Raw genomic sequence first — 57671 nt, 5'->3', positions numbered from 1 at the left:
CTTACTTCCCGCGAAATGCAAGCTCAAGTACTGGACTCAATGGACCTAGAACGCGAACGCGGCATTACGATTAAGCTTCAGGCCGTTCGTCTGCTATACAAAGCAGACGACGGGGAAACCTATATGCTTCATCTGATCGATACGCCGGGGCACGTCGACTTCACGTACGAGGTATCGAGGAGCTTAGCCGCTTGCGAAGGCGCGCTGCTAGTCGTCGATGCAGCACAAGGCATCGAAGCGCAGACGCTTGCCAATGTATATCTCGCGCTGGACAATAACTTGGAGATCGTTCCGGTTATTAACAAGATCGATCTGCCGAGCGCGGATCCGGATCGGGTCAAGAAGGAAGTCGAGGACGTGATTGGCCTCGATACGAGCGACGCGGTTCTAGCTTCGGCGAAGAACGGTATCGGGATTAAAGAAATATTGGAGCAGGTCGTGAGTAAAATCCCCGCTCCTCAGGGCGATCGTAACAAACCGCTTAAAGCGCTTATTTTCGATTCCCACTATGATCCCTACAAAGGGGTAATCTGTTATATTCGCATCATCGACGGAACGATTAAAGCTGGGACGCGCATGAAGTTTATGGCAACGGGAGCCAACTTCGATGTCGTCGAAGTGGGGACCTTTATGCCTCGCCCGGCATCGGTACCGGAGCTTGGACCGGGGGATGTCGGATTCGTGACCGCTTCGATCCGGAACGTAAAGGATACTCGCGTTGGAGATACGATCACCGATATGAAGAATCCGACGGAAGAAGCTCTCCCGGGATATCGCCGGGTTAATCCCATGGTTTTCTGCGGATTGTATCCGATAGAAACGACCGATTATAACGATTTGCGGGATGCGCTGGAGAAGTTAGAACTTAACGATGCATCGCTTCGTTACGAGCCAGAATCTTCACAGGCATTAGGCTTCGGTTTCCGTTGCGGATTCCTTGGGATGCTGCACATGGAAATTATTCAAGAGCGTATTGAGCGCGAGTTCAATATTCCTCTTATCACGACGGCTCCAAGCGTTATTTATAAGGTAACTCTGACGAATGGGGAAGTTCTGGAAATTTCTAATCCTGCTGAATATCCGGAAGCAGGCAAGCTGGAATTCGTAGAGGAACCTTACGTCAAAGCATCCATTATCGTACCGAATGAATTTGTAGGGGCGATTATGGAGTTATGCCAGGGCAAACGCGGAGAGTTCATCGATATGCAATACCTTGACACGAACCGCGTGACGTTGAAGTATAACATGCCGCTAGCGGAGATCGTGTATGACTTTTTTGATCAATTGAAATCGGGTACGAAAGGATACGCTTCCTTCGATTACGAATTAATCGGTTTCCGCCAATCCAATTTGGTTAAGATGGATATTCTCCTTAATGCGGAGAAGGTGGACGCACTTTCCTTTATCGTTCATAAAGACAGAGCCTACAACCGCGGCCGCGTTATTTGCGAGAAACTCAAGGAACTGATTCCCCGCCAAATGTTCGAGGTGCCGATCCAAGCCGCGATCGGACAAAAGATCGTATCGCGCGAGTCCATCAAGGCGATGCGCAAGAACGTATTGGCGAAATGTTACGGCGGAGATATTTCACGGAAAAGGAAGCTGCTCGACAAGCAAAAAGAAGGCAAGAAACGCATGAAACAAGTAGGCAACGTGGAAGTGCCTCAGGAAGCTTTCATGGCCGTATTGAAGCTTGACAACGATTAATAGTGGATGATTAGAGGGCAGCGGGCTGGGTTTTCGGCCTGCTCTTCTTTTCTCGGAGGTGAAATAGAGACTTGAGCGATTCATTCATTACTGCCGTCACAGCACCTCCGGTTCATCAGTGGACCCCGAGGGCGCTTTATATTCATATCCCTTTTTGCACGAACAAATGCTTTTACTGCGACTTTAACTCTTACGTGGCTGCGGGTCAGCCTATAGATGCTTATTTGGATGCTTTGGATAATGAGATGAAGCTGACAGTTGAAGAACTGCCGCCGACCGTAATCGATACTGTATTCGTGGGCGGGGGAACGCCAACCGTGCTTACGCCACCTCAGATGACTCGTTTTCTGGCGTCTGTGAAGAAATATTTTCCGCTGGCGGCGGATGTTGAATTTACGATGGAAGCGAATCCCGGTACGACGGATCCCGAGAAGCTTGCGGCTATGCGAGAAGGCGGCGTAAATCGGATCAGCTTCGGGGCCCAAACGTTCGACAACGGGTTGTTAGCCACGATCGGCAGAATACACGAGGCGCAGGATGTCATTCAGAGTATAGCGAACGCTAGAGCGGCGGGATTTACTAACCTATCAATTGATCTAATGTTCGGCTTGCCCAACCAAACGCTGCAGCAACTAAAGGATAGCGTCGACAAAGCATTGGAGCTTGACTTGCCGCATTATTCCTTATATGGCCTCAAGGTGGAGGAGAATACGCTGTTTCATCGATTATATCAACGCGATGAGCTTCCCCTTCCCGAAGAGGACGACGAGCTTGCGATGTATGAGCACCTGATGAAGCGGCTAGGCAAAGCGGGTTATCGTCACTACGAAATCAGCAACTTTGCGAAGCTTGGATTTGAGAGCCGCCATAATACGACCTACTGGTACAATGAGCCTTATTACGGGCTCGGAGCCGGTGCGCACGGTTATGCGCTTGGCATGCGGCACATCAATATTAAAGGCGTACAGCCGTATATCGATGCCGCGAACAAAGCGCTTCCCCGTTTAGAGAAAAACGAGGTCAGCCTCGAAGAAGCGATGGGCGATTTCATGATGGTCGGCTTGCGCTTGCAGGAAGGCGTTACTCAGCTGAGCTTCAGCAGCCAGTTCGATGGAGCGGTATTGGAAGAAACGTTCGGCCCGGCTTTGCATAAGCTGCTTAAACAGGGTTTGTTGGAAAAGCTGGATCAACCTGAAGGATATCGCTTGACCCCCCAAGGCATTTTGTTCGGCAACGACGTCTTCGGAGCGTTCGTGTAATTTCAATTGCTTGATTTCATCTCTGCGTTAAATTTATCCGATCCGCCTTTGGCGATGCTAAGCGTCTGCCATTCGGCGGATTTGTGCGCTTTCGCGACATATACGATCTGTCCGACATGATAGCCATAGTGTGAAATTTGGCGATGGATGGCTTGCACGACGGTATGGGCTTCACCGCGAATCATTAAAAAACATCATACTCCAATCCATCTGTATTTACCCGATCGCCATTTTAATCACGCTGATAAACAAACCTGTTCACACCGGAACATTTCACCCTTGAGAATTCATTCGTTCTGATGTATATTTATTCATATCTATTCATCGTACGAGAGAAGGGATTTCGATGTCGGTTATTTGCCGCAAAGCGCAACCGAACGATGTGGACGCGCTTTATGAACTTATACAGGACTATGCCGCCAAAGGCATTATGCTGCCGCGCTCCCGCGAAGCGTTAACGCGGAATATTAATAATTTCGTTGTCGCGCAAGACGGCGATAAGTTCGTGGGCTGCGGTTCTCTGCTTCAGCTTGGCAGCGACTTGGTGGAAATTCGTTCGCTAGGCATCGCTGACGGATACAAAGGTCAAGGTATCGGCAGCCGGTTGGTAGATGCTCTGCTGGAACATGCAAGTGCTTTAAACATACCTAAAGTCATGGCGCTTACTTATGAAGTACATTTTTTCGAGAAAAATGGGTTCCACGTCGTAGACAAGGAGATTTTTCCGGAGAAAGTATGGACGGATTGCGTCAATTGTCCCAAGCAGCAATGCTGTGACGAAATTGCCGTAGTAAGAATGATCGAACCCGCAAAGCAAGGCGAACAATTGAGTTTCGCCCAAATCTGATTTTACATGCCGAATCGAACCGGAACGTCCTTGACACGACCGGAACGGTTTGGTATTTTTGTATTAGCCATTAGCACTCGCTTAAAAGGAGTGCTAACGAATTGAGTGGAAAGCTAATAAAGGAGGAGTCTCGGATGCTGAGTGAACGCCAACGAATGATTCTCAATGCCATAGTCGATGATTATATCCGTTCCGCCGAGCCCGTCGGATCTCGCAGCATATCCAAGCGCGGAGACGTCACTTTCAGTCCGGCTACCATTCGCAACGAGATGGCGGATTTGGAGGAATTGGGTTTGCTTGAGCAGCCCCATACTTCCGCCGGCCGTATTCCTTCCATTAAAGGCTACCGCTATTATGTCGATCATCTCGTCACTTTGGACGGACTGGGAGATCAGGATGTTCGGAAGCTCCGTACTTTTTTCGCTGAGAAAATGAACCATTGGGAAGGCGTAATCGGGCATGCGGCGACACTGTTGTCACAGCTGACGAATTATACGTCGATCGTTCTCGGACCGGAGATGTTTAGCACGACGCTTAAGCATTTTCAGCTTATCCCGATCAACGATGTTTCCGCGGTAGCCATTATCGTGGCGAATACAGGGCACGTCGAGCACCGGACGATTACGATTCCGGATGGAATATCGATGGACGACATGGCGAAAATCGTAAATTTATTGAACGACAAGCTAACCGGCATTCCGTTTCATCGGGTCAAATCGGTGCTGCATAGCGAGATTGCCAAAGAACTTACCCGTTACATCGACCATTGCGAGGAAATTTTGTCGCTATTGGAGCAGACGATTACCGAAGAGCAGGAGCCGAAGGTGTTTTTGAGCGGGGCATCCAACATGTTAACCCAGCCGGAATTCAAGGATATCGACAAAGCCAAGAGCATACTCGAGATGCTGGAAGAAACGCAGCTGCTCATGCAGCTATTCCAGTCCAATCCGAGTGGAATCCAAGTGAGGATCGGCACGGAGAACGCGATGGAAGCGATCAATCAATGCAGCTTGATTACGGCCACCTATTCTTATGAGGGGCAATCGCTCGGCACGATCGGAATATTAGGTCCGACGCGAATGGAGTACGGCAAAGTTATTAGTTTACTTGATTATTTATCCAAGGATATCGCTTTGTTGATGTCGCGTTGGCATAAGTAAAACGTTGCATAGCCCGCTAGCAAGGGTGGCACGGTAAGGAGGTGAATGCTGCATGAGCAAGAACGAAACGAAGGAGCCGGTAATCGTGGATGAGCAACAAGAGGTCTCTTTTGAGGAACAAGATGTCGCGAACGAGAACAACGAAACTTCCCCTCTGGAAGGCGAGCATTCGGCAGAAGCGAGCGGCCAAGACAGTGTCGTAGCCGAGTTGCAGCGTCAAGCGGATGATAATCATAGCCGTTATTTGCGCGCGCAAGCCGATTTCGATAATTTTCGTCGGCGTACGTTAAAGGAAAAAGAAGAAATAACGCAATATGCTTCCCTGAAGGTAATCGGTCAATTGCTGCCCGTGCTGGACAATTTCCAGAGGGCGCTGCAGACCGGAGCAGAGGGCGCGGAGAGCGGATCTTTTGCCAAAGGCGTGGATATGATTTATCGCCAGCTTAATCAAGTTCTCGAGGCGGAAGGGCTGAAGCAATTGGAAGCAATAGGTCAGCCATTCGATCCGGAACTGCACCAAGCCATTATGCAAGTGGAAAGCGAAGAACATGAAGCAGGTACCATTGTCGAAGTTATTCAGCCTGGTTATAAGCTGAAGGACAAAGTCATCCGTCCGGCAATGGTTAAAGTCAGCGGTTAAACGCACGATCAAGCGAGCAGCGCACTTATATGAAGGAGGAACATACTTATGAGTAAAGTAATCGGCATTGACTTAGGAACGACAAACTCATGCGTAGCGGTAATGGAAGGCGGCGAAGCCGTCGTTATCCCTAACGCGGAAGGAAACCGCACAACCCCGTCGGTAGTCGGCTTCAAGAAGGACGGGGAGCGTATCGTCGGGGAAACGGCGAAACGCCAAGCGATCACGAATCCGGATCGTACTGTAAGCTCGATCAAACGCCATATGGGAACGAGCCACAAGGAAACGATCGAAGGCAAAGCATACTCCGCCCCGGAAATTTCGGCAATCATTTTGCAGAAGCTCAAAGCGGATGCGGAAGCATACTTAGGGCAAACCGTAACGCAAGCGGTAATTACCGTTCCAGCATACTTTAATGACAGCCAGCGTCAAGCGACCAAAGATGCCGGCAATATCGCGGGTTTGGAAGTATTGCGTATCGTTAACGAACCGACGGCGGCGGCTCTCGCATACGGATTCGAGAAACAAGAAGATCAAACGATCCTCGTTTTCGACTTGGGCGGCGGTACGTTCGACGTCAGTATCCTTGAGCTTGGCGAAGGTTTCTTTGAAGTTAAAGCGACTAGCGGCGACAACCACCTCGGCGGCGACGATTTCGACCAAGTGGTCGTGGAATGGTTGGCCGGAGAGTTCAAGAAAGAGCACGGCATCGACTTGTTGAAAGATAAAGCAGCGGTGCAACGCCTTAAAGACGCAGCCGAGAAAGCGAAAAAAGAACTTTCCGGCGTTCTGACGACGACGATTTCCCTTCCGTTCATTACGGTGGTGGATGGCGTTCCTCAGCATTTGGAGCTTAACCTGACCCGTGCGAAATTCGATGAATTGACTGCCGCATTAGTTGAGCGTACAGTCGGACCGACTCGTCAAGCATTGACCGATTCCGGCCTTAAGGCTTCGGATATCGATAAAGTCGTATTGGTCGGTGGTTCCACTCGTATCCCAGCCGTACAAGAAGCGATTAAAAAACTAACGGGTCAAGAGCCGCACAAAGGCGTTAACCCGGATGAAGTCGTTGCTTTAGGCGCGGCGGTTCAAGCAGGCGTATTGACCGGTGAAGTTAAAGACGTTGTCTTGCTCGACGTTACTCCGTTGTCCCTCGGTATCGAAACCGCGGGTGGCGTGTTAACTAAGATGATCGATCGCAATACGACGATTCCGACAAGCAAATCGCAAGTATACTCCACCTATGCGGACATGCAGACGCAAGTTGAAATCCACGTCCTGCAAGGCGAGCGCGCGATGGCTAAAGACAACAAAACGCTTGGACGCTTCATTCTTAGCGACATTCCCGCTGCTCCTCGCGGCGTACCGCAAATCGAAGTTACTTTCGACATCGATGCGAACGGCATCGTTAACGTATCCGCGCTCGATAAAGGTACCGGAAAGAGCCAGAAAATCACGATCACTTCCTCGAGCGGCTTGAGCAAGGAAGAAATCGAACGGATGCAGCAGGAAGCCGAACTGCATGCCGAAGAAGACAAGGCGCGTCGCGAGCTTGTAGAAGCGAAGAACAGCGCCGATCAACTTATCTACAGCGTCGACAAGACGATCAAAGACTTGGGCGACAAAGTTGATGCTGGCGAAATCGAAAAAGCGACTGCGGCGAAAGAAAAATTGACAGGCGCCTTGGCTAGCGATAACCTTGAGGAAATCAAAACGGCTACCGACGAGTTGACCGAGATCGTGCAACAGCTTTCCGTTAAGCTCTATGAGCAAGCCGCGCAACAAGCGCAAGCGGCTCAAGACGGCGGCGAAAGCGCAGATGCGGCTCCTAAGAAAGAAAATGTCGTGGATGCCGATTACGAAGTCGTTGAAGAAGACAAAAAGAACTAAGATTCGTTGAATTAAATCGAAAGTCAAAGTGATTTCCTTCTCTGGCGGAGTCATTTTGACTTTCCTTCATGAGGAGGTGGAGAAGTGGCGAACAAAAGGGATTATTACGACGTGTTGGAATTGCAGAAAAATGCCTCCACGGACGATGTGAAGAAAGCTTATCGCAAGCTGGCGCGTCAATATCATCCGGATGTGAATAAGGCAGCGGATGCGGAAACGAAGTTTAAGGAAGTCAAAGAAGCGTACGACGTGCTGAGCGACGATCAGCAGCGGGCGCGTTACGACCAGTTCGGCCACCAGGATCCGAATGCCGGCTTTGGCGGAGGCGGCGGAGGCGCTGACTTCGGCGGCGGTTTCGGTGACATCTTCGATATGTTTTTCGGCGGTAACGGCGGGGGACGGAGGGATCCGAATGCGCCGCAACGGGGAAACGACCTGCAATATACGATGACGATCGAATTCAAGGAAGCCGTATTCGGGAAAGAGACGGATATCACCATTCCTCGTACGGAATCCTGCGATACGTGTCACGGCAATGGCGCTAAACCGGGAACGAAACCGGAAACGTGTTCGGTTTGCCGAGGCTCCGGTCAACAGGAAGTGGCTCAGAATACGCCGTTCGGGCGGATCGTTAACCGTCGGGCTTGTACCGCTTGCTCGGGACGCGGAACGATTATTAAGGAAAGATGCCCGACTTGCGCCGGTAACGGCCAAGTGAAGAAGCAGCGCAAGATTCACGTCAAGATTCCTGCCGGCGTCGACGAAGGCGCTCAGCTGCGCGTAACCGGCGAAGGGGAAGGCGGATTACGCGGCGGACCTTCGGGTGACTTATATATCGTGCTTCGCGTGAAATCCCATGAGTTTTTCGAACGGGAAGGCGACGATATTTATTGCGAAATCCCGCTTACTTTCACCCAAGCGGCTTTGGGCGACGAGATCGAAATTCCGACCCTTACCGAGAAAGTGAAGCTGAAAGTACCTGCCGGTACCCAGACCGGAACTTATTTCCGGCTTAAGGGCAAGGGCGTGCCGAAGCTTCGCGGCTACGGTCAAGGCGATCAGCAAGTTAAAGTAACGATCGTTACTCCGACTCAGCTTAGCGATGAACAGCGGGAACTGCTTCGCGACTTCGCTTCCAAGAGCGGAGAAGCGACTCATGAGCAAAGCCAATCCATCTTCGAGCGGATGAAACGCGCCATTTTAGGAGATTGATCCTTCATAAATATTAGACCGTCCAGGAATTATTCTGGCGGTTTTTTATTTTGCATAAGCGTGACGCCGTAAGTGCAACATAGGGGAATCATTGCGTTGCGGGCATTAGCCGCATCCAAGAAGGAGGTTTTCCAAGTGGCTGAAGAAAACAGATTGTTGTATGCGGGGGCGTCTTCCATGGAACATTCGAAAATGCCCATCGGATCTGCGGAAGACGTGGAATTCGCCGATGAGCTTGCGGATGAGGATGACAAAGAAGCGCTCCAACGAGCCGAGGCAGCCGAACAACGGGTTGGCGCCAGCGAAGGGGAGTGACGACTTGGAAATGAATCCTATCCAAGCAAGATTTGCGACGCAGGATCAAGCGGAATCGGCAATGCGTAAACTCGCAGCTCTGCGAAGCGATCGCTTCCGGTTAGAGAGGGTCGCAACTTCTCTAGATATAGATACGAGCATCGAAGCTGCTGAAGATATGTCTCCGCTCGCGGCATCGGCAGATGCGGCGGCACATCAATGGGGAGTATCGCCGGAAGGAAGCTCCTCCGCGGTGTTTACTTTATCCGCTAACGTTCCCGATGCAGCAACCGACCAAGCTCGCACCGTTATTTTACAAGCTGGCGGTCAGATCATTTAGAAGCGAAGGCGCAGCGCTCGGATGCTGCGTCTTTTTATATGCGTAAGATTCAACTCGCATTTTTGCTCCCGCAAAACAGTACGTGTATAATGAAACTCATTGAGCAGTCTTAGGGCTGGTTGCGACAAGGGGAGGAAAAGATTTGCGCTGGCATGAATTAACCGTCCTGGCGACGGAATCGTCTCAGGAAATGGTTACCCATTACCTAACGGAGCTTGGAGCAGGCGGCGTTTCGGTGGAAGAGGCCTGGTCGGAGGATAAGCCGAGGGATACTTCCTTTGGTCAAATATACGATACGCCTCTAAACGATATCCGGCCTGGATATGCTATTTTCAAAGCTTATTTCTCGGAAGATACCAAGATGGAGCCGGTTGCCGCCGAGCTGAAAACTCTGTTGCAAGGGCTGCCCGAATACGGGTACGACGCAGGTGAGTTCACGATTGAATTAGGCGACGTTCACGAAGACGATTGGGCGGATGCTTGGAAGCAATATTTCAAGCCGATCGCGATTACGGAACGTCTTACGATTAAGCCAACCTGGGAGGAATACACGCCAAAGGGCGATGAGCTTATTATCGAGCTCGATCCCGGCATGGCGTTCGGAACGGGCACGCATCCCACGACGGCACTCTGCCTAAAGGCGCTTGATAACGCGATTACCGGCGGGGAGCAGATCATCGATGTCGGGACCGGTTCCGGCGTACTCGCCATCGGCGCTATAAAGCTCGGCGCGTCCAAGGTGCTGGCGCTAGATCTAGATCCGGTTGCGGTTACTTGCGCGCAAGAGAACATAACGTTAAATGGTTATGACGACGTCATCGAAGTAAGGCTTAGCGATTTGCTCGGCGTTCTTCACGATGGCGAGAGCAGCGGCGTTACGCCTCCCGTGGACCTCGTGGTCGCTAATATTCTCGCGGAGATCATCTTATTATTCCTAAGCGATGTAATGGATGTACTTAAACCCGGCGGAATATATATTACCTCCGGCATATACAAGAACAAAGAAATGATCGTGGAAGCGGGATTGCTCGCGGCGGGATTTGAAATCATTGACGTGCTAAGGCAAGAAGAGTGGGTGGCGTTCGTAGCCGGCAAACCTAAGGGGGATGGCGAGTGAATTTTTTCTGGTTTCCGATTGAACACCTTCCTGTAATCATTCTCGTCATGCTTGTTGCCTTTAGCGTGCATGAGTTTGCGCATGCTTGGACCGCATGGAAGTTCGGCGACGATACAGCTTACCTTGAAGGTCGAGTTTCACTTAATCCTATGGTTCATTTGGATTGGATCGGGATGCTGTTCTTGATCTTGGCCGGTTTCGGTTGGGCCAAACCTGTGCCTGTCCGTCGAAGCAGATTCAAAAATCCGCGTCTCATGAGCATTGTCGTATCCGCTGCCGGCCCTATTAGCAATTTGATTCTTGCGTTTCTCATCTTGTTTTGCATGGATCTATTGCACGTATTGCATGTGGTTAATTCTATTTCAGACAATATGATCACCTTTATCGGGTATTGGGTAACTATAAATTTGTCCTTATTGTTATTTAATTTAATTCCTATACCGCCATTGGACGGTTATAGAATAGTCGAGGAATTTTTACCGATCAGAACACGGATTAAAATCCAGCAAATGGCCCAGTGGACCACTTTTATTTTTCTTCTTATCATCTTCATACCACCGCTGCGGGATATTACGATAGGCCCGCTAATGGGCTTGCGAGGACCTATCATTGATGGAATGGGATGGCTGCTGGATAAAATATTTTCTTCTGCCGGCGGGAGCATGTTTCATCGGATATAGATTGTCGGAAAAGTACGGTGGCGAAACGCATCGGAACACGTTATGATGAAGGATGGAACTAAGGCAGGAGGCTGTTTGGGATGCAGCGTTATTTTGTGCCTGCGGCGCAGATGGAACAGCATTCCGTCGCGCTCGAAGGCGAAGACGCCCGGCATTTGGCCGCCGTCATGAGATCCAAACCGGGCGATTGTTTTATTGCCTGCGACGGAAATGGCCGCGATGTCTTAGCTAGGATCACGTCGGTCGATAAAGAAAACGTTCAGGCGGAAATTACCGAAGAGCTGACGACACGTGCAGAGATGTCCTGGAATATAACGGTGGCGCAAAGCTTGCCCAAAGGGGACAAGCTGGAAATCGTCATCCAGAAAGGAACGGAAGCGGGCGCGACGGCTTTCCAACCTTTCTTGTCCCAGCGAACCGTCGTCCAATACGACGAACGCAAGGAAGCTAAGCGGCTGGATCGATGGCGCAAAATTGCCAAGGAAGCGGCGGAGCAAAGCCACCGCAGCGTCATTCCGGAAATCAATGCGGTCGTTTCGTGGAAATCTTTGCTTAAACAGTTCCCGGAATACGACCTTGTTTTGTTCTGTTATGAAGAGGAAGGCCGTTCCGGAGTTGGGTTGCGCGATATTCTATCGACGTTCCATTCGGATATAGACGGTAAAACCCCGACAATATTGGTCGTAATCGGACCGGAAGGCGGCTTTACCCCGCAGGAAGCGGAGGCCGCATCGGCATCGCATGCTAAATTAATCGGCTTAGGCAAAAGAATATTACGGACGGAGACGGCTGCGCTATATGCACTTGCTTGTCTCGCTTACGAGTCCGGAGAGTTGGGAGGAAATTGAAGATGCCGAACGTGGCATTTTATACGCTTGGCTGTAAAGTCAACTTTTATGATACCGAAGCGATCTGGCAGCTATTCAAGAACGAAGGTTATGAACAGGTCGATTTCGAGCAGACGGCTGACGTTTATTTGATTAATACGTGTACGGTGACGAATACGGGCGACAAAAAAAGCCGACAAATTATTCGTCGCGCCGTACGTCGTAATCCCGACGCCATTATAGCGGTAACAGGCTGTTACGCGCAAACTTCCCCCGCGGAAATTCTTGCGATTCCCGGCGTCGATCTTGTTATCGGAACTCAGGATCGCGAGAAGCTGATGTCGTTCATCACGGACATACAGAACGAACGCAAGCCGGTTAACGCCGTTCGCAATATTATGAAAACCCGCGAGTTCGAAGAGCTGGACGTGCCGGATTTCTCCGAGCGGACCCGGGCTTTCCTTAAAATCCAAGAGGGCTGCAACAATTTCTGCACGTTCTGCATTATCCCGTGGTCGCGCGGGCTTTCCCGCAGCCGCAAGCCGGAGAGCGTGCTGAATCAAGCACGCCAACTTGTAGAAGCTGGATACAAAGAAATCGTGTTGACTGGCATTCATACGGGCGGGTACGGAGACGACCTTGAAAATTACCGGCTAGCCAACCTGCTTGCCGATTTGGATAAGATCGACGGGTTGGAACGGATCCGCATCAGCTCCATCGAAGCGAGCCAGATCGATGACAAGGTGATCGCCATCCTGAACAGCTCGCCTAAGATGTGCCGTCACCTGCATATTCCGCTGCAAGCGGGCGATGACGACATTCTGAAGAGAATGCGCCGCAAATATACGACAGCCGAATTCGCGGAGAAAATCCGTTTGATCCAGCATGCGATGCCCGGCGTAGCTATTACGACGGATGTTATCGTCGGGTTCCCCGGCGAAACCCAGGAGCAGTTCGAAAACGGATTCCGTTTCATGGAACAGATGAAGTTCGCGGAAATGCACGTATTCCCTTACTCCAAACGTACGGGAACACCCGCGGCGCGAATGGATGAGCAAGTAGACGAAGAAGTGAAGCACGAACGCGTTCACCAGCTTATCGATTTGTCTGAACGGATGCAAGCCGCCTACGGTCGCGAGTGGGTTGGCAAAGTACTCGATGTTATTCCGGAACGGGAAGCTAAAGGCTCTGAAGATAAGGGTCTAATATCCGGTTATACCGATAACTATATTCAAGTCGTGTTAAATGGAGATGCTTCGCTGATCGGCAAGCTTTGCCGCGTTCGGATAACGGATTCCGGAGTGAATGAATGCCGCGGCGAGCTGCTTGAGGTGTTGGATGCAGATACACACCCCGTAGCCATGCAGGCTTAAAGGTTTAGCGCAAAGATTTCATCGCAAGGCAGGACTGCGCAAGCTTCCCGCCTTGGATGAAGTCTTTTTATCGTAGATAGGACAAAGGGGGAACTCATCAGGATGAAGACGGAAATTTCCGCTGGAGGCGTCGTTTATCGAAGGCGTGACGGGCAACTAGAAATACAACTTATAGAAGATCGATTCGGAAGAATGACTTTGGCCAAAGGTAAAATGGAGCCGGGAGAATCGGTGGAGCAAACCGCTTTGCGGGAAATCGAAGAAGAAACAGGCATTAAGGGGAAAATCACCGCTCATCTGAACATCATTACATACTTATATGAGCATGCGCAGCTGGGTACGGTTCAGAAAGAAGTACATTACTATCTCGTCGAAGCCGGCGAAGGTCAGCTTCAGGCTCAAGTAGAGGAAATAACGGGTGTTGCTTGGCATAAACCTACGGAAGCTTGGCATCTACAACGCGATTCCGGTTACGATAATAACAATGAGGTACTTCGCTTGGCCTATGAGAAACTCGGAATCGAGGTGGAGCCTGTTGCCTGAGGACATTCGTTATCCTACGTGGGTGCCAGGTCAATCGCTCGCTCCTTTCATTGACTACACCATGCTCAAAGCCGAAGCCTGTGCCAGAGATATCGCCAACCTATGCGAGAAGGCGTCGGCTCATGCTTTCCATAGCGTCTGCGTAAGCGGAGGCTGGGTGCGCATGTGCCGGGAAAAGCTAAGCGGAACGAACGTCAAGGTTAGCGCAGTAGTCGGGTTTCCTTTAGGCGCGCACGCAACGAGAGCCAAAGCTTTCGAGGCGGCGGCAGCTTTGGAGGACGGGGCGTCTGAGATCGATATGGTGCTTCCCATCGGAAAGCTGATAGACGGGGAAAATGAAGCGGTAGAGCGGGATATTGCCGCTGTCGTTCTAGCCGTTCAGGGCGGTGCACTCGTTAAGGTCATTTTGGAAACCGGGTTATTAACGGACGAGATCAAGATCGCGGGAGGTAAAATTGCCGAAGCGGCTGGAGCGGATTACATCCAGACGTCTACGGGCTTCGGAGGCAACGGGGCTTCAGAAGCCGACATAAGGTTACTCCGGAGCAGCGTGTCCGCTGCAATGGGAATTAAGGCTTCGGGCGGAATCCGAAATGCCGATTCGGCTATCGCTTTGCTAAAAGCCGGCGCGAATCGAATCGGCAGCAGCTCAGGTACTGCGATTGTTAGAGGTTTTGTTTAATAATAAATAAGCAATCGGTAAAGCGAGCAGGGAGCAAATTACGTTAAACAGCGTCTGTGCATGAGCAATTTGCGCGGAAGGATCCCCGGGGGCGATAAGGGCTGCAGTCGTATGCAGAAGGCCTATCATGGGGTAGAAAAGCAACGCCCCGCTTGCATTAAGGGTTAGCTGAGACAAAGCGACAAACCGGCCCCCAGGCCCGCCGCAGAGAGAAGCTACTAATCCGGTGAAACAGGTGCCGATATTCGCGCCTAGAACGATGGCGATGCCGGCTTCCGGCGTTATTGCCCCCGTAGCCGCGAGTCCCATGCACATGGCGATCACCGCAGCGCTGGAATGTATGAGTGCGGTAAGCAATGCTCCACCGACGACTCCCCATATCAGATTGTCGTTCGTATGGCGCATAAGAGCGTCGAAAGTACCGTTTTCCCGTAAGGAAGGGCCCATTCCTTGAAGTAATTTAAAGCCGATTAGAAGGAGTCCGAATCCTCCTAACGCCATAGATACATAGCGAAGCGATAGACCCCGACTAGGATTAGCGGTTGGATTTTTCATTTCATTGAGCATAAATGTAACCGTCCATCCAATCGCGGCCAACGTAAGGATAAGGAGTCCGTACCGATGAAGCTGCAGGCTCATCAGTTCCGTCGTCAGGCACGTCCCGACATTCGTTCCTAGAATGATGCCGAAGCTTCGGGATAGAGAAAGCCATCCGGCATTCACGAAGCCGATCGTCAGAACGGTTACGGCCGTGCTGCTCTGCAATAGAGCGGAAGCGGCTGTACCGACGGCAAACCCCCGGAGCGGGGTCGCGGTCGATCGGGACACCCAATAGGCTAACCTTCGTCCAGCCCAGCGCTGTAGGGAGGTTTCCATCACTTTCATTCCCGATAATAACAGCGCGAACCCTAGCAAGGAAGAAATAATGAAGCCGGAAATCATAATCGCACCTCCCATTAAGACTATGCAAAATCAGGACAAGTTTATGAATGAATAAGGAGTGAGCTTAAAGTGAGCACGCAAGCATCGGTTTGGTTAAATAAAGGTCGCCGACCCCGCCTGGAGGAAGGTCATCCGTGGATTTACGCGAACGAAATCGCCAAAATTGAAGGGGAGGCCTTGCCGGGACAGCTCGTTGAGGTACGGGATCATCGCGGACTAATGCTAGGTACGGGGTATTGGAATCCGGCCTCGCAAATTACGGTTCGGATTGTTGCGTACGGAGCGCTTGAGCGTATGGACGCGGATTTTTTCCGCAAACGGTTTGAGCGCGCGTCGGCCCATCGTTCCCGGTTTCTAGGCGATGATGTTTCTTGTCGTTTGGTTTACGGCGAAGCTGATTTCCTGCCAGGTCTGGTCGTGGATCGGTTTAACGATATACTCGTCGTTCAAGTGCTTACGCTTGGAATGGAAATGTCGAAGGAAGCTTGGCTTCGGGCTCTAATAGATGTGTTTCAGCCGCGCGGCATTTACGAGAGAAGCGATGTCGGCGTGCGTACGTTGGAAGGCTTGGAGGAGAGAACCGGTATTCTATACGGGGAATGTCCAAGACACGTGGAGATCGTGGAAAACGGACTGATGGTTCAGGTTGATATCGAAGGCGGTCAGAAAACGGGTTATTTCTTCGATCAACGGGAAAACCGGGCATCCATCAAGCCGTTAATGAAGGGGTGGGGAGCGCGGAGCGGAATCAAGCTTCAAGAGAGAGAATCGGAGGGAGGCGGCAAAGGGCTTGTTCCGGTGAACACGAACGGCAGCATCGTGATGTTTCCTTATTGGGACGGGGCGACGGTTCTGGAGTGTTTCGCCCATACGGGCAGTTTTACATTGCATGCCTGCGATTACGGAGCTAAGAAAGTAACCTGTCTCGATATATCCGAGCATGCCTTGCAAACGGCGCGCCACAACGTTGAGATCAACGGATTCATGGATCGGGTGGAGTTCGTGGCCGCGGATGCTTTCGAATATTTACGCCAGCATGTAGCGGGACGCGATGAGCGGCAACTGAGGGCAAACGCCAAGGTATCCGGCGCCAAGGTGGATACATCCAAACCGCTGGCTTCGGAGGGCAGAACCTGGGACGTGATTATTCTCGATCCACCGGCATTCGCCAAGACGAAACGGGCGGTCGATGGAGCTATCCGGGGATACAAGGATATCAATCTACAGGCAATGAGGTTGTTGAACGAAGGCGGCTATCTTGTAACGGCGAGCTGCTCGTACCATGTCCGGCCGGAGCTTTTTCTGGAAACGATCCAAGAAGCGGCCAAGGACGCCAGCAAGATCATCAGACGGATCGAGTGGCGGGGGGCGGGAAAAGATCATCCCCAGCTTGCCGGCGTCGAAGAAGGGCATTATTTGAAGTTCGGTATTTTCGAGGTGAGAAGCCGTAAAGAGTTATAATATGCCCATGGCAAATTGTTAAGAAAATGTTAGCAAAAAGTTGGATGATTTAACCTCGTTTCGGGAACATTTCTAACGCCTCTGGATTATCTTTAGTTTAGAGGCACGGGAACGGGAGGTATTGAAATGGTACATGAAGTTATTTTGTTCGGTAAACGAGCGGTGCCGTTGGAAAACAGGGCAAAAGCCGTTAGCAGCAGAAGCCGCTTTAACAATCGGATGCAGGATATGAGAGACGACTTGGAATTTCGCCGCCGCTGGAAGCATGTCAGCTACATAGAACTATGGTCGGACGCGGCAATTTTCAAATACGACGATGGCAGCAAATGGTATATGAATATATCGTGAGTCGTATGGAGAAAAGAAGAAGGACACATCAACCCGGGCAGGGGGGATGTGTCTTTTTAAATTCAAACGTATACGATCAGAAAGTTTATAGACATCCACGAATCTGGGAAATGTAGGAAAAAACCGGTACCTAAATTTCCGTCCCATTTCGGAGAAATGGTGCCATTATCCCCTCGCCTCAGAAGTAAGTTGCAAATCAGCGGATATTCGAGTGCCATGATAGAAGTGAGTTGCAATCAACGGATATTCAAATGCTAGGATTTGAGAGTGAGTTGAAATCAGCGGATATTCGAATGTCAAGACTTGAGTGGGAGTTGCAATCAACGTATTCCCGGGTATCATTCATAAGTTTGCCGTTTCGTGAATTGGAATTGGAATGGAACGGTCTATCGACAACTCAAAAAGCAGTCATCCCAAGCATCAAGCGTTCCATAGGGTGAGATATTTTCCTTTCCACTTCGCTTTGCTTCCCCAGACCACCCAGGGAACGGTGAGAACCGGTTTGCTGCGGGTCAGATCTTTGTAAGTCAAGGTTGGCGTCACGGCGCACCAATGGAGCAGTTGGCCGAAAACCGGGGCATGGCGGAGTTTTAAGTTCAATCGGAAACAAAACTCGTCTAAATAAGCCTGCAAATGTTTGGCCCCGATGCCATTAAACGTAAAGTTCAGCCACGCGGTCACCTTCCACTTGATGGGGTTCAAAGCAGGGTGAAGTTTGCCGCGCCCCAAAACGGTCACAGCCTGTCCATCTATATGATTGTCTACGAACGCTTGGACGCCAAGCTTTTCAATCCACCTCAACGCGTTATTCACATGGCTGGGATCCGGTTGTTTGATTTTGACCTGCTGAGGCTCGTCTCGCTCGTCGAGGGATCCGCCGATCAACAGCGGCTGCTGGGCCTCGCTATAATACGTATAACCGTAAGAGATAGGGTCAACTCGCACAACACCCGTGAGCGGGTCGGCTTCATCGGCTTGTTGCAGGGCATGGCGGATTTTTCTTGCGATGAGCCACGCGGTCTTATAGGTGACCTGAATCACTTGGGACAGGCGGGAGGCGCTGATGCCGGAAGGCCGTGAGATGAGAAACATCGCTTGGAACCAGCGGGTCAACAGGGTGGAGCTGCCTTCCATGATGGTGCCGGCGATGACAGAAGTCTGATGGCGACAGGAGCGGCATTCGTAGAGAGGCAGTCTGCGCGTTTGGATAAGATAAAAGTGAGGATGACGACAAGTCGGGCAACGGAAGCCGTCCGGCCATCTGGCTTCGAACAGCGCCTCGGCGCAAGTCTGCTCAGAGTTGAACTGCTGGCAAAATGCCTCGAAGGTCAGATGATCTGGAAACATAGACTTTCCTCCCGAAATAGAACATTTGTTCTTATTTCCATCATACCAAACATACGTTCTATTTTCAAGAGATATCGGGTAAAATTTCAACGTTTCAGGTTTGTTTTCAGAAGCATGAACAAGGTTTTCCTCCTGATTGGAAGGGATGATGGTACGATTGGCTGAAAGGAGGTAGGTGAGCGTGCGGTAGTCCTATTTTCCACCTGATAGGAAGGGATGTTGGTACGTTTTCGCGGAAAGGAGGTAGAGGAGGCTGCGGTAGTGCAAATTCTCCTTCTGATGCGAAGGGATAAAGGTACGTTTTCGCGAAAACCGCAGGCATGTGCAAGAGTGTCGGACCGGTCGCCCCCCAGAGGTACAAGGGAGTTCATGGGTTCGATTGTTAGGGCAGGAGCAAAAGTCTCCTGTTTTTCTTAATGAGGCCCAGCAAAGTCGGATTCACCCCGTTTGGGTAAGCTTATAGTATGAACCTAGGCGGAAGTCAGAAGGAGTCTTGGACATGAGTGAGGCGACCTATCTACATGATCCAACGAAACGTAAATTGCTGTTCAACACGGGGCTTAGCTGGCTGTTCGACGCTATGGACGTTGGAATCATCTCGTTTATCGTTGCTGCTCTTGCTGTTGAATGGAAACTAGAGGCACAACAGATTGGACTGCTCACAGCGCTCAATTCGTTAGGAATGGCAGCGGGAGCCGCAGTGGCCGGATTATTCGCCGACCGGTACGGACGCAGGGCGGTGCTGCTTGTTACGCTGCTGATCTTCTCCGCGGCAAGCGGACTATCCGCGCTGGCTACCAGCTTTGTTGTGTTATGCGCCTTGCGTTTCATAACCGGATTCGGCCTCGGAGGAGAGCTTCCGGTCGCTTCAACGCTAGTCTCCGAATCGTTTTCCGTCAAAGAAAGAGGGAGAGCGGTTGTATTGCTCGAAAGCTTCTGGGCTAGCGGGTGGATACTCGCGGCGCTTATCGCCTATTTCGTCATTCCTAATTATGGCTGGAGGGCAGCCTTTATCATCGGCGCATTGCCGGCTCTATATGCGTTATACCTCAGACGAGCGATATCGGATTCCCATAAATATACCGCATTGAGAAACCGGAAGTTATCATGGGTACAAAGAGCAGTATCCGTGTGGTCATCGAACTATCGCAGATCCACGCTTACGCTCTGGATTTTATGGTTCACGGTAGTCTTTTCGTATTACGGCATGTTTCTGTGGCTTCCGTCCGTTATGGTTCTCAAAGGCTTCACCCTCGTAAAAAGCTTTCAATACGTGCTGATCATGACGCTGGCACAGTTGCCGGGATATTTTACAGCCGCGTACTTTATCGAGAAATTCGGGCGTAAGTTCGTGCTCGTCACTTATTTACTGCTGACGGCGGCAAGCGCGTTATGGTTCGGCAATGCCCAGACGGAAGGTATGCTTATGGCAGCCGGTATTTGCCTTTCATTTTTTAACCTTGGAGCTTGGGGAGCAATGTACGCATATACGCCTGAATTGTACCCGACTGCTGTCCGATCGACCGGCGTAGGGCTTACAGCTTCTTTCGGCCGGATTGGCGGCGTTATTGGCCCATACCTTGTAGGTTTTCTAGTGGCCAAGGAGAATGGGGTTTCCACTATTTTTACGGTATTCTTCGTTGCAATTGTCATCGGGGCGACTGTTTTGTTGTTCTTTGGCAAAGAAACGAAAGGCGTGGATGCGGATATCTAAAGAATACGGCAATTATTATTAAGCTCCTTGGTAGCTTCGGCGAACGCTTGTGCTCCTTTCGGGCGCTTGTGGTACAATGAGTACCGTAGGTTAACGATGGAATTGGAAGCTGGATGGAGGGGACGTCATGTCGCTTCGACTCGTAACGGGGCGCTCTGGGAGCGGGAAGACACGATTTTGTTTAGATGAAATACGGACGAGGCTGCAGCAGGATCCGCAAGGATCGCCTCTCCTATTGCTCGTTCCGGAGCAGGCCACCTTTCAAGCGGAATACGCGATGGCCACGACGCCGGGTTTGGGCGGTTTCCTGCGCGCGCAAGTGCTGAGCTTTCGCAGGCTCGCATTCAGGGTGATGCAGGAAACGGGCGGGTCTGCGGTCGTTCCCATTCACGATAATGGTAAAGCGATGCTTTTACATAAAGTGCTGGAAGCGCGCAGGGAAAGTCTGCGTTTGTTTCGTGGAGGGAAGGCCGAATCCGGTCTTATTACCCGGATTAATGAGCTGCTCACGGAAATGAAGAGGTATGGCATCGAAAGCGCCAAGCTCGCCGAGTACGCGGAAACCGTGGCTAAGAAAGCGGAGCGTCATCCGGAGTCTTCTCTTATGGCGGACAAGCTTCATGATCTCTCCCTCATATACTCCGAGATGGAGCAGGAGTTGACCGGTCGCTGGCTGGACGGAGAAGACATGCTCGGCTGGCTGACCAAAGGCGCATCGACATCCTCCATACTGGAGGGAGCGGAAATATGGCTGGACGGTTTTCACGGATTTACTTCAAGCGAATATGCGGTAATAGAAGCGCTGCTGAAGAGATCGGACAGGGTGACGGTCGCGCTTTGCGTCGATCAGCCCTATGGAGCAGGAGAAAGACCCGATGAACTGGATGTGTTTCATCCGACAGCTGAGACTTCGGCCCAATTATGCGAAGCGGCTCAAACGGCTAACGTTAACATCGAGCCTGCTGTCGTCTTGAATTCAGAAGTATCGCCTCGTTACAAAGATAGTCCGATGCTCGCGTTTATGGAGCATAATTGGAAAAACAGGAAACGCTGGGACGGGGATCCAGGCGTTTTGCAGCCGGATCATCCTTTGTGCGGTCTATCGATGCACTCCGCGGTTAATCGCCGGGCAGAGGCGGAAGCCGTCGCCCGCGATATGCTGCGACGCGTTAGAGAGCAAGGCAGTCGGTGGCGCGATATGGCGCTGTTCGTTCGCAGGATGGACGACTATGCGGATTTGCTGGCAGCCGTGTTCGGCGATTACGGCATTCCTTACTATCTCGACGGTAAAGCTGCCGTTTCCCACCATCCATTCGTGGAATTCATTCGCTCCGCTTTAGAGTGCGTAACGGGAGGCTGGAAAGCGGAAGCCATGTTTCGCTGCGCGAAGACGGATTTGCTGGGAACGCCGGACAGGCCTGTTACGAGGGATGAAATCGACCGGCTGGAAAATTACGCTCTAGCGGCAGGAATCGATGGCTGGCGGTGGCATGCAAACCAAGTTTGGTTCCCTTTGTACCGGGGAGATTTGGAGGAAGAGGGAATCGCCAACGATGCCGACGAAGTCATGAAAGGCTTGTTCGAAGTTCGCGATGCCCTTTTAACTCCTATGAAAGCATTAGAAGAAAGGTTGAATTCGGCTCGCACCGTCAGAGAGCTATGCGAGAGTCTCTATTATTTTCTTGAGGAAACGGGTGCAGCGGATACGCTTGAGAGATGGAGTTTGGAAGACGGCGCAGCCGGTAAACCGGGGCATATGGCATTCCATCGGCCATTGTGGGATGGCGTTATGAACCTATTAGACCAATTGGTTGAGCTAATGGGGGAGCAGACGCCGGACCTTCTTTTGTTCGCTGGCATGGTCGACTCCGGATTGGAAGAGTTGAAGCTTGGCGCTGTTCCGCCGTCGCTCGACAGCGTTTTGATAGGCAGTCCGGAAAGAACACGCTCGGATCGCATTCAAGTCGTTTATTTTCTTGGCGCAAACGATGGCGTATTGCCGATGCGCATCTCAGAGAACGGATTGCTGGCAGAAGAGGAGCGAGACCAATTAGCTGCTACCGGACTGTCCATGGCTCCGGGCTCGCGCCGTCGTTTGCTTGACGAGTCTTTTTTGGCTTATTTGACCTTAACGACGGCTTCCCGTCATTTGTGGATCAGCTATCCGTTAGCTGACGATGAAGGGCAGGGCTTGCTCCCATCGGAGTGGATTGGGAAATTAAAGAAAAGGTTCCCGGGTATACCTGTTCGAATGGTTGCTGCCGAGCCGCAGGAAACGCAATCGGAAGAGGAACAGCTTGATTTTGCGGCACATCCCGGAAGAGCGTTGACCCATTTACTGACGAGACTGCGCAGTTGGCGTCAAGGGGAAGTTCTGTCTGTTGGCTGGTGGTCTGTCTATAACTGGCTCAGGGATCAAGATAACTGGAAGGAGAGACTGCTCTCCCTCATCTCTTCCTTGAATTATACGAACGAAGAGAAACCGCTGACTCCCGAGACAAGCCGTCTGCTTTACGGAGAGCGGCTGTTGGCTAGCGTGTCGCGGATGGAGCGGTTCATCGCCTGTCCGTTCCAGCATTTCGCGGTTCATGGCTTGCGGCTTCAAGAACGTAGATTGTTCAGGGTAGATTCCCCCGACATCGGGCAGCTGTTTCATGCGGCTTTGCGCCAGACGACCGAGAAACTATTCGCCGAAGGGCCGGCGGGGTTGGATGCTATGCGATGGCAGCTGGAAGCCGCTGCGGCGGTGGACAGGTTATTGCCCCGCGTTCAATCTCAAATCCTATTGTCCTCCCACCGGCATCAGGTCATGGCGCGCAAGTTGCGGGATATCGTTACGCAAGCTTCTGCCATCCTCGGCGAGCATGCCGCTTTATCGGCATTTAAGCCGGTCGGGCTCGAAATGAGCTTCGGACCGAAAGGGCTGCTTCCCGCGTTGTCTCTGCAGTTGGATGGAGAGCGGTGGATGGATATTGCCGGTAAAATCGACCGAGTCGACGCGGCGCAAACTTCTTCGGGGTTGCTCCTGCGCATCATGGACTATAAGTCTAGTGCAATGAAGCTTAAGCTCGACGAGGTGGCGCACGGTTTATCGTTGCAGATGCTCACCTACTTGGACGTCGTCGTTTCCCATGCCCCGCACTGGCTCGGCCAAGCGGCCAAGCCGGCAGGCGTGCTTTATTTTCACGTGCAAAATCCGCTGCTGAATACGCCGAACGGAATGCCCAAGGATGAAGCCCGACACGCGCTGTTCCGCCAATATCGCATGCAAGGCTTGCTGCTGTCCGATGGGGAATCCGTTAAGCTGATGGATGAATCGTTGAACCAAGGAAGCAAGTCTGCGGTCATCCCCGTTGAATTCAAGAAAGATGGAACTTTCTCGGCCCGTTCGCAAGTGGCCAACCAAAGCGAGTGGGATGTGCTTCGGGGATCCGTACGCTCGCAAATTCGCCGAATCGGCAAACGGATTGTCGACGGTGACGTTGCGATTACCCCTTATCGGCTCGATAAACGAAGTCCTTGCACGTATTGCGACTTCCGTCCGGTTTGCCATTTCGACAGCCAAGTGGAAGGAAATCCGTATCAGTCTTTAAGCAAGGCAGGAAGCCGGGAGGAACTATGGCAACGGCTCAAGGACGATGCGCAGAGAGGGGAATCCCATTGAAGCAGTCAAGAGAATGGCCCGCCAAGCCGGAAAATAGCCGTTGGACCGACGAGCAGTGGGCGGCTATAACGGCCGACGGTTCCCATCTGCTCGTTGCGGCGGCGGCCGGTTCGGGCAAAACCGCTGTGCTCGTCGAGAGAATCATTTCCAGAATCGCGGATGAGCAGCGGCCGTTGGACGTCGATGCCATGCTCGTGGCTACGTTCACGAAAGCTGCCGCCGCCGAGATGAAGGAAAGAATTCGGCACGCGCTGGAAGAAGCTTTGGAAAGTAATCCGGAATCCAGGCATTTACGCCGTCAGATTGCGCTGTTGCCAAGAGCGTCCGTTACGACGCTCCATTCGTTCTGCCTGGAAATCGTCGAACGCTACGCGCCGCTCATCGAGCTGGATCCCGGGTTTCGCATGGCTAACGTAACGGAAACCGAGCTGCTTCGCATGGATACGCTAGACGAACTGTTCGAGGAACGGTACGAGAGCGAAGGGGAAACGGGTGTATTGGCATCGCTGGCCGACCACTTCGGCGGGGAAAGAAGCGACGAGCCGTTGCACCGGCTCGTCCTTGAGCTGCATGAATTCGCCGGAAGCCATCCTTGGCCGGAGTACTGGCTGCATCAGATGGCCGAAGATTTCCGGCAAGCGCAAGCGGAAACGCTGCTGCATACGCTGTGGGTCAGAAGCTTGCGGGAAGACGCCGTACTGCTGCTTCAAGGCACGCTGCATCTGTTGCGCGGCGCTTTGCGAATCGCCCATGAGCCGGGCGGTCCGGAGCCTTATATCGATACCTTGTTCGCGGATATCGATGGTATGGAAAAGGTTGCCGAAGCTTTCAGGTCGGGAACGTGGGAAGATTGGCAAGCGGCGGTCGCGGACATTTCATTCGGAAGATTGAAGCCTTGCAAAGGCGATGATTACGACGTCGCTCTCATCGAACGCGTCAAAGGACTGAGAGACACAGCCAAGAAAGCGGCAGTGCGGTTGTCAGAGGAATGGCTAATTCGTTCCCCTGAGCAATATGCCGCCGAGCTCCACGCCCTAGCTCCGGCTATGAAACAATTAGCGGAGCTTGCCATTCAATTCGGCGAACGCTTTGAACTGGCCAAAAGAGCTAAGGGGCTTCTGGATTTCGGGGATTTGGAACATTACGCGCTGCGTATTTTGCGGGATCCTTCCTCGACGCCGGAGAAGGCCGTACCTTCTCTTGCCGCCTTAAACTTCAGCGAAAGGTTCGCGGAAATTTATTTGGACGAATATCAAGATACGAACGAAGTCCAGGAAGCGATCGTCGCGCTCATCTCGAGGAAAGAGCCGGGCAACGTATTCATGGTGGGCGACGTTAAACAGAGCATATACCGATTCAGGCTTGCAGAGCCCGGATTGTTCCTAAATAAGTACAAAACCTATGAAGCTTTCTCGTCTCTAACTGAAACGGGAGATGTCGCAACCGACGCAGAAGGGCTGCGAATCGATTTGGCGCGCAACTTCCGCAGCCGCCGGGAAATCGTAAACGCGGTCAATCACGTGTTTCGTCTGATCATGCGAGAGCCCGTCGGCGAAATGAATTATGATGGCCGGGCTGAGCTGATCTACGGGGAAGGTTATCCGGAGGCGGGGGAACCGAATCCCTATTCCGTCGAAATGATTTTGCTGGATACTGCGGCAAGATCGGACGGGGATTCTCAAGCTGAAGTAGAATCTGCGGACTCCATAGGAGCGGAAGCAGGCGAGGATGGAACCGCCCCTACGGAAGGAATGGCCGAGGGCGTCGAAGACGTGGAAGCGGCACAGCTTGAGGCAAGATGCATCGCAACCGAAATTCGCAGGCTGATGGGATCGGATGGGAACGATCAAGTCCCATTCGCCGTATACGACGGCAAAGCCAAGCTGCATCGGCCGGTTCAATACAGGGACATCGTCATCCTATTACGCGCCGTGACGGCGCTCGCTCCGGCTTTCCTTGATGAGCTGAAAGCCGCGGGCATTCCCGCTTACGCGGATTTGGCCACGGGTTATTTTGCCGCGACGGAAGTGGACATCATGCTTTCTTTGCTGGCCATCATCGACAATCCGCATCAGGATATTCCATTAGCCGGGGTTCTGCGGTCTCCTATCGCGGGATTTACGGCAGAGCAACTGGCGCAAATTCGTCTTGCCGAGCGTAATGGTTCGTTCTGGGAAGCGGTCAACGCTGCCGCAACTTCAGGAGAAAGCGCTGACCCCGGACAACGAATGGCGAAAAATAATGAGGGTCTAGCGGAGGCATTGGCAACTTTCGTTCGTAAGCTTGACGGTTGGCGCGACTTCGCGAGAAGAGAGCCGCTAGGGGATTTATTGTGGATGTTATACCGCGAAACCGGCTATTACGATTATGCGGGCGGATTGCCAGGCGGCGGCCAGAGGCAAGCGAACTTGCGCGCGCTCGTCAACCGTGCCGTCCAATACGAGCGGTCGTCCCGATTCAGGGGACTGTTCCGGTTTCTCCGGTTTTTGGGACGGATGCGGGATACGGGGGCGGATTTGGGAGCGGCGCGTGCGCTTGGCGAGAGCGAAAACGTAGTGCGGATCGTATCCATCCATCGAAGCAAAGGGCTGGAGTTTCCGGTTGTTTTTGCCGCGGGGTTAGGGCGCAATTTCAACAGAAGAGACTTGAACGGCGCTTTCTTGAAACACAAGAAGCTCGGATTCGGCCCTCGAATGGTAGAGCGGGATACTCGGGTTACATACCCGACGTTGCCTCAACTCGCCATTCGGCGGAAGCTTGCAGCAGAGATGCTGGCGGAAGAAATGCGTGTATTATACGTCGCGCTCACGCGGCCAAAAGAGAAGCTTTATTTGATCGGGACGAGCAAGGATGCCGCCAAGCAGTGGGAGCAATGGCGCGAAACGGCGGCAATGACCGAAGGGAGTTTGCCGACTTATTCGGTGGCCGCCGCGGGCAAATATTTAGATTGGCTAGGTCCGGCAGCCGTGCTCGCGAGCGAAATAGCGGATCCGTCGCGGAAATGGATATGCCGAATTGTTCCGTCCATCACGTACACCCGACTAGCCTCCGAAGTCAAAGAAATAAAGCCCGATGAAGGTCAACTGTGGAACGCTGTCCTTAACGGAGAGCGCATGGAATCAGCGGCTGCTTCCGAGACCGCGGATCGAGTAGCCCGTATATTGTCATGGGAGTATAAGGATGCGGCTGCGGCCCAAGTTGCGGCGAAAACATCCATTACCGCGCTGAAAAACCGGCTCCATGCAACGGAGGCACTTTCAATATCAGACAGGTCCGATATGGTGTCCGATGAACAGCAAGAGCGTCATGCGGCTGAAGGCTGGGAGGCAACCGAAGACGATAATTCGCAGGCACACGTTACGGCTTCTTTTCGGCTGCGGCGTCCAAGGTTTATGACGGCTCGGCAATTGACGGCCGCCGAACGGGGAACGGCTTTTCACTTGGTCATGCAGCATTTGCCTATCCGGCAAGGAACGACGGTTGAACAAATCGATGCTTTGCTAGACCGTTTAGTGGAAGTGCGGATATTGTCAGCGGAGCAGCGCCAAGGGGTGAATGCCAGTGAGTTGGCGGCTTTCTGCCAAACTTCCTTGTATGCCCGTTTATGCCAAGCTTCCCAAGTATGGAGGGAAGTGCCTTTTACTTACGGCATCCAAGCGGCAGACGTATATCCGGGAGTCATTGAACGCTCATCTGACGAGACAGTTGTCATTCAAGGGGTAATCGATTGCTTGTTCGCCGAAGAGGGCGGTTTAGTGCTCGTAGATTACAAGACCGATGTGCTTAAAGGCGCTGATGGAAAAGAAGCAGCGGAGAAGCATCGGTTTCAGGTGGAAAGATATAGCGAGGCGGTTGAAAGTATTATGGGAGTTCCGGTCAAGGAAGCTTACGTTTATTTTTTTGACGGGGGCATAGACGTTCGCTTGATTTAATTCTCGGTTGTGTAGGAGGAAGGGTAATGCAGGAAAATAAAAAGCGGTCTTATACGGTTCCCGTGCTGCTCATTATCATTATGGTGCTGTTAACGCTGATCATCATTTTTTACTCGAAATTATTATTGACGCAGCAGACGCACACGACCGATCAAGGGAAGAGGCTGTCTGAGCAGTACGTTTATGCTCTTATTTTCGCTGAGAAATTGCACGATGGGGCGGACAAACTGCTGACTGCCAAGACAGAAGTCGAACGTCTTGGGGCTGTGAGGATGTTAGGGCAAGCGGACATCGCTTCTGGGGAGACCTCTGGTTTGTTAGTCGAGGCTAGACACCTTCGCTCGGGACAATCGAAGGAAGAAGCAGCCAAACCAATCGTTCAAGCCATTAACGCGATCATTGGGGAAGGAAGCATAATCGCGACAGTCGACAAAAGGGATGGTCCATTGACGGAGCAGGAAATTGCAGCGTTAACCGTCATACGCGATGGAACCGCGCAAATGAAAGAAGCGCTCAATAGATTCCGCCCCCCGTCCGGAGAAGCCGGCTATCGCCAGATGGTGACGGTGGGCGAATGGATCCAGCCAGCGCTTGAGGCAGGCAAGAGCCTAGAGAACATGGCTAATAAACTCTAATTGAATCGTGAGCCTATTTTTCTCCCGACAGTAGCCATTCGCCCATACACGCATATTCTGATGGTGAAGGCGCCCAAGGAGGGAATACTCATGGAAAAAATAAAGTTGACTCAACCGGCCGCGAATCATATGCCTAAAAAGGAAAACTACCCGGTAGTTCAACCTGCAGTTGAGAACATGCACAAACCGCAAGCTAATTCAGCAGCTAAGAAAGTAACGAAAGCTCATTGCGAGTCTCATATGCACCGCTACGTGGAAGTACAAGCAGCCGACGGCTATTGCTATGACGGAATTGTGGAGCATGTGGACGATGAATGGTTATGTCTCGCCGTTCCAGGCTCCGTCGATCATATGCGCGGCTTTTTCCCGACACCGTTTTCTCAACCGTTCAGCCCGTTTGTTCCGTTCAGCCCATTCCGTCCAAGGCGATTCAATCGGCTGGTGCTTCCCGTGGCTGGGTTGGTCGCATTATCTACATTGCCCTATTATTGGTGAACAACAAACAAGTGTATCAAGGAGCTTGCAGCCGTTGCTGCGGGCTTTTTTGTATTTACCGCGGGTTGGACGAAGCGTGTGGGAATAAGTTATGATGGAGCAAATGACACTAAGGGGTGCTTCCATTGTCGGATTGCCTTTTTTGCAAAATTGTCCAGGGAACGATTCCAGCACGCAAAGTATTCGAAGATGAACAAGTCGTGGCATTCCATGATATCCAGCCTCAAGCGCCTGTTCATTTGCTAGTCATACCGAAGAAACATATCGCAACGATGAACGATTGCGAAGCGGATGACGCGGCTTTATTGGGACATACTTTATTAGCAGCGCAGCAAGTCGCGCGAGAAGCGGGGCTGGCCGATAACGGGTACAGGCTCGTCAATAATTGCGGGAAAGACTCCGGGCAACTCGTGTTTCACATTCATTGGCACATTCTCGGCGGGGAAAAGTTGGCAGGCCTTAATCCCAAAAATTCGCCGGTTTCGGAATAAAGCATCAGGATTATGAGCTGAGGAAAAACTTAGTGCCGATTTAATCGTCATTTTCCGGCATACTCAAGTTGACACTCCCTTTCCTCATCACCTATAATATAGTTTGATAACCGTGTTGTGGTCTGTTGCGGAGGGAGGGAAAACAGGTGGCCGAAACGAAAGTAAGAAAAAATGAAACAATCGACGCTGCACTCCGCCGCTTTAAGCGTTCCATTGCCAAAGACGGCGTTCTCGCGGAAGTGAAGAAACGTAAACATTACGAGAAACCAAGCGTTAAACGGAAGTTGAAATCCGAAGCCGCGCGTAAACGGAAGTTCTAGGAGGAATCCGCACTCATGAATCTCGCGGAACGTTTGAACGAAGACATGAAGCAAGCGATGAAGGACGGAAACAAATTTCGCCTTCAGACTATTCGCATGGTTCGTGCATCGATCAAAAACCAAGAAATCGAGCTGCGCCGCCCGCTTGAAGATAACGATACGCTTAATATATTGAGCCGTGAACTCAAGCAGCGACGCGATTCCCTTCTCGACTTCGAAAGAGGCGGACGGGAAGACCTCGTAAGCAACGTTAAAGCAGAAATTGAGATCATCTCTGAATATCTTCCACGCCAGCTGACGGAAGAAGAAGTCAAAGCCATTGTTGTACAGACCATGCAAGAAACCGGTGCTTCTTCTAAAGCCGACCTGGGGAAATTGATGGGCGCCTTAATGCCCAAGGTGAAGGGACTTGCCGACGGAAAGCTCGTTAACGCAATCGTCCAACAATCTCTGCAATAATTCCGATGTGAACGACAGGCACTCCCTATGCGGAGTGCTTTTTGCTTTGTCAAGAAAGTTCATGTAAGCTCGTTGATTGCCAGTGTATGAAACTATAGGCGATGTCGTACCGTAGTATATGTTAATCTTAGATAAATAGCTGTGACGACAAATCGTAACGAAGACGATGCGCTATTTGTCGCACGGGGGAGGAAATGGACTTGATCCAAAGCGATCCAAATCGCAAAAGAAATACCGGCTGGGTAACTATGCTGAGATTGTCTCTATTGTTCGTGCTCGCGGGAATTCCATTGTTGGGAGCGCTCACGGAAAGCGCTCGAGCGGCCGATACTCCGTCGGCAGGTTCCGTATACGTCATTCCGGTTCACCAAACGGTGCAAAGCGGTCTGGCCTCTTTCCTAGACCGCGCGCTCAAGGAGGCGGAGGAAGCGAAAGCTTCGCTTGTGGTGCTCGATATCGATACGCCTGGCGGAAGATTGAACACCGCGGAGGATATCGGTAAGCGCATTCGTGAAGCTGCCGTTCCTACGGTTGCTTTCGTCAGCGGGAAGGCTGCATCCGCAGGGGCCTACATTGCTTTGAACGCCGGCGACATTGCCATGGCTCCGGGAACGACAATCGGAGCGGCTATGATCGTAGACGAAGCGGGTAATGCGATCGAGAATCCGAAGCTCGTATCCTTCTGGAGCTCGGAAATGGTCGCTGCCGCAGAGCTGAACGGACGCAATCCGGAGATAGCCGTCAAGATGGTTGATCCGAGTCGAGAGCTCGAACTTAAGGAAATTGGAGAAACGAATGGCAAAGGTCAAATTTTGTCCTTATCGGCAGAAAAGGCTTTAAAGGTCGGTTACGCCGATACGCTCGCTAAGACGGTGGACGAAGTGATCGCTTGGAAGGGACTGTCGGACCGCACGGTCATTGACCTTAATCCCTCGTTCGCCGAACGGGTGTCCGAGTTCGTTACAAGTCCTGGCATCGCTACGCTGCTGCTTATTGTTGGAATCGCGGGCATTGCCATTGAATTGATCGTTCCGGGCTTCGGCGCTCCGGGAATTACCGGTTTGATCGCTTTTGGATTATACTTTTTCGGTCAGTCTATCGCGGGGTTCGCCGGAATGGAATCGATCGTCCTGTTCGTTATAGGCATCGTGCTTCTCATTTCGGAGATGTTCATCCCGAGCTTCGGAATTCTGGGTATACTCGGGATCGCGGCGCTGATCTTCGGAATTACGATGGGGGCATACGATACTGGAACTGCGTTAAGGTCGCTTGGAATTGCTGCATTAATCGCGATAGTCATTATAATCGTGTTCGCCTATGTGTTCCGCAAGCGAGGAATATGGAACCGGTTCATACTCAGCGAGCAGCTTACGACCGATAAAGGCTACGTTCCCCAGCTTTCCCGCGAGAAATGGATCGGGCAAGAAGGAATCGCGCTATCCATGCTGAGACCTTCCGGTTTGGCGGATATTAACGGCGAACGGCTAGACGTCATTTCTACCGGCGAATATGTCGACAAAGGCAAACCGGTTCGCGTCATGTCCGTGGATGGAACGCGTATAGTCGTAAAGGAAATAAAGGAAACTATAACGAATTAAGATCTCATTGCGTTATTGCTAGACCAATAATTTGTCGGAGGTTCAAAATGGATAATATCGATGTTCAGCTGCTAGTGATCGTGGCGTTGGCTATTATTGCTTTAACGGTGTTTATGAGTTTCTTCCCCTTTATGCTCTGGATTTCGGCTTTGGCGTCAGGGGTTAGAATCGGCATCATCACGCTGGTGGCCATGCGATTGCGTCGCGTCGTTCCAAGCCGTATCGTTAACCCTTTGATTAAAGCGACAAAAGCGGGGCTCGGATTAAACATTAACCAGCTTGAAAGCCATTTTCTAGCCGGAGGTAATGTCGACCGCGTCGTTAATGCCTTGATTGCCGCGCATCGCGCGGATATTCCTCTCATATTCGAACGGGCCGCTGCCATCGATCTCGCGGGACGCGACGTCTTGCAGGCTGTGCAAATGAGCGTAAACCCGAAGGTTATCGAGACTCCGGTTGTATCCGCAGTAGCCAAAAACGGTATTGAAGTGAAAGTTAAGGCGCGGGTGACAGTCCGTGCGAACATTGACCGTCTTGTCGGGGGTGCCGGCGAAGAAACGATTCTGGCCCGCGTAGCGGAAGGAATCGTAAGCACGAACGGGGGAGCCGAATCCCATAAGGACGTATTGGAAAATCCGGATCTGATCTCGAAAACCGTTCTTGCCAAAGGACTGGACGCAGGCACGGCATTCGAAATTTTATCCATTGATATCGCCGACGTAGATGTAGGCAAGAATATCGGCGCCCATCTTCAGACGGAGCAAGCGGAAGCGGATAAGCGGATCGCTCAGGCGAAAGCGGAAGAGCGCCGCGCAATGGCCGTCGCGCAAGAACAAGAGATGAAGGCGCGCGTCGTGGAAATGCAAGCGAAGGTTGTCGAAGCGGAATCCGAAGTGCCTCTGGCGATGGCGGAAGCTTTAAAAGCCGGCAAACTTGGCGTTATGGACTACATGAATTTGAAAAACATAGAAGCGGACACGCAAATGAGGGGCTCCATCGGTAACCAATCCGGTTCGACTCGCGGAGACGGCGAGGAAAAACGCTAAGCCATAGTGAAATAAATGCGTTTTTTGTGAGCATGCATGTTGTAAGGAGGTTGAAGCGTGGAGCAATTGATTTCTTTCGTCATGAAAAACTTGGGTATCGTAATCTTCGTGATCGGCATAATTTACGCATTGTTTTTCCGTAAATCGCCGCTCGAACGCCCTCCGAATCGGATGCCGGACTTCGGAGGCGGCGGACAACAGCGACGAAGGGGGCCAGGGGAGAGCAGACCTCCCGTTGCACCCACCTCCCAGCCGGAGCCCGTGGAAGCCCGTTTCCCGGCGCCACAGCGGCAAACGCCGCCTCCTGCGCCGCGGCAACAGCCGGTACGGCTCGAAACACGTCTACCGGAACCGAGGTCGGAAATAAATCCAACTTCGAGCTATACTTTCGTCGAAACGGAAGATATGTATGCGATAGAGGCCCAACCGAAGCGCGCAGCCAGGTCGCAAACGAAAGCAACAGCTTCATCGCATTCGATGCGTTCCGATGCTCCGCTATTAGCAAGGGATGATTTAAAGCGGGCGGTGTTATGGGCGGAAATACTTGGACCACCGCGGGCGCGTCGACCTTATCGGCGTTAAATAGCTAATTAACGTCCGGGACATCTGAGTCCCGGGCGTTTCGCATTTAATGGTCCTATTGTTAAGCAGATCTTAAGATTTTGCCGCATCAGGTTATGCTATATTGACTAGGTAATACCATTATTGCATGCGACGCGGGAGGATTTCATGTCTTCGGGAACAACGATACTGCTAGTAGACGATGAGAAAGAAATCATTAAACTGATGGAAATCTATTTCCGCAACGAAGGCTATCGGCTGCTTAAGGCATCGGACGGTCGGGAAGTGCTGGCGATATTGCAGAGTGAACGAGTTGATCTTATTATTCTGGATGTCATGATGCCGCACATGGACGGAATTGAAGCCTGCATTAAAATCAGGGAAACGCATGATATGCCGATTATTTTCCTGTCTGCCAAAACCCAGGATATCGATAAAATCGCGGGGCTTAGCATCGGAGGGGACGACTATGTCACCAAGCCGTTTAACCCGCTGGAGTTGATGGCGAGGGTAAAGTCGCAATTGAGGCGCTATGAGCGCTTTAAGAAACATCATTTTGGTGGAGCAGGTGTGATCGAGATTGATGATTTGGTAATCAATATTGCAACTCATACAGTCACCGTCGAAGCCCAAGATGTGCGGCTTACTCCTCGGGAGTTCGCGATTTTGCAGCTTCTGGCTAATAATCGGGGGTTGGTGCTAAGCATGGACGTCATTTATCAGAAGGTATGGAATGAGCCCTTCATGGAGTCAAAGAATACCGTTATGGTCCATATCCGCAAGCTGCGGGAGAAAATCGAAAAAGACCCGCAAAAACCGCAATACATTAAAACCGTTTGGGGGATCGGTTATAAGATCGATTCGCCGAATTAAGGAGGACCGCCCATGCCTGCAACCCCGAAATGGGTTTATTCCGTGCGTTGGAAGTTTCTCTTGTTCGCCATCGGCAGCGCAGCGATTACGGCGGTACTGCTCTACTTGGGATACGCGCTCGGCAATTTGATTCTCAAAACCGCGTTCGTCAGCCGGCCCATCGCTTCGTTCGTCAGATTTCCCGTCGCTTTGGTCGTGAACAAGGTTGGATCATCGCCCGCAGCCATCGCGGCAGGGTTCGTCATTTACGTCGTCAGCTTCTTTCTGCTCAGCCGGGGAACGATGCGCAGGCTGGAAAGCCTTGAGCGCTCTATCCGTTCGATCGGGATGGGCAATTTCGATCAGAATACGCCGAATCGCGCGGCCAAAGATGAAATCGGGCAACTATCGAACAGCGTTTACCGGATGTCCGCCCAGCTTAGCGACGATCTTTCGCACATTCTCGCGGGTTTGCAGGAAATCGCGAACGGCAATCTTGACCGACCCATTCCGGCTGGCGAGCGATCCGGCGAGCTGGCTGAGGTCGCGTTCAAAATCAACGAGATGGCGGAACGACTTCACCGCACCATTCAAGACGAGAGAAACGCCGAGAAGACGAAAAACGATTTAATTACCGGAGTATCGCACGACTTGCGGACCCCGCTCACTTCTATCCTTGGGTTCCTTGAGGTTATTCATGAGGATCGTTATCGGGACGAGGTCGAACTGCGCCATTACATGACCATCGTCTACGAGAAATCTTTGACGCTTAAGAAGCTGATCGACGATCTGTTCGAGTATACGCGGGTGAACAACGGCATTCCTCTGAACACCGTCCAACTGGATCTGATAGGTTTTATCCGCCAGTTATGCGAGGAATTCGTGCCTCAGTTGGAAGCTGCCGGAATGACTTGCCGTGTAGAGGCCGAATTGGATGCCCTGGTCATTGATGCTGATGGGGATTTGCTTGTCCGCAGCTTCGAGAACTTCCTATCCAATGCGATCCGCTATGGACAAGACGGTCGATACATCGATATTTCTTTTAATGTCTCGGAAGGAGAGGCAATCGTCAATATCGCTAACTACGGGGAGCCGATTCCCGAACGCGACTTGCCTTTCCTGTTCGACCGTTTCTACCGCGTCGACCGATCCAGGTCAAAGGAAACTGGCGGTACCGGACTTGGCCTTGCAATTGCCAAAAGCATCATCGAAGTTCACGGCGGCCGCATATCGGTGCAGAGCAGCAGGGACAGAACGGTGTTCACGACGCGTCTCCCATTGCATTCCTGAATTTTTGTTCCGTGAATGATAAGATTTCGTTAAGATTTGATGGACTAGTCCGTTAAGATTTCTCTTCTATACTTTCATTCAGGTGAAGGATAAGAGAAGCTTAACGGCTCTTTTTTGTTACACCTGTATATACGAGACGAGAAAGGCGGCATTCGTAATGCAGCGAAGGTGGACTAGTTTGGCAGTCGTATTGATTTTTGTTTTGGCGGCATTTTTAAGATTCGATTTTCTGGCTTCGGCTAATCATCACAATTCCCACGACACCGTGAATTATGACATTATGGTTCGACAGTGGCTGGAAAAAGGGGTATACGCCTATAAGAGCGAGGAGCCTAATGCCCAAGTTTCTCCGGGATTCCCCTTATTTATGGCTGCTTCCTATTTAACTGCTGACTACATAAACCAAGATCCGATGACGCTTATCCGTTATTTGCAAGCTTGCTTCAGTTTAGTCACGCTTTGGCTCATATACCGGATTGCGAAACGGTTGGGAGGGGAGAAGGCGGCGTTGCCGGCTTTGGCTGTCGCAGCAATATATCCACCTTTTATTTGGACCAACGGAGCGGTGCTGACCGAATCACTCGCTACCTTATTGTTCATGTCATACGTCTATTTGCAGCTCCTTGCTTTCGATAAGCATAGCCGTTGGCTAACGTTGTCAGCCGGAATCGCTATGGGGCTCACCGTATTAACACGTCCGGAATTTCTGGTCGTTCTGCCCGCAAGTTTCGTACTTTATCTGCTCTGGCACCGAAAAGCGAAGCAGACGATAAAGCTACTATTTTTCGCTGGCATCGGCACTGCCATTGTGCTCGCCCCGTGGCTGATCCGTAATCTCATATCGTTGCACGAACCTGTCATCGCATCCACCCAGGTTAATCCATTCGCGGCGGGAACGTATCCAGACAAAAATTACGACGACGGGCTAGTCGACCGAACAGGTAAAACCCAGATGGAAGTCGCTAAGGAACGGTTGAAGATAGGTTTTACGAAGCATACCGGCACTTTCTTGAAATGGTACACGATTGGCAAGCTTCAACATATATACGGGAAGATGTTTACCGGAAGCGGTCATCAGCCGCCTTATCCCGTTATCCCGTTCAAGTCATATTTGCACTTGATGATTATTTTTCTATCGATCGTATCGTCGGTTGTACTGCTGTGCAGATGGCGTAACCCCGCATCTCTGCTCGTTGTCATCGTGTTGACGATTTCGGTGACCCGACTTGCTTTCGTCCCCGAATATCGATACAACGTGACAGCAATGCCGCTTCTGATTATCATGGACAGTTTGTTAGTCGTTCTTGTGCTCGGATGGATAGAACGTCGTTTTAAGCTCGGCGAACAGTTGAAGCTAATCAGGAGGCGATCTGCATGAATACGATCCCGTATTCTGACCGTAAGGAAATTCTGATAGTCGTGCCCGCATACAACGAAGCTGAAGGCATCGTGCAGGTCGTCGCCGAAATACGCGGGCGATTGCCCGAAGCCGACGTTCTCGTCGTTAATGATGGTTCGAGCGACCGTACCGGTATGCTTGCGGAGGCTGCTGGAGCGCTGACCGTCCATCTGCCGGCTAATCTGGGCATTGGAGGCGCGGTTCAGACCGGATACAAGTATGCTGCCGAATTCGGTTATCGTTATGCCGCCCAGATTGATGGGGACGGTCAGCATGACCCGGCGGATTTCAATCTTCTGCTCGAAGCTTTGCAGCAGACGGGAGTGGATATGGTCGTTGGATCGCGTTTTCTTGAGAACAAGGGATTTCAATCTACATTTGCCCGCAAAATCGGAATCGAGCTGCTGTCTAAGCTAGTGTCCGGATTGCTAGGAAAAAAGGTCACCGATCCGACCTCCGGTTATCGATTGTGCGGGAGGAAGGCAATCGAGTTGTTCTCGCGGGACTATCCGACGGACTATCCGGAAGTCGAGGCGCTTGTACTGCTGGATAACTCCGGAAGCTCGTTCATTGAAATTCCGGTCGTAATGAAAGAACGTCAAGCCGGAACATCGAGCATATCGTCGTTCAAATCCATTTATTACATGATAAAAGTCGTATTGGCGGTTCTGATCGCCAAAAGCCGCAAGAAGAAAGCGTGGAAAATGAGCTATGAATCCTAATATATACTTTATTAGTTTCTTAATCGGCTTGGGCTTCACAGCGACGGTACTTCATTTGATCCGAAGCCGCAGGCTGCGAGAACAGTATGCGATACTGTGGTTGGTGCTCGGCGTGTTCATGATGGGACTTTCCCTGTTTCCCGGATTGCTTGATGGGTTCTCGGCGATGATCCGAGTGTCTTACGCGCCTTCGTTATTGTACCTGCTTGCTTTCGTGGCCGTACTGTTCCTATTACTTCACCTGTCGATAGCCGTCTCTTCGCTTACTAGCCGTAACATATTGCTTACCCAATCGTTAGCGCTTCTGGAGCATCGGATTAACGGGCTCGTTCGCTCGCAGGAAGCGGCACATACGGAAGCGAAAATCAGGGTGCCGCAGGGGGTGAGAGAATGACGGTGTCTTACGCATTGCTAATGATGAACGTACTGCTTCTCCTAGCGGGCCAAACTGTATGGAAGCTCGGTCTAGATCGCTTGGGAGGACTTCATCCGGGCAACGCTCTTCAGGTCTTTACTTCCCCATGGATCGTGACCGGTGTGGGGATGTATGCTGTTGCCACCGTACTTTGGCTGGCGGTATTGTCCCGCATGTCTCTTAGCATGGCATACCCTTTGCAAAGCTTGGCTTATGTGCTCGGTATGCTAGTCGCTTGGCTCGTTTTCGGAGAAGTCGTTCCGCCCAATCGCTGGATCGGAGCCGGAATCATTATTGCTGGGGTATTTGTAGTCAGCCTTAAATGACGCATGCGCGAGCATGTGTTTTTTTCTTGTTTTAGGTTCCTTATAATCATCCGATAGCTCGATAAAAACGTACATCGCTGTCCCAAGGGCGGAGAAGTCGTTTTACTTATACGATCAGAAAGTTTATAGACATCTACTCATCTGGGCTTACAAAAAAACCGGCACCTAATTTCCATGCCATTTCGGAGAAATGGTACCATTATCCCCTCACCTCAGAAGTAAGTTGCCAATCAGCGGATTTACGAATGTCATGACAGAAGTGAGTTGCAATCAACGGATATTCGGATGTCATGACTTGAGTGGGAGTTGCAATCAACGGATTCTTGGCTCACGCACAAATTTGCCGTTTAATGAATTGGAATGGAACGGGTTATCGACAACTCAAAAAGCAGCTATCCTAAGCATCAAGTATTCCATAGGGTGAGATATTTTCCTTTCCACTTCGCCTTGCTTCCCCAGACCACCCAAGGAACGGTGAGAACCGGTTTGCTGCGGGTCAGATCTTTGTAAGTCAAGGTTGGTGTCACGGCGCACCAATGGAGCAGTTGGCTGAAGACCGGGGCATGGCGGAGTTTTAAGTTCAATCGGAAACAAAACTCGTCTAAATAAGCCTGCAAATGTTTGGCCCCGATGCCATTAAACGTATTGTTCAGCCACGCGGTCACCTTCCACTTGATGGGGTTCAAAGCAGGGTGAAGTCTGCCGCGCGAAACTGTCACGGCCTCTCCATCCGTATGATCGTTTACGAACGCTTGGACGCCAGGTTTTTCAATCCACCTCAACGCGTTATTCACATGGCTGGGATCCGGTTGTTTGATTTTGACCTGCTGAGGCTCGTCTCGCTCGTCGAGGGATCCGCCGATCAACAGCGGCTGCTGGGCCTCGCTATAATACGTATAACCGTAAGAGATAGGGTCAACTCGCACAACACCCGTGAGCGGATCGCCTTCATCGGCTTGTTGCAGGGCATGGCGGATTTTTCTTGCGATGAGCCACGCGGTCTTATAGGTGACCTGAATCACTTGGGATAGGCGGGAGGCGCTGATGCCGGAAGGCCGGGAGATGAGAAACATCGCTTGGAACCAGCGGGTCAACAAAGTGGAGCTGCCTTCCATGATGGTGCCGGCGATGACAGACGTCTGATGGCGACAGGAGCGGCATTCGTAGAGAGGCAGTCTGCGCGTTTGGATAAGATAAAAGTGAGGATGAAGACAAGTCGGGCAACGGAAGCCGTCCGGCCATCTGGCTTCGAACAGCGCCTCGGCGCAAGCCTGCTCGGAGTTGAACTGCTGGCAAAATGCCTCGAAGGTCAGATGTTCCGGAAACATAGACGATTCCCCTTTTTCAACGAAATAGAACATTTGTTCTTATTCTTACCATACCAAACATACGTTCTATTTTCAAGAGATATCGGGCAAAATTTCAACGTTCTAGGTTTGTTTTTAAAAGCATTGAACAAGGGTTTTCCCTCTGACCGGATGGGATAATGGTACGTTTTCGCGGAAAGGAGATAGGAAAAGCTGCGGTGGTCTTATTCTCCTTCTGATGCGAGGGGATAAAGGCACGTTTTCTCGAACATCACAGGCATGAACAGGAGTGTCGGACCGATTGACCTTTAGAGTTATAAGGGAGTTCATGGGTTCGATTGCTTTATTACGGATATCCGCTAAAAGTAAAAGGGCCGGAGGTAAAGCCTCCATTTTTTCTTGACCGGGCTACGCTTCATAAAGAGAGGCAGCGGTGCATATGTTGTACCGTATAGGAGGGAGGACCGTCGCATGATGCGTGTAAGTCGGAGGCTGCGCAAATGGACCGCAACGATTCTCGACCTGCCGCAGGATGTAGTACTGGACTTGCCTCGCGTCACGATGATCGGAGGCCTTCAGTTAACGGTGGAAAATCACCGCGGCGTGCTCCATTTCTCCCCGCAGTCGCTCCGATTGGCTATGGATAACGGGGAAATGGAAGTGACGGGTCAAGATTTGGTTATTCGAAACATCGGAGCGGAGGAAGTTTTTGTCGAAGGCAAAATATTAGGCGTACAATTGCATCCGAAAAAATAAGGCAGGCTACGATACATAAGTCCGTTTTTGTTTGTTAAAGGCGGACTTTCGCTTTAACGAGGACAAGCTCTAAGCCAGGAGGAGAGCAAGGATGAAGGGAACATGGGTGGCTATGCTGCGCGGTTACGTGTGGGTCAAGCTTATCGGGGGGGAGCCCGAGAAATTCCTTAATGCCGTGACGACGGAACGAATAACGCTTTGGAACATCTCTTTCACGCGGGAAGGAAATCTAATGTTCGGGGTGTCGATCCCCGACTTTTTTCGGCTTCGCCCGTTATTGCGCGCCAATGGAAGCCGGACCCGGATTATATCTCGGCATGGGCTTCCTTTCCGAATGGCTCGACTGTCGCGGAGAAAAACGTTTGCCGTTGGTATGCTCGCTTTTATTGCGGCTCTATTTATTCTTTCTACGCTTGTATGGAACGTTAAGATTGAGGGGAATTCAACGATCCCTGAAGAGAAAATTCGCGCTGCGGCGAGAGCGGAAGGCATATATGCTTACCAATGGTCTTTCCGGATGCAGGATGCGGCATCTTTGTCTCTGCGCTTGGCGCGACATTTGCCTGAGGCGGCGTGGATCGGAGTGGACAAGACGGGAACCTCGATTACGATTACCGTTATCGACTCGACCAAGCCGGAGCAAAAACCGCTGGAAGGCCCGAGACATCTAATCGCCAAGGCGGATGCCGTTATTACGCGCGTGGTCGCAGAGAACGGCCGTCCTAAGGTAGAGCGCAATGACCGGGTCCGCAAAGGAGACGTCCTTATTTCCGGTGTGCTGGGTGACGGAGCGCACAGTAAGCTTGTCGTATCCAAAGGCAAAGTAATGGGTCTTGTCTGGCATGAATATCGCATCGCGTCTCCTCTGGTAACGAAATCAAAAAGCTTTACCGGAGTTTCCCAAAACCGCAACTATTTGCTCATTGGAAACAGAGCGCTGCAAATATCGGGCTATCGGGGACAGTCGTACGCGGATTCGCAAACCCGCACGACCCTGCACCGGGCGCAGTTGTGGAATCGGCTGCTGCCGTTCGGAACGATGAAAGAGCATGAATTAGAAGTTGTCGAAACGGAGAAGAAGTTGACGCCTGCCGAAGCCAAGGAAGCGGGCTTGAAGCAAGCTCGCGAAGAACTGCTTGCCAGATGCGGCAAGGACGCGATGATTAAAGCGGAAAACATTTTGCATGAACATACCGAGAATGGTAAAGTGTTGTTAACCGTTCTTTTTGAAGTGGAACAATCTATCGAGGTCGAACGTCCTATAGGATAAGCATTAATCGATTAGGGGGAATGAGGCTTTTTGACGGAACTGAAAGAATATACGACTATCCCGTTACGCAATGCGGCCGAAGGCTTAGCCTTGTTCGGCCCGCAGGACAAGTTCCTGCGTATAATAGAGAAGGAAACCGTATCGCTTATTCATTCGAGGGATGCGGAAATTTATATTGAAGGGCCTGCCGAGGAAGTGCGTTCCTTGCAGCAATTGTTCGAAACGCTTATTCAGCTCATTCAAGGCGGATTGCAGATCAATGAACGCGATGTCCGTTATGCGCTTGAATTGTCTCGCGAGATGAAGGCCGACGAATTGCTCTCGTTATTCAAGGGCGAGATCACTTCGACTTTCCGAGGTAAACCTGTTGTCCCCAAGACGCTAGGACAACGGCATTACGTGACTACCATTAGGAAAAAAGACATCGTATTCGGAATAGGTCCGGCAGGCACAGGCAAGACGTATTTGGCTGTCATGTGCGCGGTTGCGGCATTGAAAGAAGGCAAGGTCAAACGGATTTTGCTTACCCGTCCCGCGGTCGAAGCGGGTGAAAGCCTCGGATTTCTGCCGGGCGATCTGCAGGAGAAAGTCGATCCTTACTTGCGCCCGCTTTACGATGCTCTGAACGATGCTCTCGGCTTGGAAGGCGTCGCTAAGGCGATGGAGCGCGGACAAATCGAAATCGCCCCGCTCGCTTATATGAGAGGCCGGACGCTAGACGATTCCTTCGTTATCTTGGACGAAGCGCAGAACACGACGCCCGAGCAGATGAAAATGTTCCTGACGCGCCTTGGCTTCGGTTCCCGAATGATCATTACCGGCGACGTCACCCAGATCGATTTGCCGAAGGGGAAAAAATCGGGATTAATCGAAGCTGAGCGAATTTTACGCGGCATTGAGGAAATCGGCATGGTGTTTTTCACCGATCAGGATGTGGTGCGGCATGCCCTCGTTCAAAAAATCATTTTAGCCTACAACGCGAACAGCGAATAATAACTATAAGGGAGGGGATAGCCGGATGAGTCGGAAAAATAGCGGCCCGCCTAGCAATCCGCTTACCTTATCAGGGGCAGCGGCAGGATGGAAGCAAAGCGCGGCGATGCGCTGGCTCCTGCTCCTGCTTTTTGTATTTTTGTTTTATTTCAGCATTGCGCCGAGGCTAGTTCCGGAAACTTACGACATTACGCTGAACGGCAAAAGCGACAAGGATATTAAGGCGCCTCGTCAGGAATTGGACGATAAGGCGACGTTGCAAGCGCAGGAAGAAGCAGCGGAGAAGGTCGGTCCGATTTACTCTATCGTCGCGCTTAGGAATGAAGCGCTAATCGACGAAATCTTCACGCGAATCGAACAGCTGAATCAGGACGATCAGATTACGGAAGCGGACAAGGTCGATATTTTCCGCAGGGTCATCCCCGAACGGGTCGATCAATACGTCAGTAATTTTATGTCCACGAACAGAGGGTCGGAGACGTACTCGGCCGGTTTGCTCGCGGAGATGGAACGAGTCGTATCGGCGCAGAAATACGCGATACCGGAGGAAACCTACTATAAGATTCCGAGATTGACGCCAGAACAACTGCTTGAAATGCGTTCGGTCGGGCGGGATGTCGTGCACAAGCTGACCGGTGAATCGCTGACAAAGGCGGAAACGGCCCGCACTAAAGTCGCCGAGCTCGTTAACGCAAGCTCGCTTTCCCTCAAGACGGAACGGGAAATCGTTCAGGAGCTGGCTCGACTGGCTATTCTGCCGAACAAGTTTTATGACAAGCAGGCTACGGAAGATGCCAAAGTCGAAGCGAAACAAAATACGCCGCCGGTAGTCATTAAGCAGGGAGACGTGGTCGTAAAGGCTGGACAAGTCATTACGCAAAGTATATACGAGAAGCTTGATTCTTTAGGGCTGCTGAAGGAACGTAAAACGTATTTGCCACAGCTCGGAGTGTTGCTTTTTTCGGTTATTTTCACTTTGGCTTTGTATGGTTACAGCGAATTAACGGCCGGCGCTTCGTCTGCTAAGAAGCGGGATAACGTTCAGTGGGTCATGATGCTGCTCATCTTCGCGCTTAACATGCTTTTTATGCACCTCGTCGCTTTGACACACAGCGAACAATGGCCTTTCGTAGGCTACCTAGCTCCGATTGCGATGGGAAGCATGATGGTAACGCTTCTCCTTGACCTGCATCTCGGTCTTGTAAGCTCCTTCTTATTCACCTTGTTGGCAAGCATTATCCTTAATGTGGAACAGGAGCATATTTTCGACTTTCATTATGGATTCGTTGCTGCCGTAGTTTCCTTTACCGCCGTTCTCGCCATACATCGAGCAAGCCAGCGGTCTTCCATTTTGAAGGCGGGAATTATGGTGAGCCTGTTCGGCTCGGTTGCCGTGCTGGCCCTTATGCTTGTGAATCCGGAGCCGAGCCGCGTGCAGCTTATCCAATCGGTTATTTTCATGTTCTCAAGCGGTTTGCTTACGGCGGTGCTCGTTATTGGGCTGATGCCATTCTTCGAGGTTACGTTCGGTATACTGTCTGCCTTGAAGCTCGTTGAGCTGTCCAACCCGAACCATCCTTTATTGCGCAAGCTGCTTACCGAAACGCCCGGGACGTACCACCACAGTCTCATGGTTGGCAATCTGTCGGAAGCGGCAGCGGAATCGGTCGGGGCGAACGGGCTGTTATGCCGCGTGGGCTCTTTCTACCATGATGTCGGCAAAACGAAAAGACCGCTATATTTTATCGAGAATCAGAACGCAGCTGGAAATCCCCATGATAAGCTGGATCCGAAGGTGAGCGCCTCCATCATTATCGCGCATGCGAAAGACGGTGCCGACATGCTTAGGACGCATAAGTTGCCTAAACCGATACGAGACATTGCGGAGCAGCATCATGGGACGACGTTGCTGAAATATTTTTATTACAAAGCCGTTAAGCAAGCGCAGGAACAAGGTGTGGAGAGTGAGTGGACGGAGGACGATTACCGCTACCCGGGCCCTAAAGCGCAATCCAAGGAAGCCGCGATCGTTGGCATTGCCGACTGCGTGGAAGCGGCGGTCAGATCGCTTAATCATCCGACGGTGGAGCAAATCGAAGAGATTATCGGCAAAATCATTAAAGACCGACTGGATGACAACCAATTCAACGAATGCGACTTGACGCTTAGAGAATTGGACAAAATTGCGGAGACGCTCAAGGAAACGGTCATCGGGATGTTCCATTCCCGAATCGAGTATCCCGACGATAAAGAATTAAAGAAAATGAAAGAGGCAAAGGAGACTACGGCATGACTCTCAGTTTGGAATGGATCGACGAACGGGAAGGCGGGGCAGGCCCCAAAGAAGAGCAGTGGATGGAGCTCTTGGAGAAGCTGCTGGTCGTTGCGGGGCGCAAGGAAGAAGTAACGAAAGGGATCGTCACGCTCACGTTGACGGACGATGAAGGAATACGGGAGCTAAACCGGCAATACCGTGGATTGGACAAGCCAACGGACGTGCTGTCGTTTTCGCTGTTGGAGAGGGACGAGCCGGACATTCATTACGACGATGAGTATGAGGCATCGGAAGAAGGAGCCGAAGAATGGAAAGACGAAGATAAGGCTGCGGACCCTTTTGCCGATTTGTTGGGCGATATCATCATCTCGGTCCCTAGAGCCGAAGCCCAGGCGGAGGAGTACGGGCATAGCTTTGAACGCGAGCTCGGTTTCCTGTTCGTACATGGATTTCTTCATCTGATCGGTTACGATCACGGGGACGAAGAGCAGGAGAAGGAAATGTTCGCCAAACAAGAAGAGGTATTGAAGGAAGCGGGGCTGACTCGGTGAGCGGCGGGCGTTCGCACGGGGTCCAACCGTTCCTTAACGCAATAGCGGGAATTGTACGGGCGCTGCAGAACGAACGCCATATGCGCTTTCATTTTGCGGCTGCGCTTGTTGTCATTGTTATAGGCGCTTGGTTGAGGGTGAAGGCTCATGATTGGTTGTGGCTATCGGTGGCCATTACGGGAGTATGGGTGTCGGAGCTGTTTAATACGGCTATAGAACGGACGGTAGACTTGGCTTCCCCTGACATTCACCCGCTCGCCAAAGCCGCTAAGGATACCGCTGCAGGGGCCGTACTCGTTGCGGCGCTATTTGCGGTCGTAGTTGGAGCAATTGTACTCGGACCGCCGTTGTGGAAAGCTTGCTTTCAATAAATAGAATACTTGGAGGGAATTATAGTGAGCATAAGCGTTGACCACCTTTCTTTTACTATAGAGCAGTTATTGGAAGCGGCAAAGAGTGCCCGCAATAATGCATATATCCCTTATTCCGGATTTGCTGTAGGAGCTGTGGTGCTCGATTCGGAGAATAGGCTGCATAATGGCTGCAACGTGGAGAACGCTGCTTATGGACCGACCAATTGCGCCGAACGAACCGCTTTGTTCCGCGCGATCGCAGACGGGCGCAAGGCCGGAGAGTTTCAAGCGGTTGCAGTAATCGGCGATACGGCAGAGCCGATTACGCCGTGCGGCGTTTGCCGCCAGGTACTGGCGGAGCTGTGCGAACCGAATATGCCGGTTATACTCGGTAATCTGCAAGGCGCCTATCAGGTGACGACGGTATCGGAGCTCCTTCCGGGCGCATTCTCGTCGCGGGAATTGAAAAAATGATTTGAACTGAAGGAGAATAGGGTATGCAGAAAAAAGGTTTCAAATCAGGGTTCGTGGCGATCGTCGGCCGCCCGAACGTGGGCAAATCGACGCTCATGAACCAAGTAATCGGCCAGAAAATCGCCATCATGTCGGACAAACCCCAAACAACGCGCAACAAAATCCATGGCGTCTATACGACGGACGACGTGCAAATCGTTTTTCTCGATACGCCGGGTATTCATAAGCCGAATTCCAAGCTCGGTAATTACATGCTGAAAGCTGCGGAAAGCGCTTTTAACGAAGTCGATGCCATTCTTTTCTTGACTGACGTAACCGAACCGATCGGCGGCGGAGACCGCTATATTATCGAGCAGCTCAAGAAGGTAACCAACACGCCGGTGTTCCTCGTGCTTAATAAAATCGATAAAATACATCCCGACGAGATGCTGCCCGTCATCGATAAATTTCGCAAACAGATGAATTTTTCGGAAATCGTACCCGTGTCCGCCCTTCAAGGCAACAATGTTAACTCCTTGCTCGAACAAGTGTCCAACTATTTGAAAGAAGGTCCGATGTATTATCCGGCGGATCAAATTACGGATCATCCCGAGCAATTCGTGTGCGCGGAATTAATTCGGGAGAAGCTTCTGCATTTGACGCGCGAGGAAGTTCCTCATTCCATCGCCGTGGAAATCGAAAGCATGAGCGTTCAAGACAATGGTCTAGTCAACATCGGCGCCGTTATTTTCGTCGAGCGGGACTCTCAGAAGGGGATCATTATCGGAAAAAGCGGAGCTCTCCTGAAGGAAGTAGGCAAGCTAGCTCGTCTGGATATTGAGAAATTGCTCGGTTCCAAAATATTTCTAGAGCTATGGGTGAAAGTTAACAAAGATTGGCGCAACCGCGATTCCATGCTGAAATCTCTAGGGTATCGCAACGAATAATCCGATTATCCAAGATTGCACAAAAAGTGTCAGGCATATCGCAGCGTTTCTCGTGACATCCTAATCCGTGAAAGCGACATTTATTTTCGCCCGGAGAGGATGAGGCGCTGTGCGGGATTTCACGTGGCACGTGTTTACGCAAACCGGCGATATCGAAGCTTATTTGCTTTATAAGGAAGTCCATGATCTTGGAACGTCAGAGTTTGGCGCGGATTTAGGGTCAGATGAAGAAGAAGGCAATGTCGGGGACGAGGAATGAGAGCCGATGCTATATCGGGTGGAAGGGTTAGTCATTCGCAGCACCGATTACGGGGAAGGCAATAAAATCATTACCCTGCTTACGCCGACTTACGGGAAGCAGGGTATTATCGTGCGCGGAGCGAAAAAGCTAAAAAGCCGGTATGGATCGCTCGCGCAGCTGTTTACATATGGAGATTATTCTTATTACAGAGCAGGATCGCTTGGAACGTTGAACAGCGGCGAAATCATCGAATCGTTCCGCGAGCTGCGGGAAGGGCTGGAAGGACCGGCTTACGCGGCGTATGCGGCGGAACTGACGGATCGTGCCATTAACGATGACGAAGCGGCCGCGTATTTATTCCATCAGCTTAAAGCGTGTCAGATCGCGCTTGCGGGCGGCAAAGATCCGCAGATCGTTCTTCGCGTGTACGAGATGAAGGTGGCTAGCTCCGCGGGATACGCGCCCATGCTGGAGGAATGCGTGAGCTGCGGGAGACCGGAGGGACCTTTCCGTTTCAGCGCCGTCGCAGGAGGAGCGCTCTGCCCTCAATGCAGGCATAGGGATCCATCGGCGCTTGAACTTGAAGAGACGGTGTGGAAGTTGATGCGCGTGTTCTCGGCATTGGACTTGCGGCGGTTGGGAAACATCACGGTGCGGGATAGCTCCAAACGACAATTACAGCTTGTGCTTAGGAAATGGTTGGATACTCATTTAAACCTGAACTTGAAGTCTCGGAACTTCTTGGACCAGTGGGAAAAATACGGCGATTTGCTGGGCGAGAGGGTAAAACGACCCGAGCCCGGCGCGGAAACCGAAGCGGGAGAAGGAACGGTTTGACAGACGGCGCTGCGGTAGTTTAAAATGTCATCATAATTGATTGTGTCTCAACGAAGGAGAAAGTAACCGAATACCGTTGAAAGCAGCAGCGAACCGGGGACAGTGCAAGCCCGGAGATACGGATCGGCGAAGGGCGCTCTGGAGAGACTTTGTATGAATGAGGAGGGTTATCCTTACTGACGACTCGGTGTTTTTAACCGGAGCGGCAAGGACAGCCAAGTAGGGTGGAACCGCGGGAATCTACAGCTCCCGTCCCTATGTCTGCCAAGGCAGACGTGGGACGGGGGCTTTTTATTATGATCAGAAGAGTGCGTAGAGGAGCGAATAACGAATGAACTTTCAGCAAATGACGTTGACGCTGCAGCAGTTTTGGGCAGAGCAGAACTGTATCGTCGTTCAACCGTACGATACGGAGAAGGGCGCGGGAACGATGAATCCGATGACCTTCTTGCGTGCGATCGGTCCTGAGCCCTGGAATGTGGCTTATGTAGAACCGTCAAGGCGGCCGGCCGACGGACGGTATGGGGAAAATCCGAACCGGCTGTACCAGCACCATCAATTCCAGGTTATTATGAAGCCGTCTCCGGACAACATTCAGGAGCTTTATTTAGAAAGCTTAAAGCTGCTCGGTATAGACCCTCTGCACCACGATATTCGTTTTGTCGAGGACAATTGGGAATCTCCGACGCTCGGCGCTTGGGGCCTTGGTTGGGAAGTATGGCTTGACGGTATGGAAGTTACCCAGTTTACGTATTTCCAACAGGTCGGCGGAATCGATTGTCATCCCGTGGCGGTCGAAATCACTTATGGGATGGAAAGACTGGCTTCCTATATTCAAGACAAAGAAAACGTGTTCGATTTGGAGTGGGTGAAAGGCTTTTCTTACGGGGATGTATTCAAGCAGCCGGAATATGAGCATTCCAAATATACGTTCGAGGTATCGGACGCGGCGATGCTGTTCCAACTGTTCTCCACTTATGAGAGCGAGGCCAAACGGGCGATGGACGTTAATCTCGTATTCCCCGCCTACGATTACGTGCTAAAGTGCTCCCATGCCTTTAACTTGCTAGACGCAAGAGGAGCGATTAGCGTGACGGAACGAACAGGATACATTACGCGGGTCCGTAACTTGGCGCGTCAGGTAGCGGCAACTTATTTGCAGGAACGTGAGCGGCTTGAATTCCCGTTGCTTAAGAAAGGGGCGGTGAGCAATGGCTAAAGATTTGTTGTTGGAAATCGGTCTAGAAGAGGTGCCCGCCCGTTTCGTGCGCGGAGCGATGGACCAATTTAAGGAGAAAACGGAGAAGTGGCTGACGGATAGCCGGTTGGCTTACGATGAAGTTAAAGCTTACGCTACACCCCGTCGGTTGACGGTACTAATCAAGGGACTTGCTGATAAGCAGACGGATATAAGCGAAGAAGTTAAAGGCCCATCCCGCAAAATCGCTTACGAGGAGAGCGGAGCCTGGAGCAAGCCGGCGCTTGGATTCGCTCGCAGCCAGGGCGTGGATCCGGACTCCTTGTTCATTCGCGAGGTCGCGAATGTAGAATATGTATTTGCTAAGAAAAGCAGCCTGGGCGTTGAAACGGCTAGCTTGCTGCCTGAAGCGCTGCCCGCGTTAGTCACTTCGCTAACTTTTCCCAAGAATATGAGATGGGGCAATTACGAGCTTCGTTACGTCCGTCCGATCCGTTGGCTCGTTGCGCTTCACGGCAAGGAAGTCGTTCCGTTCGAGATCACGGGCGTTAAATCCGGCAATGTTACGCGCGGACACCGTTTTCTGGGTAAAGAGACTATAGTTGAGGAACCAGGCGTTTATATTGAACGTTTACGGGCTCAGCATGTTATCGTCGATGTGGAGGAGCGCCAGCAAGCCATTCTGGGAGGCATTCTGAGCCTAGCGGATGAACGGGGCTGGAAAATCGCAGTGAAGGACGATTTGCTGGAAGAAGTATTGTTCTTGGTCGAGACGCCCACCGTGTTAACCGGTTCTTTCGATTCTTCTTTCTTGGAAATTCCCCAAGAGGTATTGATTACTTCGATGCGGGAGCATCAGCGGTATTTCCCTGTATTCGATGGCGAAGGCCGCTTGCTGCCGAATTTCGTTACCGTGCGCAACGGTGATCGTCTGTCGCTGGATGTCGTTTCCAGAGGGAATGAGAAGGTACTGCGGGCGCGATTGTCCGATGCCAAGTTTTTCTACGAGGAAGACAAAAAGCTTATTATCCAAGATGCGTTGGCTAAGCTCGAGAATATCGTCTATCACGAAGAATTGGGAACGGTAGCGGATAAAGTGCGCCGAACACGCCTTATCGCCGACCGTATTTCGCAATATCTGCGTTTGGACTCGGCTGTTCTCGCCGATGTTAGCCGCACGGCGGATATTTGCAAATTCGACCTCGTGTCGCAGATGGTTTACGAGTTTCCCGAGCTTCAAGGCATCATGGGAGAAGATTATGCGCGCAAAGCCGGCGAGCGGGAGAGCGTAGCGCGGGGCATCAACGAGCATTACTCTCCTCGGAATGCCGGCGACAAGCCAGCAGCTTCGATAGTCGGTGCGGTTGTCGGGATTGCGGATAAGATCGATACGATTGCCGGATGTTTCTCCATCGGCATTATTCCGACGGGCTCGCAAGATCCTTACGCGCTTCGCCGTCAGGCTGCCGGTATCGTGAATACGCTGCTTGCGCATGAGTTGGAAATTACGTTGCCCGATTTGTTCCAAATCGCTTTGGACGTTCATGGCGAAAGAGGCCTTAAACGCGAAGCCTACGATATTAGCAAGGATATGCAGGAATTTTTCGCTTTGCGGATCAAGAATGTGTTGTCCGACCATTCGATTCGTTACGATGTCGTGGATGCCGTACTCGGCGCTGGCGTGAAGGATGTTCGCCGTGCCGTTCTGCGGGCGCAAGCGTTGCAAGCCATCGTAGGCTCGGATGGCGGCAAAGCGGAATTCCGCCCGGCGGTCGAAGCCTTTAACCGGGTGTGCAATCTTGCCGCGAAAGCAGACTCTAAGGTAGTGGATGCGAATTTGTTCGCCGATCCGGCGGAAGGCCGGCTTTATGAAGCTTGGCAAGCGGCGCACGGTAAATTCGTAGGCGCAAGCGCGCAAGCGAATATGACGGAGGCGTTATCGGCGTTATCTTCGTTAAGCGTTCCGGTCGTCGTCTTCTTCGAGGCGGTAATGGTCATGGCGGAGGACGAGGCGCTCCGGCGCAATCGTCTTGCCTTATTAGCGCTTATAGCGGATGATGTTAAAGAATTCGCGGACTTCGCCAAGCTGTCGGGTTGAGGAACGATCCATAATCCGGAAGGAGCAAATCCTATGTCACAAGTCAGCGTGACCGTATATGTGGTTTCCGACTCAGCGGGAGACACGGGCGAGCTTGCGGTGCGTGCCGCCGCGGCTCAGTTCCATCCGCTGTCCGTGCACATTCGACGGGCGGCTTTCATACAGACGCGGGAGGGCATAGATGCGATTCTAAGCGCCGCTCACGCCGAGAACAGCATCGTTCTTTACACATTGGTTATTCCTTTCCTGCGCGAATATATGGTTGAACAGGCAAGTAAAATTAACATGACGGCCATCGACCTGCTCGGCCCGTTAATCGATAATTTGGAGCGTACGCTCGGCAGAGAATCCCGCCATGAGCCCGGCTTGAATCACGCGCTGAACGCCGATTATTTCCGCAAAGTAGAAGCGGTAGAATTCGCGGTCAAGTACGACGACGCCCGGGACGTCACCGGCATTCTCAAAGCGGACATCATTCTCGTCGGCGTCTCGCGAACGTCCAAAACCCCGCTCTCCATGGTACTCGCGCACAAGACGTTTAAGGTCGCCAATGTTCCGCTCGTACCGGAGCTTGTACCTCCGAAGGAGCTGTACATTGCTTCACCGCGCAAGGTCATCGGATTAACAATTAATCCCGATTCCTTGAACGCCATCCGCAAGGAACGGCTGAAAGCGCTCGGACTGCCGGATACGGCGCCCTATGCGACCTCTGAACGGATTATGAGGGAACTGGACCACGCCAGGCAAGTGATGGAGAAGATCGGCTGCATCGTCATCGACGTATCGAACAAAGCGGTGGAGGAAACGGCTAGTTTGATTTTGGAGCGGTTTCAGAGGTAGTTTATATTTGATGCATGTGTGGGGAGCCTTGAGGCTCTCTTTTTTTGCTCGTTTTTAATTAGAAAACTAGGGTACCTATTTTATTTAATAAAAAGAATGAATATATTGATAGCTTGATTACGAATACGCAAGCTATCGAGAACAGTGAAAGGGAAATCATTAAGCGAATGATCGATGAGTTGGAAAGTTATTTGGCAGAATAAACGAGGGTGAAAATTGCTCATTTTTGGACGGAAGTAATAAGAGGGGGGACTGGATACCAGTCCCCCCTCTTATTACAGTACGGAGAGCTCTGTAAACAGCAAAAATTTTGAAGTTTTTGTTTATTCGACAAATACCGACATTATCCAACATATCCAAAATTTAATTTATAAAGTATGCTATATTTATAGGTTCAAAGTACTAATTAATAAGTCTAACAAACAATTCGGAGGAGATTTATTTATGTTACGTCAGTCATTGTTTCTCAGAAAAATTTGCCTGATTGTACTATGTACAACCCTAATATCAGCTATATTATTTTCTTCGGGCGTCATTACCCAAATCTCCTACGCGGATGAACCTTATGAACCTAATGAGACTCTTCAAGAAGCGGTAGAAATCAGTTTGGACAGCAGTTTTTCTTCTTCAATCGACACATCAGGAGATGATGATTGGTATAAAGTGCAATCCCCTGACGCTCGGGTTATTCAAGTACAATTACAAGTTCCAAACCTTAAAAACTATGATATTGAAGTTGTAAATGCTAACGGTCAGTTAATGAACCAAAGTTCCAATGAAACCGCTGTACAGGAAACGTTCTCTTTTTTGGCGGAAGCAAATGAGTCGTATTACTTACATATTTATGGAACTACATTAAATGATTTTGGATTGGATCCTTACTATTTGAGTTTGTCGAGCGAAGCTTTAGGCAACTACGATTCCTATGAACCAAACAATGAGAAAACATCTGCTGTCGAAATCCAAGCAGGTGATGATTTTTATTCTTATATTCAATCTTCGGACGACCGGGATTGGTATCATTTTCACACACTTCAGTCTCAGGAGGTTGAAGTTAGATTAGACGTAGCTAGTAGCCAGGATTATGAATTATCGATAATTAATGAGTCCGGACAAACCGTAAGAAGCGGCAAGAAAGGGAAAGGAAAACCTGAAAAATTAACATTTACGACGGTCCCAAACCAGAAATATTATGTTGTCGTTGAAGGAGCTTATTCTTATAGCCACGGTCAGCAACCTTATCATCTTATTGTGGATACATTGACCAGTCAGCTTAATTACGATACTGCATATGCCGGAGCAACATTAGGCTCCATGAAAGCTGTCCAAATGGGTGACAGTTTATATTTGTCCGTCAGTGGTACTACAATGCAAACTTCTTTCGAATTTTATATCGATTCTGATTTCAATTCGTCAACCGGAACGGCAGTAAGTAATTGGAGCGATTCACAAGGAATTGATTATAAGGTCTCAGACAACTCACTTTTAAAATATGAAAACGGCAACTGGATTCCCGTAGGCGGCGTGACGTTGGTCGGAAATGATACGCTCATCGAGGTTAGTGTTCCGCTTGCTGCAATGGGTATCGGAGCGACACAGAAAATAAGGGTAGGATTTAATAAAAATGACTCTGAAACATTGCCAAGATCCGGCGTAGCGTTATTTCCTGTATTCGATGCTGCTTACTCTTCTTTCGATCCTTATTCAATGATCAATGTTGACGGGAATGTCTCTGATTGGACGCTTTCTCCCACTGCGGGAGACGGGCAACTATCGATTTCTGGAATGATTGCGGATGGGAAATTATTTTTGCAAGCTGACGGAAACATTGGCGATTGGAATGATTTTTATATCGACATTGACTATAACGGTAACACAGGCAAGAACTATTCAACATGGCCTTCGTTTGGGGCGGAGTTTCTGATAGAAAATGGGGGTCTATATCGAGTAAAAGCTGACCGGGTGAGCTGGGATTGGTTGCTCGATTTGGCCGAATATGAGGAAACGGCAACTACGCTGGAGTTGGCAATTCCATTAGACGAGCTTGGAGTAACGGAAACATCGACCATAAAAGTTGCTTTTAATACGGAAGATAATGAAGTTTCTCAGACACTTACGATTCATCCTACTCGTCCGCAAGTCGTCATTGACGGCCTAATTAACGAATGGAAATACTTTTCCCCGTTGGTCAGCGGAGAAGGTTCCATTTCTAATTTATTCGCCATCAAACAAGATCATATTCTTAACATCATGACCAAAGGAAACGGTCTATCCGACGATCAGCAAATATATATCGACAGTGACAACAATGCAGCTACAGGCTATCAGGGAAGTGTGATGTCTCAGAACGGCGCCGATTATATGGTGCAAAATGGAATTCTGAAAAGTTATATCGATGGAAACTGGTCTGTGGTTTCAGGAACAGTTCAAGTTTCCCATCTATCGTCATTGGCATATGAATTTAGCGTTGATATGAACGGTTGGTCTAACGTCTCGGACGTTGTACGGGTTTCCGTTTCAGACGGGAGCAGCTATGCGCCTGCTTCCAATCCCCCTTTCAGAATGCCTGCTATATCAGACACACTGCCGTTCGTGATTGAAATTGACGGTACGTCCAACGATTGGAACCGGGTGACGCAAGAAGCTGTCGGCAGCTTGACTCAGTCTTCATTATCGGCGTATAAGGATGAAGATTTCCTGCATCTTGTCGTAAAAGGCACGAATTTGAATACGGAGAACGTATTCTTTTTGGACAGCGATCATAATGCCGAAACAGGTTTTTCAGATCAAAATTGGAATGAATCCGGAATCGACTATAAAATTGAACGGAATCAACTTTTCAGATATGAAACCTCCAATCAATCATGGATAAATGTTGGCCCGGTTTTTGCAAGTGTTTATCCTGAACGAATCGAAATGAAACTGTATTTGGATGCTATTAACGCGGAGAGTTCCGACGAAATCAAGGTTGCCTATTTGGGTAAGGGATCATTATCCATTCCGAATACGGGATCAAATATGCTTTCAGTAAATGTCATAAACCTCATGGGGAAAAATGCAAGCACATTTTATCCAAGAGAAAGTTTTGCCGTTCTGGACAATCCGTTTAGAGGGTTTACTGGCTCCGCTCGAATTAATCAAACGTCCCATCAGCCGATGGGGTTAGTTACCACCAATATTACATGGGCCGAATTAGAGCCTGTAAAGGGAGAGTTTGATTGGAACGGAGTTCAAACAAGGCGTAATTTCGATTATTGGACATCGAAGGGCAAGAAAATCAATCTTCGGTTTATTATGGATTCGCCGGACGATACCGCACATAAAGATATTCCGGATTGGCTATACGATGAGTTGGTTGATGCCGAAGGGGCGGAAGGTGCCGGCGTCTGGTATGACGATGAGAGCTTGGGTTTCAGTCCAAATTACAACAGCGAAACTTTGATCGAGGAACACGAAAGAGTGATTCAAGCGCTCGCCCAAAAATACGATAACGATCCGAGAATCGGCTTTATTGAAATCGGCAGCTTGGGGCATTTTGGAGAATTTCACACAGTTCTGATTGAAGACGGCTTCCCGAAAGTAAGCGTATCGGATCAATATGTACAACATTACGTGGATTATTTTCATAACAAAAAACTTGGAATGAGAAAGCCGTTCCCTCTAAGCGCTCAACATCAAATGGGTCTGTTCAACGATGTTTTTGCAGGTAACTCGACTGATAGTTGGCTCAGATGGATCGACAAGGGTTGGAGCGGGTTAGAGGATTATAACGATACCAACATAGATTCCATCCAGCTACAGGAAAGTTCGGCGATGCCCGAATTCTGGAAAACCAATTATTCCGGCGGCGAATTTAGCAGCGGTCAACCGGTGAGAAATTATATTAGCAATGATCAAATCATGGAATCGCTCAGACAGGCCAGAGAAAGTCATACGACCTATATTGGAGCTGCCTCATTGGTTGGTTATCAACTAGGAACGGATATAACCGCGGATCAACAGGCCAATATCGATTTGTTGCTTAATACATTGGGTTATCGGTTTGTGTTAGACTCGGTATCTCATTCGAATAATATCGCCGAAGGCGATGCTCTGGCTATCACAAGCTCGTGGCGAAATATTGGAGTTGCGCCATTTTACGAGCAATGGCCGATAGCTTATGCGCTGGCGGATCCGAACGGAAACCTTGTTGCTTCTTCGATTCAAAATACGTCTATAGATATCCGGACCTGGGCACCTGGTTCTTATAATAACAGTTTTAGTTTTGAGATCCCTGAGTCGATTCCGGGAGGACAATACACGCTTTTGGTAGGGATTTTGGATCCGGACACCGGTAAACCGGGAGTGAAATTAGCCAATGAAGGCGCAAGATTCGACGGATGGTTTGCTTTGGATCAAGTAGCGATTACGAATGCCACCCCTGCCAACCCGAACGCGCCGGGTCATCTTCGTACGACCTCTCAAACGGATCGCAGTTTGGATTTGGCATGGGATCAAGCATACGACGATGATGAAATTTCCGGATATGAGGTTTATAAAAATAACGTATTGGCCGGTTTCACCGAAGATGCGTCTTATCTATTGAACGGTTTGGTTCAAAATACTGCATATGATATTTCCGTTTCGGCTGTTGATATAGACGGTAATAAATCGGTCAAAACGACCGAACGATTTACGACCAGTGTAAGCAACCTACTGCCGAACGGCGGTTTTGAGACGTACACCGGTTCAAGCGGTGCGGCGGATGGATGGAATACGGACGGCTCGGATTGGAGCGTTGTGACGACGCCGGTCGTGGAAGACACGCGAGCCCAGCGGCTCGGACTCTCGGGTCTTGGCGCAGGCCACTACATCGAGCTGTACCGCGATGTGGCGGTGACGGCCGGAAAGACGTTTGCGCTGGACGGCCAGTTTAACGCGGCATCGATGAACGATGCGAAGGTGCAAATGAATATTTCGTT

General features: G+C 50.9%; 52 protein-coding genes (1 of these 52 running past the window's edge). 48 read left to right on the top strand and 4 right to left on the bottom strand.

From position 1 onward, the window contains the following. Positions 1-1707: the 3' portion of a translation elongation factor 4 gene (gene lepA / locus K7P76_RS14495; protein ID WP_232186024.1), read on the top strand. 111 nt of this gene lie to the left of the window's left edge; the window shows 1707 of its 1818 coding nt (coding positions 112-1818); its start codon lies beyond the left edge, outside the window; it ends in the stop codon at positions 1705-1707. Between the two features lie 71 nt (positions 1708-1778). Next, entirely contained in the window at positions 1779-2966 is a 1188-nt protein-coding gene (gene hemW, locus K7P76_RS14490; protein WP_232186023.1) for a radical SAM family heme chaperone HemW, read from the top strand. A 2-nt stretch (positions 2967-2968) separates the two neighbouring features. Here hemW and K7P76_RS14485 read toward each other — a convergent pair whose 3' ends face one another. After that, positions 2969-3151 carry a DUF1572 family protein gene (locus K7P76_RS14485; protein ID WP_232186022.1) on the bottom strand — a complete coding sequence of 61 codons (183 nt, stop codon included), beginning with the start codon at positions 3149-3151 and terminating at the stop codon, positions 2969-2971. Between the two features lie 161 nt (positions 3152-3312). Between K7P76_RS14485 and K7P76_RS14480 the strand changes: the two genes are divergently transcribed. The 13 genes from K7P76_RS14480 to deoC all read left to right on the top strand — a co-directional run bounded on the left by K7P76_RS14480 (position 3313) and on the right by deoC (position 14574). Beyond that, positions 3313-3813, top strand: coding sequence for an N-acetyltransferase (locus tag K7P76_RS14480; RefSeq protein WP_232186021.1), 501 nt, complete (start codon positions 3313-3315; stop codon positions 3811-3813). 134 nt (positions 3814-3947) lie between these two features. After that, positions 3948-4973, top strand: a complete 1026-nt coding sequence (gene hrcA, locus K7P76_RS14475) for a heat-inducible transcriptional repressor HrcA (RefSeq protein ID WP_232186020.1) — start codon at positions 3948-3950, stop codon at positions 4971-4973. 52 nt (positions 4974-5025) lie between these two features. Continuing rightward, the gene (grpE, locus tag K7P76_RS14470) at positions 5026-5613 is read left to right on the top strand and encodes a nucleotide exchange factor GrpE (RefSeq protein ID WP_232186019.1); all 588 of its coding nucleotides are present in this window, start codon (positions 5026-5028) and stop codon (positions 5611-5613) included. A gap of 48 nt (positions 5614-5661) precedes the next feature. Beyond that, entirely contained in the window at positions 5662-7506 is a 1845-nt protein-coding gene (dnaK, locus tag K7P76_RS14465) for a molecular chaperone DnaK (RefSeq protein ID WP_232186018.1), read from the top strand. Positions 7507-7590: 84 nt separating this feature from the next. Further along, positions 7591-8718: a molecular chaperone DnaJ gene (gene dnaJ / locus K7P76_RS14460; protein WP_232186017.1), complete on the top strand. Its 1128-nt coding sequence runs from the start codon at positions 7591-7593 to the stop codon at positions 8716-8718. Between the two features lie 135 nt (positions 8719-8853). Beyond that, positions 8854-9033: a YfhD family protein gene (locus tag K7P76_RS14455; protein WP_232186016.1), complete on the top strand. Its 180-nt coding sequence runs from the start codon at positions 8854-8856 to the stop codon at positions 9031-9033. A 4-nt stretch (positions 9034-9037) separates the two neighbouring features. Beyond that, positions 9038-9352, top strand: a complete 315-nt coding sequence (locus K7P76_RS14450; RefSeq protein ID WP_232186015.1) for a hypothetical protein — start codon at positions 9038-9040, stop codon at positions 9350-9352. 142 nt (positions 9353-9494) lie between these two features. After that, positions 9495-10469 carry a 50S ribosomal protein L11 methyltransferase gene (gene prmA / locus K7P76_RS14445; RefSeq protein WP_232186014.1) on the top strand — a complete coding sequence of 325 codons (975 nt, stop codon included), beginning with the start codon at positions 9495-9497 and terminating at the stop codon, positions 10467-10469. Beyond that, a complete protein-coding gene (locus tag K7P76_RS14440) occupies positions 10466-11149 on the top strand; it encodes a site-2 protease family protein (protein WP_232186013.1) in 684 nt (227 codons plus the stop codon). The genes prmA and K7P76_RS14440 overlap by 4 nt, the downstream gene beginning before the upstream one ends. 80 nt (positions 11150-11229) lie before the next feature. After that, the gene (locus tag K7P76_RS14435; protein ID WP_232186012.1) at positions 11230-11997 is read left to right on the top strand and encodes a 16S rRNA (uracil(1498)-N(3))-methyltransferase; all 768 of its coding nucleotides are present in this window, start codon (positions 11230-11232) and stop codon (positions 11995-11997) included. Positions 11998-11999: 2 nt separating this feature from the next. After that, a complete protein-coding gene (mtaB, locus tag K7P76_RS14430; RefSeq protein WP_232186011.1) occupies positions 12000-13349 on the top strand; it encodes a tRNA (N(6)-L-threonylcarbamoyladenosine(37)-C(2))-methylthiotransferase MtaB in 1350 nt (449 codons plus the stop codon). Between the two features lie 96 nt (positions 13350-13445). Further along, positions 13446-13892: an NUDIX hydrolase gene (locus K7P76_RS14425; RefSeq protein WP_232186246.1), complete on the top strand. Its 447-nt coding sequence runs from the start codon at positions 13446-13448 to the stop codon at positions 13890-13892. Next, on the top strand, positions 13885-14574 hold the full coding sequence (deoC, locus tag K7P76_RS14420; RefSeq protein WP_232186010.1) for a deoxyribose-phosphate aldolase: 690 nt from the start codon (positions 13885-13887) through the stop codon (positions 14572-14574). The genes K7P76_RS14425 and deoC overlap by 8 nt, the downstream gene beginning before the upstream one ends. Here the strand turns inward: deoC and K7P76_RS14415 are convergent. Continuing rightward, a complete protein-coding gene (locus K7P76_RS14415) occupies positions 14542-15516 on the bottom strand; it encodes a Na/Pi cotransporter family protein (RefSeq protein ID WP_232186009.1) in 975 nt (324 codons plus the stop codon). The genes deoC and K7P76_RS14415 overlap by 33 nt on opposite strands. Positions 15517-15585: 69 nt before the next feature. Between K7P76_RS14415 and K7P76_RS14410 the strand changes: the two genes are divergently transcribed. Together K7P76_RS14410 and K7P76_RS14405 are read left to right on the top strand one after the other, a co-directional pair. Continuing rightward, positions 15586-16977, top strand: coding sequence for a class I SAM-dependent rRNA methyltransferase (locus tag K7P76_RS14410; protein ID WP_232186008.1), 1392 nt, complete (start codon positions 15586-15588; stop codon positions 16975-16977). A gap of 126 nt (positions 16978-17103) precedes the next feature. Next, complete coding sequence (locus K7P76_RS14405) at positions 17104-17325, top strand: hypothetical protein (protein WP_232186007.1); 222 nt, start codon at positions 17104-17106, stop codon at positions 17323-17325. Positions 17326-17745: 420 nt separating this feature from the next. Here the strand turns inward: K7P76_RS14405 and K7P76_RS14400 are convergent, their stop codons facing one another. Then, positions 17746-18672 carry a transposase gene (locus tag K7P76_RS14400; RefSeq protein ID WP_232186006.1) on the bottom strand — a complete coding sequence of 309 codons (927 nt, stop codon included), beginning with the start codon at positions 18670-18672 and terminating at the stop codon, positions 17746-17748. A 499-nt stretch (positions 18673-19171) separates the two neighbouring features. Here K7P76_RS14400 and niaP point away from each other — a divergent pair, with 499 nt between their 5' ends. The 17 genes from niaP (at position 19172) to K7P76_RS14315 (ending at position 38591) form a co-directional block, all read left to right on the top strand. Next, a complete protein-coding gene (niaP, locus tag K7P76_RS14395) occupies positions 19172-20386 on the top strand; it encodes an MFS transporter (protein ID WP_232186005.1) in 1215 nt (404 codons plus the stop codon). A gap of 127 nt (positions 20387-20513) precedes the next feature. Next, complete coding sequence (gene addB / locus K7P76_RS14390) at positions 20514-24050, top strand: helicase-exonuclease AddAB subunit AddB (RefSeq protein ID WP_232186004.1); 3537 nt, start codon at positions 20514-20516, stop codon at positions 24048-24050. After that, on the top strand, positions 24047-27982 hold the full coding sequence (gene addA / locus K7P76_RS14385; protein WP_232186003.1) for a helicase-exonuclease AddAB subunit AddA: 3936 nt from the start codon (positions 24047-24049) through the stop codon (positions 27980-27982). The genes addB and addA overlap by 4 nt, the downstream gene beginning before the upstream one ends. Before the next feature lie 26 nt (positions 27983-28008). Then, positions 28009-28617, top strand: a complete 609-nt coding sequence (locus tag K7P76_RS14380) for a hypothetical protein (RefSeq protein ID WP_232186002.1) — start codon at positions 28009-28011, stop codon at positions 28615-28617. A 90-nt stretch (positions 28618-28707) separates the two neighbouring features. Next, positions 28708-29112 carry a hypothetical protein gene (locus tag K7P76_RS14375; protein ID WP_232186001.1) on the top strand — a complete coding sequence of 135 codons (405 nt, stop codon included), beginning with the start codon at positions 28708-28710 and terminating at the stop codon, positions 29110-29112. Positions 29113-29237: 125 nt separating this feature from the next. Then, on the top strand, positions 29238-29603 hold the full coding sequence (locus K7P76_RS14370) for a histidine triad nucleotide-binding protein (RefSeq protein ID WP_232186000.1): 366 nt from the start codon (positions 29238-29240) through the stop codon (positions 29601-29603). A 146-nt stretch (positions 29604-29749) separates the two neighbouring features. Then, positions 29750-29923: a 30S ribosomal protein S21 gene (gene rpsU / locus K7P76_RS14365; protein ID WP_115990702.1), complete on the top strand. Its 174-nt coding sequence runs from the start codon at positions 29750-29752 to the stop codon at positions 29921-29923. 15 nt (positions 29924-29938) lie between these two features. Next, positions 29939-30382 carry a GatB/YqeY domain-containing protein gene (locus K7P76_RS14360; protein ID WP_232185999.1) on the top strand — a complete coding sequence of 148 codons (444 nt, stop codon included), beginning with the start codon at positions 29939-29941 and terminating at the stop codon, positions 30380-30382. A 200-nt stretch (positions 30383-30582) separates the two neighbouring features. Beyond that, positions 30583-31980: an NfeD family protein gene (locus K7P76_RS14355; RefSeq protein ID WP_232185998.1), complete on the top strand. Its 1398-nt coding sequence runs from the start codon at positions 30583-30585 to the stop codon at positions 31978-31980. Between the two features lie 47 nt (positions 31981-32027). Beyond that, positions 32028-33026, top strand: a complete 999-nt coding sequence (gene floA, locus K7P76_RS14350; RefSeq protein WP_232185997.1) for a flotillin-like protein FloA — start codon at positions 32028-32030, stop codon at positions 33024-33026. A gap of 57 nt (positions 33027-33083) precedes the next feature. Continuing rightward, the gene (locus K7P76_RS14345; protein ID WP_232185996.1) at positions 33084-33608 is read left to right on the top strand and encodes a hypothetical protein; all 525 of its coding nucleotides are present in this window, start codon (positions 33084-33086) and stop codon (positions 33606-33608) included. A 147-nt stretch (positions 33609-33755) separates the two neighbouring features. Beyond that, positions 33756-34460 carry a response regulator transcription factor gene (locus K7P76_RS14340; protein ID WP_232185995.1) on the top strand — a complete coding sequence of 235 codons (705 nt, stop codon included), beginning with the start codon at positions 33756-33758 and terminating at the stop codon, positions 34458-34460. Between the two features lie 12 nt (positions 34461-34472). Beyond that, on the top strand, positions 34473-35729 hold the full coding sequence (locus tag K7P76_RS14335; protein ID WP_232185994.1) for a sensor histidine kinase: 1257 nt from the start codon (positions 34473-34475) through the stop codon (positions 35727-35729). 157 nt (positions 35730-35886) lie between these two features. Next, complete coding sequence (locus tag K7P76_RS14330) at positions 35887-37107, top strand: ArnT family glycosyltransferase (RefSeq protein ID WP_232185993.1); 1221 nt, start codon at positions 35887-35889, stop codon at positions 37105-37107. Beyond that, a complete protein-coding gene (locus K7P76_RS14325; RefSeq protein WP_232185992.1) occupies positions 37104-37850 on the top strand; it encodes a glycosyltransferase family 2 protein in 747 nt (248 codons plus the stop codon). Before K7P76_RS14330 ends, K7P76_RS14325 begins: the two co-directional genes overlap by 4 nt. After that, entirely contained in the window at positions 37840-38244 is a 405-nt protein-coding gene (locus tag K7P76_RS14320; RefSeq protein ID WP_232185991.1) for a DUF2304 domain-containing protein, read from the top strand. The genes K7P76_RS14325 and K7P76_RS14320 overlap by 11 nt, the downstream gene beginning before the upstream one ends. Beyond that, on the top strand, positions 38241-38591 hold the full coding sequence (locus K7P76_RS14315; RefSeq protein ID WP_232185990.1) for an EamA family transporter: 351 nt from the start codon (positions 38241-38243) through the stop codon (positions 38589-38591). The genes K7P76_RS14320 and K7P76_RS14315 overlap by 4 nt, the downstream gene beginning before the upstream one ends. Positions 38592-38995: 404 nt before the next feature. Here K7P76_RS14315 and K7P76_RS14310 read toward each other — a convergent pair whose 3' ends face one another. Further along, positions 38996-39919 carry a transposase gene (locus tag K7P76_RS14310; RefSeq protein WP_232185989.1) on the bottom strand — a complete coding sequence of 308 codons (924 nt, stop codon included), beginning with the start codon at positions 39917-39919 and terminating at the stop codon, positions 38996-38998. A gap of 450 nt (positions 39920-40369) precedes the next feature. Here K7P76_RS14310 and yqfC point away from each other — a divergent pair, with 450 nt between their 5' ends. The 14 genes from yqfC to K7P76_RS14240 all read left to right on the top strand — a co-directional run. Beyond that, positions 40370-40654 carry a sporulation protein YqfC gene (gene yqfC / locus K7P76_RS14305; RefSeq protein WP_232185988.1) on the top strand — a complete coding sequence of 95 codons (285 nt, stop codon included), beginning with the start codon at positions 40370-40372 and terminating at the stop codon, positions 40652-40654. Between the two features lie 91 nt (positions 40655-40745). Beyond that, the gene (gene yqfD / locus K7P76_RS14300) at positions 40746-41924 is read left to right on the top strand and encodes a sporulation protein YqfD (protein WP_232185987.1); all 1179 of its coding nucleotides are present in this window, start codon (positions 40746-40748) and stop codon (positions 41922-41924) included. Between the two features lie 30 nt (positions 41925-41954). Then, positions 41955-42917: a PhoH family protein gene (locus K7P76_RS14295; protein ID WP_232185986.1), complete on the top strand. Its 963-nt coding sequence runs from the start codon at positions 41955-41957 to the stop codon at positions 42915-42917. Between the two features lie 25 nt (positions 42918-42942). Beyond that, entirely contained in the window at positions 42943-45210 is a 2268-nt protein-coding gene (locus tag K7P76_RS14290; RefSeq protein ID WP_232185985.1) for an HD family phosphohydrolase, read from the top strand. Further along, complete coding sequence (gene ybeY / locus K7P76_RS14285; RefSeq protein ID WP_232185984.1) at positions 45207-45743, top strand: rRNA maturation RNase YbeY; 537 nt, start codon at positions 45207-45209, stop codon at positions 45741-45743. The genes K7P76_RS14290 and ybeY overlap by 4 nt, the downstream gene beginning before the upstream one ends. Further along, positions 45740-46114: a diacylglycerol kinase family protein gene (locus K7P76_RS14280; RefSeq protein ID WP_232185983.1), complete on the top strand. Its 375-nt coding sequence runs from the start codon at positions 45740-45742 to the stop codon at positions 46112-46114. The genes ybeY and K7P76_RS14280 overlap by 4 nt, the downstream gene beginning before the upstream one ends. A gap of 30 nt (positions 46115-46144) precedes the next feature. Beyond that, positions 46145-46570, top strand: coding sequence for a cytidine deaminase (locus K7P76_RS14275; RefSeq protein ID WP_373692411.1), 426 nt, complete (start codon positions 46145-46147; stop codon positions 46568-46570). A 23-nt stretch (positions 46571-46593) separates the two neighbouring features. Continuing rightward, positions 46594-47496: a GTPase Era gene (gene era, locus K7P76_RS14270; protein WP_232185981.1), complete on the top strand. Its 903-nt coding sequence runs from the start codon at positions 46594-46596 to the stop codon at positions 47494-47496. 109 nt (positions 47497-47605) lie between these two features. Continuing rightward, entirely contained in the window at positions 47606-47755 is a 150-nt protein-coding gene (locus K7P76_RS14265) for a YqzL family protein (RefSeq protein WP_232185980.1), read from the top strand. Between the two features lie 6 nt (positions 47756-47761). Continuing rightward, the gene (gene recO / locus K7P76_RS14260) at positions 47762-48574 is read left to right on the top strand and encodes a DNA repair protein RecO (RefSeq protein WP_232185979.1); all 813 of its coding nucleotides are present in this window, start codon (positions 47762-47764) and stop codon (positions 48572-48574) included. A gap of 331 nt (positions 48575-48905) precedes the next feature. After that, complete coding sequence (gene glyQ, locus K7P76_RS14255) at positions 48906-49793, top strand: glycine--tRNA ligase subunit alpha (RefSeq protein ID WP_232185978.1); 888 nt, start codon at positions 48906-48908, stop codon at positions 49791-49793. Next, entirely contained in the window at positions 49786-51870 is a 2085-nt protein-coding gene (glyS, locus tag K7P76_RS14250) for a glycine--tRNA ligase subunit beta (protein ID WP_232185977.1), read from the top strand. The genes glyQ and glyS overlap by 8 nt, the downstream gene beginning before the upstream one ends. A gap of 33 nt (positions 51871-51903) precedes the next feature. Then, positions 51904-52710, top strand: coding sequence for a pyruvate, water dikinase regulatory protein (locus K7P76_RS14245; RefSeq protein ID WP_232185976.1), 807 nt, complete (start codon positions 51904-51906; stop codon positions 52708-52710). 444 nt (positions 52711-53154) lie between these two features. Beyond that, on the top strand, positions 53155-57671 hold a 4517-nt coding region (locus K7P76_RS14240), incomplete at its 3' end, for a DUF4832 domain-containing protein (RefSeq protein ID WP_232185975.1).

This window comes from Cohnella silvisoli (assembly GCF_021190915.1).
GTDB lineage: Bacteria > Bacillota > Bacilli > Paenibacillales > Paenibacillaceae > Cohnella > Cohnella silvisoli.
The sequence above is the reverse complement of the archived record's forward strand: the minus strand, read 5'-3'. Positions and strand labels throughout refer to the sequence as shown.

Coding starts and splice junctions, on each gene's coding strand:
- grpE (WP_232186019.1), top strand. CDS start 5,026: ATGAGCAAGAACGAAACGAAGGAGCCGGTAATCGTGGATGAGCAACAA.
- yqfD (WP_232185987.1), top strand. CDS start 40,746: ATGAAGGGAACATGGGTGGCTATGCTGCGCGGTTACGTGTGGGTCAAG.
- recO (WP_232185979.1), top strand. CDS start 47,762: ATGCTATATCGGGTGGAAGGGTTAGTCATTCGCAGCACCGATTACGGG.
- K7P76_RS14310 (WP_232185989.1), bottom strand. CDS start 39,919: ATGTTTCCGGAACATCTGACCTTCGAGGCATTTTGCCAGCAGTTCAAC.
- yqfC (WP_232185988.1), top strand. CDS start 40,370: ATGATGCGTGTAAGTCGGAGGCTGCGCAAATGGACCGCAACGATTCTC.
- glyS (WP_232185977.1), top strand. CDS start 49,786: ATGGCTAAAGATTTGTTGTTGGAAATCGGTCTAGAAGAGGTGCCCGCC.
- K7P76_RS14315 (WP_232185990.1), top strand. CDS start 38,241: ATGACGGTGTCTTACGCATTGCTAATGATGAACGTACTGCTTCTCCTA.
- K7P76_RS14380 (WP_232186002.1), top strand. CDS start 28,009: ATGCAGGAAAATAAAAAGCGGTCTTATACGGTTCCCGTGCTGCTCATT.
- floA (WP_232185997.1), top strand. CDS start 32,028: ATGGATAATATCGATGTTCAGCTGCTAGTGATCGTGGCGTTGGCTATT.
- ybeY (WP_232185984.1), top strand. CDS start 45,207: ATGACTCTCAGTTTGGAATGGATCGACGAACGGGAAGGCGGGGCAGGC.
- K7P76_RS14335 (WP_232185994.1), top strand. CDS start 34,473: ATGCCTGCAACCCCGAAATGGGTTTATTCCGTGCGTTGGAAGTTTCTC.
- K7P76_RS14435 (WP_232186012.1), top strand. CDS start 11,230: ATGCAGCGTTATTTTGTGCCTGCGGCGCAGATGGAACAGCATTCCGTC.
- K7P76_RS14405 (WP_232186007.1), top strand. CDS start 17,104: ATGGTACATGAAGTTATTTTGTTCGGTAAACGAGCGGTGCCGTTGGAA.
- K7P76_RS14375 (WP_232186001.1), top strand. CDS start 28,708: ATGGAAAAAATAAAGTTGACTCAACCGGCCGCGAATCATATGCCTAAA.
- glyQ (WP_232185978.1), top strand. CDS start 48,906: ATGAACTTTCAGCAAATGACGTTGACGCTGCAGCAGTTTTGGGCAGAG.
- K7P76_RS14290 (WP_232185985.1), top strand. CDS start 42,943: ATGAGTCGGAAAAATAGCGGCCCGCCTAGCAATCCGCTTACCTTATCA.
- K7P76_RS14415 (WP_232186009.1), bottom strand. CDS start 15,516: ATGATTTCCGGCTTCATTATTTCTTCCTTGCTAGGGTTCGCGCTGTTA.
- hrcA (WP_232186020.1), top strand. CDS start 3,948: ATGCTGAGTGAACGCCAACGAATGATTCTCAATGCCATAGTCGATGAT.
- K7P76_RS14480 (WP_232186021.1), top strand. CDS start 3,313: ATGTCGGTTATTTGCCGCAAAGCGCAACCGAACGATGTGGACGCGCTT.
- dnaK (WP_232186018.1), top strand. CDS start 5,662: ATGAGTAAAGTAATCGGCATTGACTTAGGAACGACAAACTCATGCGTA.
- K7P76_RS14340 (WP_232185995.1), top strand. CDS start 33,756: ATGTCTTCGGGAACAACGATACTGCTAGTAGACGATGAGAAAGAAATC.
- niaP (WP_232186005.1), top strand. CDS start 19,172: ATGAGTGAGGCGACCTATCTACATGATCCAACGAAACGTAAATTGCTG.
- K7P76_RS14325 (WP_232185992.1), top strand. CDS start 37,104: ATGAATACGATCCCGTATTCTGACCGTAAGGAAATTCTGATAGTCGTG.
- era (WP_232185981.1), top strand. CDS start 46,594: ATGCAGAAAAAAGGTTTCAAATCAGGGTTCGTGGCGATCGTCGGCCGC.
- K7P76_RS14400 (WP_232186006.1), bottom strand. CDS start 18,672: ATGTTTCCAGATCATCTGACCTTCGAGGCATTTTGCCAGCAGTTCAAC.
- addB (WP_232186004.1), top strand. CDS start 20,514: ATGTCGCTTCGACTCGTAACGGGGCGCTCTGGGAGCGGGAAGACACGA.
- K7P76_RS14245 (WP_232185976.1), top strand. CDS start 51,904: ATGTCACAAGTCAGCGTGACCGTATATGTGGTTTCCGACTCAGCGGGA.
- K7P76_RS14330 (WP_232185993.1), top strand. CDS start 35,887: ATGCAGCGAAGGTGGACTAGTTTGGCAGTCGTATTGATTTTTGTTTTG.
- K7P76_RS14485 (WP_232186022.1), bottom strand. CDS start 3,151: ATGATTCGCGGTGAAGCCCATACCGTCGTGCAAGCCATCCATCGCCAA.
- K7P76_RS14360 (WP_232185999.1), top strand. CDS start 29,939: ATGAATCTCGCGGAACGTTTGAACGAAGACATGAAGCAAGCGATGAAG.
- mtaB (WP_232186011.1), top strand. CDS start 12,000: ATGCCGAACGTGGCATTTTATACGCTTGGCTGTAAAGTCAACTTTTAT.
- K7P76_RS14320 (WP_232185991.1), top strand. CDS start 37,840: ATGAATCCTAATATATACTTTATTAGTTTCTTAATCGGCTTGGGCTTC.